This window comes from Streptomyces sp. KM273126, from assembly GCF_004337435.2.
GTDB classification, from domain to species: Bacteria; Actinomycetota; Actinomycetes; order Streptomycetales; family Streptomycetaceae; genus Streptomyces; species Streptomyces acidicola.
This window is the reverse complement of sequence record NZ_SJXB02000001.1, coordinates 5,856,988-5,914,658: the sequence shown is the minus strand read 5'-3', so window position 1 is coordinate 5,914,658 and position 57,671 is coordinate 5,856,988. Positions and strand designations below refer to the sequence as shown.

Genomic DNA, 57,671 nt, shown 5'->3' with positions numbered 1-57,671 from the left:
ATCACCCCGTTCCGCAAGCTGCTGCACAGCTCGGACGCCTACGGGGTCGCGGAGTTCTTCCACCTCGGTGCGCTGGCCTTCCGGCGAGGGCTGGCCGATCTGCTCCAGTCCCGGGTGGACTCCGACGAACTGAGCCTGCCCGACGCGCTCCGCATCGCCACGTGGACGGGCCGCGACAACGCGTACCGCGTCTACGGGCTCCCCCGGGACGGCCTCGCCTAGGACCGGCCCGTCTCCGCGTCGAGCGGGATCAGTCCGTGCCGAGGCCGTCGATCAGGCGGTTGAGGAAGCGGCTGAACGTGGCGTCCGGGGTGAGGGGGCGGCCGGGTGCGGAGAGCACTTCGGCGAGTTCCGGGTGGTGGCCGTCGGCGGCGACAGCGGCCAGGTAGCGGGCTTCGCCCGCCGATCGGTCGGGTGACCGTGCGACGGATGCCTGCGCGATCTCGTGGGCGACGTGTCCGGCCACGAACGCGGTGAGCTGGGCGAACGCCTCCAGTCTCGCTGTGCCGTCGAGACCGGTGGGGCGCAGCGCGGCCAGTGCGCGCTCCAGGAAGGCAAGGGTGTTGGGGCCGGGGACGCGGCGGGTGGTCAGTGCGGCGGGCAGCCACGGGTGTCGCAGCATGAGGTCACGCTGGACCTGGGCGATGGCCCTCAGGTCGGCGCGCCAGTCGCCGGTGTGGGCGGACGTCGTCGGGAGTTCGCCGCTGACGTGGTCGACCATCAGCTCCAGCAGCGTCTCCTTGTCGGGGGCGTAGCTGTAGAGCGACATCACGCCCGCTCCGACCCGTTCGGCGACCCGTCGCATGGTGACCGCTTCGAGCCCCTCCGCGTCCGCCAGGGCGACGGCCGCCGCCGTGATCGCCTCACGGCTGAAGGCGGGCCTGCGGCCCCTGCGCGGCTGGGCCGGGCCGAGCCAGAGCTGTTGGGGGTCGACGCCCGTGGCGCCGGTCCCGCCGTCACGGGTCACGGTCTTCGTGTCCTCTCCTCGCCACTGCGCCCCTTGTCGACGTCATCCAAGCATGCTCTATTCTCGTACAACGTACGAGAATAGAGGAGGGGCCATGACATCACGCACCCATGACGCCGCTGACGCCGCGTCCAGGCCGGCCTGGACACCGCCCGCCGGTAAACCGCCACTGTCCTCACGGCTGTTGCGGGCGACCTGGCGCGGTCTCCCGGCCAGGCGGTACGAAGTCGGCTGGGAGCCGGGCTTGACGGTCCCCGGCGCCGACGGCAGCCCGCTCGTCACGGACCACTACTTCCCGCGCGCCGAGGGCGACTTCCCCACTCTTCTGGTGCGTTCGCCCTACGGCAGGGGCCTGCCGTGGTCCCCGATGTACGGCGTGCTCTTCGCCGAGCAGGGCTTCCACGTGGTACTGCAGAGCTGCCGCGGCACCGGCGGCTCGGGCGGTACGTTCGACCTGTGGCGCAACGAGGCCGCCGACGGCCGGGCCACGGTCTCCTGGCTGCGCTCCCAGCCCTGGTTCACCGGCACCCTGGGCACGATAGGCCCCAGCTATCTGGGATATGTGCAGTGGGCGCTGGCCCTGGACCCGCCACCGGAGCTCAAGGCGATGGTCGTGCAGGTGGGTCTGCACGATCCCTACGCCCTGTTCCACACGAACGGTGTGCTCCAGCTGGAGAACGCCCTCGCCGTCGCCGCGGGTATGACGTACCAGCACCGGGGTTTCGTACCGTTCGTGAGAGCGACGCTGCGTCTGAGGCGCCGACTGCGCGAGATCACCACGGCACGGCCGCTGCGCGGGGCGCACGCATCAGCCCTTGGCGGTGAAGTGCCCTGGCTGGACGATGTGATGGCGCATGCGGACGCCGAACACCCCTACTGGCACGGCGCGTCGCTGGGGGCAGCGGCAGAGGGGCTGAGCGTGCCCACCGGTCTGATCACGGGGTGGAGCGACGCGCTGGTCGACCAGACCTTCGAGCAGTACGGCCGACTGCGCAAGGCCGGATGCGAGACCGCCCTGCTCGTCGGCCCCTGGACCCACACCTCCGCCCTGCAACAGGGCTGGCCCGACGTCTTCGCCGAGAGCCTCGCCTGGCTGCGTGCGCACCTGTGCGGCGACCACTCAGGTCTGCGCCCCACCCGTGTGCGCGTGCACGTCGGCGGCGACGACACCTGGAGGGACCTCGACGACTGGCCGCAGTCCCCGGGTGCCACCACGGCATGGTTCCCTGCTCCGGACAGACACCTCATCCCGCAGGCCCCCACGGACCACGGTCCCGTGGCCTCCGTCCGCTACGACCCGGCCGACCCCACCCCGTCCCTGGGAGGCCCCCTGCTCTCCCCCGCCGCCGGACACCGCGACAACGGCACCCTGGAGGCCCGGGCGGACGTCCTGACGTTCACCGGCCCTCCGCTGACGGAGCCCGTCGACATCATCGGCCCGGTCTCCGCGCGGCTGAGCATCTCCACCGACACCGGACACGCCGACGTCTTCACCCGCCTCTGCGACGTGGACGCACAGGGCCGTTCCCTCAACGTCTGCGACGGGATGGCCCCAGTACGGACGGACGGCCAGACCTCCTCCGAAGTCACCGTGCCGATGAGCGCCACCGCCCACCGGTTCGCCGCCGGTCACCGCATCCGCTGGCAGATCAGCGGAGGCGCCCATCCGCGCTACGCGCGCAACCCCGGCACCGGGGAGTCGCGGGTGGACGCCGTCGACTTCACACCGGTACACATCACGGTGCACGGGGACTCGGCCCTGACGCTGCCGCACCCGTGAGGACCCGGTCAGGGCCTATGTAGTCGTCACGGGGGGCGGTGGGGAGACCGCGTGCCGGTACTCACCCGCCGCCTCACACGGGCCCTCGCCTACTCCGGCGGCGTCGGTGTGTCGTGGGTGCGGTACATCGCCTGGACGTCCAGCTCCAGTTGGACCGTCGGGCCGACCACCGCGATGCCGCGCGCCAGCATCGTGCGCCAGTTGAGGGTGTAGTCCTCGCGGTGCAGCTCCGCCTTGGCCAGGGCCGCGCAGCGCAGCTCCTCGCCGTAGCCGCCGTTGACCATGCCCAGGTACGACGTGTCCAGCGCGACGGAGCGGCTCACGCCGTGCATGGTCAGGGTGCCGTGCAGCGTCCACTTGCTGCCGCCGCGGTAGGCGAAGCGGGTGCTGTTGAACTCGATGTACGGGTAGCGTTCGACGTCGAGGAAGTCGGCGGAGCGCAGGTGCGTGTCCCGGGTGTTGTTGCCCGTGGTGATGCTCGACGCGTCGATGCGCACGTGGACGCGGGACTCGGACACGTCTTGCATGACCTGTATGCCGCCGTCGAAGCGTTCGAAACGGCCGTGCACATGTGCCATGCCGACGTGCTTGGCGATGAAGCGGATCGCCGTGTGCGGCGGGTCGAAGAGCCAGGTGCCGGGGACCGGGAGTTCGAGCTGCCGGGCAGTCTGGAGCCACACGCGCACCGGCGTCAGACTGCTGTCCGCGACGACCTCGACGGTCTCGCGGTGCGGCTCCAGGCCCTCCGCCACGATCAGCAGGCTGTAGCTGCCCGGCGGCAGGACCGCCGTGAAGAAGCCGTACGGGTCGGTGGCGCCGCGTGCCGCGACCCGGTGGCTGCGCAGTTCCGTCACCGTCACATCGGCGGCGCCCATGGGCTGGTTCACGGGGTCGAGGACCTCGCGGACAATGGCACCCGCGCCGGCCGGGACCGGAAGCGTGCGGCCTGCGGCGCCTGCGGAGGCACCCATGAGTCGCCGCCGGAGCAGTCCGAGGGCCATGGAGTTCACCTTTCAGTTTTCATCTTTCAGGTCTCGCCAGGATGTCGGCGGGACCTCGGGGGAAGGTTCAGACTAGGTGGTCGGAGCGTCGGTGAGACGTCCCGGTCTCAGGGGGAGTGGGCTCCGGCGGCCGGCCGCGGAAGCGGCGGTCACGACGGCTCCGGCGCCCGCCCCTCGTACGCCGCTCTCAGCAGGTCCAGTACGCCGTCCACGGTGACCTTGCGGGGATTGGGGTACGTCTGACCCGCCGCCTGACCCGCCGCCACCGCCAAGTCGGGCTCGGTCAGGCCGAGTTCGGCGAGGGAGCGGGGTGCGCCGAACCGGATGGAGAGGTTCCGCAGGGCGAGCGCGGGGTCCTCGGTGCCCAGGGCACGGGCCAGGGCGGCCATGGCCTCGGGGGCGGCGGACGCGTTGTGGGCCAGGACGTACGGCAGGACCACGGTGTGCGTCTCGGCGTGCGGCAGACCGAACGTACCGCCGAGGACATGGCACAGCTTGTGGTGCAGGCCCATGGTGGTGGCGCCCAGCGTGGCACCGCACAGCCAGGCCCCGTACAGGGCTCGCCCGCGCGCCTGAAGGTCCCCGGGGTCGGCCGCCAGCCCGGGAAGGGCATGGGTCATCGCCCGTGCGCCCTCCTCGGCCATCAGCGCCACCAGCGGCGAGGCGTCCGGCGCGTACAGCGCCTCGGCGGCGTGCGCCACCGCGTTGATGCCGCTCGTGACGGACAGACCCACCGGCAGCGACAGGGTGAGCTCGGGGTCGTACACCACACTGCGCGGCAGCACGGCCGGATCACGGCCCGTCCGCTTGACGCCCTGTTCGGTCAGGCCCCAGACCGGAGTCATCTCGGAGCCGGAGTACGTCGACGGCACGGCGATCAGGGGCAGTCCGGTGCGCAGTGCGATGGCCTTGCCGAGGCCGGTCGCGGAGCCGCCGCCGACCGCCACGCAGCCGTCGGCGCCCGCGGCACGCGCCACCTCGACGGCCCGGTCGGCCACCTCCACGGGCACATGCATACGGGCCTGAGCGTGCAGCCCGGCGCAGGTGTCACCGAGGGAGTCCGCCACCGCCCGTGCCGTGGCCGCGCCCCGGGGACCGCACACGACCAGCACCCGCCGCAGCCCGAGTCGGCGCGCCTCGTCCGGCACCGCGGTCACCGAGGCTCCGGGCCGGAAGACGACCCGCATCGGCCGGGCCTCGTGGACGAACTCCATTACGACCGCTCCGGGTTCAGGACGAGATCGAAGCGTGCCTGCCGGAACGGGTTCGGAACGCCGAACTCCCGTGCCAGGGACGGGTCGTCGGTCTCGTCGAAGTCCTGGACGAGGCTCTTCTTGACCGCGAACACCGCGTCCGAGTCGAGGTGGTCGCTGCCCGCCACGAAGATGTGCGTGGTGACCGGCGCATGCCCCTCGGCCGAGACGATGAAGTGGATGTGAGCGGGACGGTAGGGGTGCCGTCCGGTCGCGCGGAGCAGGTCGCCCACGGGTCCGTCGATGGGGATCGGGTACGGGCTCGGCACGCACGTACGGAACCAGAAGCGGCCCTCGGCGTCCGCCGTGAACAGCCCCCGCCCGTTGCCCGGCGGCTGGACGCCGGGCTGCTGCACGTCGTAGTAGCCCTCGGCGCTCGCCTGCCAGACGTCGAGGACGGCGCCCGGCACTGGGGTGCCGTCCGCGGACCGTACCCGGCCGCTGACCACGCACGGCTCGCCGCTGCCGACCAGGTCGATGTCGGCGCCGAGCTCCCGGACCGGTGACTCGGTCAGGTGGAACGGGCCGAGAACCGTCGACTCCGTCGCCTCTGTCCCCCCGCGGTCGGCGTTCAGCGTCTCGACGAGCATCGAGACACCCAGCACGTCCGACAGGAGAATGAACTCCTGCCGGGTGTCCGTGCAGGTCTGCCCGGTCGCCGTCAGGAAGGCGATGGCGCTCTCCCACTCCGCCATGGTGGGCTCGGTCTCGCGGACGAAGTCGTGGAGATGGCGGACGAGGGCGCCGAGCACCTCGCGCAGCCGGGGGTCGGCCGTGCCCTCCAGGCTGTCGACGACCGCCCCGGTGATGTCGCTGGTGAATGCGGTGCTCATACGGCTCCCCTGGTCCCGCGGCTCATCCCGCCCGTTCCCGTCAGGCATGTCCGAGGATCCGCCGCACCGCCCCCGTAAGCAACCGCTCCGCGTCCTCGGGGGATGCGGCCGCCGTCGCGTGCCGGAAGGCGACGTAGCCGTCCGGGCGTACGAGCAGGGCTCCCCCGTCGGACACCTCGCTGAGTCGCGCCCAGTCCCCGTACGGGTCCTCGTACTCCTGCCCGGGCCCGATGACGACGGTGGCGATCTCCGGATCCTGGGCGGCGGCCGCCCGCGCCCAGTCCCCGCCGCCGATGCCGGTGATCAGGGTGAAGCGGCCCTGTCCGACGGTGTCGAGCGTCGACAGGGTGCGCGTGCCCGAGGTGATCCAGACGTGCGGGAGTTTGGCGCCGGGGCGGGAGGTGGGCTGGTGGTACAGCTCGGGGTCGCGGTCGAAGCCGGGGTCGGGGGTACCGTCGGGGACGATCGCGGCGGACGCGTACCGCTGGTTGAGGTCGACGCCGTGTGCGTTGAACTCGTACACCTTGAACGCTATGGCCTCGCGCAGCCTCGCCCGCTGCTTCTCCGCGGCCTGCGTGTCCTCCTTGCGGGCTGCGATGTTGGCCCACAGCTGCTCGGGGGTCTGCGGGGAGAGCCCGTCGAGCGCCTCGAAGACGGGGGCCGTCTCACCGATGGACTTGTTGGCGCGGGTGACGATCTGCTTGCCGATCGGGGCTCGCTCGGCGGTGTAGGAGTCCAGCAGCTTCGGGGACGCCGTGCCGTCGAGGACGAGCCTGAGCTTCCAGGCCAGGTTGTAGGCGTCCTGGATGGAGGTGTTGGAGCCCAGGCCGTTGGACGGCGGGTGGCGGTGTGTGGCGTCCCCGGCGCAGAAGACGCGGCCGTTCGAGTACGTCTCCGCGTACATCTCATTGACGGTCCATGCCGAGGACGACTTGATGGTCACCGGGATCTCGTCGTCGCCGACGAGCCCCCGGACGACGGACTCGGCGTACTCGGAGGTCAGGTCGGGGGCGCCCGCGGTGACGTCGTACCCCCATACGATCAGCCACTCGTTCCAGGGCCGGACGCAGCGCACCAGGCCCGCGCCGATGCCGCCGACGGTGGCGCCCGGGGCGAGCACCCAGTAGAGGGTGGACGGCCGGTGGGCGGTGTACTTCGACAGGTCCGCGTCGAAGACGATGTTGATGCTGCCGGCCACGCCCATCTGGCCGCCCATCGGCAGCCCGGCGTCCTCGGCGACCTGCGAGCGGCCGCCGTCGGCGCCGATGAGGTACTTGGCGCGGATGGTGTACTCGTCGCCGCGCAGCCGGTCCTCGACGGTGACCGTCACACCGTCGGCGTCCTGGACGAAGGACTTGTACACCGTGCTGAAGCGCAGCCGCGTGCCGCGGGCGACGGCCGCGTCCATGAGCACCGGCTCCATGAGGTGCTGGGGCATGTCACACATGCGGGTGGGGCTGGCGAGCTCGTGCGCGGCCTGGACGAGCGGGTCGTTGCCCCAGGAGCGGACCCGGCCGAGTTCCTCGCCCGCGAGGCTGGTGCAGAAGGTCGTGTTGCCCATCAGGTGCTGCGGCGTGGCCTTCGCGACGACCTCCTGCTCGACGCCGAGGTCACGCAGCACTTCCATGGTGCGCTGGTTGGTGATGTGGGCCCGGGGCGTGTCGGCGAGGCTCGCGTAACGGGTGACGACGATGTTCGGTACGCCGTACGTGCTCAGGGCGAGCGCGGCGGAGGCACCCGCGGGGCCACTGCCGACGATCAGTACGTCGGTCACGACATCGGGCTCGACGGTGTGCACGGGAAACGCTCCAGGGACAGAGAACAGGCGCCGATCGTTCAAGATCATGGAGGGGGGCGCCGGAGCGTGGGTGTCTCATTTAGAGACAGTGCGGCGCTGGAGACGGCACGGTGCACACGTACCCAGTGGGTACGGGACGGTGGGCGCGCTTGTTCAAGGCGGTGCGTACGGGCGCGGACCGGGAAACCGCAGACGGTGGGTACGGGACGCGAACAGGAAACCGCCCGCGGTGGGTGCGGCGTGCGGACCGGGAAACCGCAGACGGAGCGTGTGGGGCGCGAACGGGAAACCGAAGGCGGTTGTTGCTCCTTCAACCGCGCCCGGTACGGTGAGTGTCGTTGTGACCAGCACAGAACGCTCCTCCGTCCGCCCCTCCCTCGCTTCACTGCGCAGGGCCCGCGAGCTGTTCCTGACGGGACATCAACTGCCGGACGACGTGCCGGACGACGTCGCCGCCGCGTGGAAGCGCGCCCGGTTCTTCGGCGTGCGGCACGATGTGACCGACTCGGCGCCCGAGGCGTCACGGCATCCCGCACGACCGGCCGAATCCACCCTGCTCACCGCGGCCCTGCCCGTGCTCGAACGGCTCGCCCCGGCGCTCGGCACCGGGCAGGCGGCGCTCGTACTCACCGACGAGCGGCTGCGGGTGCTGTGGGCGGCCGGCTGCGCTCCGGACGCCGCGTGCTGCCGTGACCTCTCCGAGCAGGAGGTCGGTCACAACAGCGCGGCCCTCGCGCTGCACACCCGCCGCCGCGCCGAGGTGCACGGCCCCGAGCACTTCCTCGACCTGTGGCAGGACATCTCCGCGGTCAGTGTGCCGGTGCTGGCGCCGGAGACCGGTCGGACGCTGGGCACGGTGACGGTGACCTCCGGACTCAGCGCCGAGTACATGCCGCACCCGGGGGCCCCGCTCGCCGAGGCAGCGGCGAGCGCCGTCGAGGCGGAACTCCTCGCACGGTCGCGGGCGGCGGAACGTGTGCTGCTGGACGCGTTTCTGCGGGCCACACGGGAGCAAGGACGTGCGGTCGTCGCCCTCGACGGACGCAACCGGCTCGTCAACGAGGCCGCGGGGCAACTCCTTTCACCGGAAGGACTGGAAGCCCTGGAGCGGAACACGGTCGCACTGCTGCGGGCAGCGGGCAGCGGCGCACAGCCGGAGTTCGAGGGCGACTCGGACACGGCTACGGAATCCGGAGACGAGGCAGAGACACAGGCGGCAACCGGAACCGGTCCTGCCGCCGGACCCGGAGCGGCAGCCGACTCGGCACCCTCGACCCCGTACCGCATCCGGCTCCCGGACGGCACAGACTGTTCCGCGACCGTCACCCCGGTACCGCACCTGGGCTCGGTCATCGGTGCGGTCGCCGTGCTTGAGCGGGTGGGGCGTGCGCCTGTGGCCTCGGCCGGGCGGACCGTCGTTTCGCTGGCCGGGCGGTCGGTGCCCTGGCGCCACGCGGTCGGCCGCGCGATGGAGTTGGCCCTGACCCCGGAGCCCCTGCTCCTCGTCGGCGAACGCGGCACCGGAAAGACCTCGCTCGCACGGGAGTTGGTCGCGAGGCCGTTGATCGTGGACGCGGCGGAAGGCGGGCTCCGCGGCGGGATCGGCGAACTGACGGACGGCCGTCCACTCCTCATCCGTCACATCGAGCGTCTCGCGCAGCCCGACTCGGCGGCCCTCAACTCGCTGCTCGACGCCCGTCCGGGCGCACCCCTACTCGCCACCTACACCCCCGGAGCGCCTCCGGGCCCGTGTCTCCAGCGGCTCCTGGACACCCTGGCCGCACGCTCGGTGACGCTGCCCGCGCTGCACGAACGACCGGAAGACATAAGGGAGTTGCTTCCGGCCCTGTCCCCCAGGCCTGCACCGGGACGACCCCCGCTCACCTGGACCCTGGACGCGCTGCGCGCCCTGGAGCAGTACCCGTGGCCCGGCAATGTCACCGAACTCGCCCATCTTGTACGGGCGTTGGCTGAGAACCGTCGCGCAACGGGCCCCGTCAGGCGTGCCGAGTTGCCGGACCCCGTACGTGAGGGACCCGCCACCCGGCAGCTCAGCCCGATGGAGCATGCCGAGCGCACCGCCATCCTGGAGGCCCTCCGCCGCAACGGCGGCAACAAGGCCCGCGCGGCGGCGGCCCTGGGCATCGCCCGCGCCACGCTGTACCGGAAGCTGCGGGGCTATCGGGACTGAACCCGGCGGAAGCGGCTGACGGCGGCACCCCCGCAGCACCGAGTTTGGCTCCTCCGGCGTTGATACGACTCATCCAACCTCTCCCCCCATGGCCCGAAACGACACATCCGGTCCACCGCGTCCGGGCGGGGCACAGCGCCCTGGCCCGGACAGGCAGAGCGGAGTCGACCGAGCGACCGTCCCGCCTCGGCATTTCCCAGTACAGCGACGCTCTCCGCGATCGGGGTGAGCCCCCGCACGGGAGGATGGAGCGGGCGCGCCCGGACCGGTCCGCCGTGGGAAAGTTTCGAAAGTCGCCCCCACCGTCGACAGGAGACATCCCATGAGTCGACGCTATTGCCATGGATCGCAGACATTTCCTCGCAGTGTCCACCACCGCCGGAGCGAGCGTGGCAAGCCTCGCGTCGTCCGGGGCCGCGTCGCATGCCGCCGACAGGGCGGACGCCGACTTGACGGTGCCGGAGGGTTCGTCCGGGGCCGCCGCGGAACCCGGCGAGTTCGCTCTCTGGTACCCCCGACCGGCCTCCACATGGCTGGAGGCACTGCCGATCGGCAACGGACGGCTGGGCGCCATGGTCTTCGGCGGCACCGACAGCGAACAACTCCAGTTGAACGAGGACACGGTTTGGGCGGGCGGGCCGTACGAGCCTGCCAACCCGAGCGCACTGGCCGCTCTCCCCGAGATCCGCAGACTGGTGTTCGCCGGTGAGTGGGCCGCCGCGCAGTCCCTGATCGACTCGGACTTCCTCGGCATCCCCAAGGGCGAGTTGATGTACCAGACGGTCGGCAACCTGCGTCTGGCCTTCGCCGCCGAAGGCGAGGTCCACGACTACCGGCGCACGCTCGACCTCGACTCCGCCGTCACGTCCGTCCGCTGCACACAGGGCGGGGTGACGTACCGCCGGGAGGCCTTCGCCAGCCATCCCGACCAGGTGATTGTCATGCACCTGTCTTCGGATGCGCCGGGGGCCGTCTCCTTCACCGCGGCCTTCGACAGCCCACAGACCGTGACCGCGTCATCGCCCGACCGGATCACCGTCGCGATCGACGGAACGTCACAGACCCGTGAGGGCATCACGGGGCAGGTACGGTTCCGGGCCATGGCCCGTGCCCGGGCCGACGGCGGAACGGTCAGCAGCGAGAACGGGACCCTCACGGTCACCGGTGCCGACTCCGTCACCCTGCTGGTCTCCATCGGCACCAGCTACACGGACTACCGGAACCCGACCGGCGACCACGCCCACCGCGCCGCCGCTCCGCTCAACGCCGCCTCGGACGTCCCGTACGCGCGGCTCCGGAAACGCCATGTCGCCGACTACCAGCGCCTGTTCCGGCTGGTGGAACTCGACCTCGGCACGACCGACGCGGCGGCGCTGCCCACCGACGAACGCGTCGCGAACTTCGCCTCCGCCGCCGATCCCCACCTGGTCGCCCTGCACTTCCAGTACGGGCGCTATCTGCTGATCTCCTCGTCACGGCCCGGGACCCAGCCCGCCAACCTCCAGGGCATCTGGAACGAGTCGCTCAGCCCGCCCTGGGACTCGAAGTACACGATCAACATCAACACGGAGATGAACTACTGGCCGGCCGCCCTCACCAACCTCCTGGAGTGCTGGGAACCGGTCTTCGAGATGCTCGCGGATCTGTCGGTCACCGGGGCGCGAACCGCCGAGGTGCAGTACGGGGCGGGCGGCTGGGTCACCCACCACAACACCGACGCCTGGCGCGGCACGGCGCCGGTGGACGGGGCGTTCTGGGGCATGTGGCAGACCGGCGGAGCCTGGCTGTCGACCGGTATCTGGGAGCACTATCTCTTCACGGGTGACAAGGAGGCTCTGCGCCGGCGCTATCCGGTGCTCCGGGGCGCCGTGAGGTTCTTCCTCGACACCCTCGTCACCGATCCGGCGAGCGGACACCTCGTCACCTGTCCCGCGGTCTCGCCGGAGAACGCCCACCACACGGACGTGTCCGTCTGCGCCGGGCCGACCATGGACAACCAGATCCTGCGTGATCTTCTCGACGGCTTCGTCAAGGCGTCCGAACTGCTGGGCGAGGACGGAGACACGGACGGAGACGCGGCCGGAGAGGGACACGGAGACCGGCAAGGCGGCATGCGCGCCGAGGCGCGGGCCGCGCGCGGGAAGCTGCCGCCCATGAAGATCGGCGCCCAGGGCCAGTTGCAGGAGTGGCAGGAGGACTGGGACGCGATCGCTCCCGAGCAGAACCATCGGCATGTCTCCCATCTGTACGGTCTGCACCCCAGCAACCAGATCACCAGGCGCGGCACCCCCGAACTGTTCGCCGCGGCGCTCAAGACGCTGGAGCAGCGTGGTGACGCGGGCACCGGCTGGTCCCTCGCCTGGAAGATCAACTTCTGGGCGCGGCTGGAGGACGGCGCACGCTCCTACAAGCTGCTGACCGACCTGCTCACCCCCGAGCGCACCGCGCCGAACCTCTTCGATCTGCATCCGCCCTTCCAGATCGACGGCAACTTCGGGGCGACGGCGGGGGTTTCGGAGTGGCTGCTCCAGTCCCACGCGGGTGAGCTGCATCTGTTGCCCGCGCTGCCTCCAACGCTGCCGGACGGCCGCGTACGCGGTCTGCTGGCGCGCGGTGGCTTCGAAGTGGACCTGGAGTGGGGCGGGGGCGCCTTGCTGACCGGCAGTCTGCGGTCCCGCTCCGGCAACCGGGCGGTCGTGCGGTCCGCGACCGACCTGAAGGTGACCGCCCACGGCCACCCCGTCGGGATACGGCGCCCGGAGCCGGGGCTGATCGTGTTCGGTACGGAGGCCGGGACGACGTACCGCCTGAGCACCGCCCGCTCGGCACATCCTGAGTGACCCGGCGTGATGTGACTGCTTGCGGTCGACTCCGGCGACACCGTCGCCCCAGGGCCCGGCAACGGCCCGGGGCGACGGCGGTGAGCACGAAGGGGTGCTCGGAGGGGTGCTCGGGAGAACTGCTCGTACATTCCGCGGTCACACGGTGAAGCGGTGGCTTCCCGAGTCGACCTCGAACACCGCGCAGCCGTCCTCCGCGCGCACGAACGTCCCCCGTGTGTGCTTGACGCGCTCGGGGTCGTCCGTGGGAATCCACACCTCGGCGCTGGTGTTGGGCGGCACGACACAGGACAGCACGAAGCGTCCGGACCGCTGCTGCCACCGGGTGGACACCGGACCGTAGAGGGAGGCGAACGTGGCGTTGGCGGAGGTGACGTCGCCGCCCGGGCGGGGGTGGATGACGATCCGTCGGTAGCCCGCCCGGGCCGGGGCGAGACCGGCGATGTTGGTGTACATCCACTCGCCCACCGAGCCGTAGGCGTAGTGGTTGAAGGAGTTCATCGCCGGGCTCTGGAAGCCGCCGTCCGGCTGTATGGAGTCCCAGCGCTCCCACATGGTGGTCGCTCCCCGGTCGATCTGGTAGCCCCAGCTGGGGAAGGTGCGCTGGTGCAGCAGCCGGTAGGCGACATCGGTGTGACCGGTGTCGGTGAGGACGGGCAGCAGCCTCGGGGTGCCGAGGAAGCCGGTCGACAGGTGCCAGTCCTTCGCCTCGATGAGGGCGACGAGGCGGTCGGCTGCCGCCTTGCGCAGCTCGTCCGGCAGCAGATCCATGGACAGCGCGAGTACGTAGGCCGTCTGTGTGTCGCCCTTCACCCTGCCGTCGGACGCGACGTAAGCCGTCCGGAACGCCGTGCGTATGCGTGCCCGGAGGTCGGCGTAGGGCGCGGGATCCTCGCCCAACTCTGTTGCGATGCGTACGGCGAGCTCGGCGCTGTGCGCGAAGTAGGCGGTCGCGATCACGTCCTTGGGTGTCTCGTCCGACACGTTGAGCCAGTCGCCGTAGCCGGCGGCCGGCCGCAGCAGCCCGTCGCTGTTCTTCTCCAGGTAGCTCAGCCAGGCCCGGACGGACGGCCAGGCGTCGTTGAGCACCTGTCGGTCGCCGTACGACTGGTACAGGGCCCAGGGGACCGTGACACCCGCGTCCCCCCAGCCCGCCGCGCCGCTGCCGAGGGGGCCGACGGTGGGCGCCACGTCGGTGAACGCGCCGTCCGGGGTCTGCGCGTCACGGAGATCGACCAGCCACTTACTGAGGAAGCGGGCCGACTCCATCGTGTACACGGCGGTGGGCGCGAAGACGTTGATGTCGCCCGTCCAGCCGAGCCGTTCGTCGCGGGCCGGGGTGTCCGTCGGGACGGAGAGGAAGTTGCCGCGCTGCCCCCAGACGATGTTGCTGTGCAACTGGTTGAGCATCGGTACGTCGGTCTCGAACTCGAACGTGAACGGCGCGGAGGTGTGCATGACCCGCCCGGTCACGGACCCCGCCGACGGCTTCCCGGGGAACCCCGTCACTTCGACGTAGCGGAACCCGTGGAAGGTGAAACGCGGCTCGTAGATCTCCTCACCGCCCCCCTTGAGGATGTACGTGTCCGTAGCGGCGGCCGACCGGAGGTTCGCGGTGTAGACCGTTCCGTCGGGATTGAGGACCTCCGCGTGCCGCAACCGCACCGTGGTTCCGGCGTCGCCCGATACGCGCAGCCGTACCGACCCGACCATGTTCCGGCCCAGGTCGACGACGAAGACGCCCGGCTCGGGCTCGGTGACCTCCTGGGCACGGAGCTCCTGCGCTATACGCACAGGACCGTCGACCTGCGCGACGATCTTCTCCGGGACATCGTTGTCAGCGCCGCGCACCGCGAGCCAGGACCGGTCGTCGAAGCCGGGCGAGGTCCACCCGGCCGTCTCCTTCCGCGCGTCATAGGTCTCGCCCGACAACAGGTCGGCGGAGACGATCGGTCCCGCCGTGGCCCGCCACCGGGGCCCCGACGTGATGCGTTCACTCGTCCCGTCGGCGTACTCGACCTCCAACTGGACCAGGAGCGCCGGGCGTTCGCCGTACTGGTGCGGACCGAAACTGGCGATGTTGCCCGCGTACCAGCCGGGGGCCAGGAAGACGCCGAACGCGTTGACGCCCGGGCGGACGGAGCCGGTGACGTCGTAGGTCTGGTACTGCACACGCTTGCGGTAGTCGGTCCAGCCCGGGGCGAGTCGATCGCGTCCCACGCGCCGGCCGTTGAGGTGCGCCTCGTACACGCCGAGCGCCGTGGCGTAGAGACGGGCGCGGCTCACCTTCTTGCTCGGCAGGCGGAACTCGTGGCGCAGTTGGTGCGCGGCGAACGAGACCGGTACGACTCGGCCCCACGGCCCCGCTCCCCATGCGGCGGCCACCTTCGCCGCCTGCCAGGCGCTGTCGTCGAAGTCCGGTGCGCGCCAGTTGCCGGCCGGTTCCTGGTTCGCGGCCTTCCAGGTGGCGTCGGTGTGGATCCTCTGCTCGCCGGAGGACGTGGTCAGGGCCAGCACGCAGATCAGTCCGGCGGGCCCGGCCGTGGCGTTGGCCGCGGAGACCGCCAGGGTGTTCCGGCCGGAACGTACCTGGTCGAGGACGTCGATGACGGCCGGGCGACGCCAGCCCTCGTTGTCCGTGTCCAGGTCGGTGTGTGCCAGCTCGGTGCCGTTGAGGGAGACGGCGTAGACGTTGTCCGCGCTGATGACCAGCGTGGCCGCGGTGATGCCGTCGGGAAGGCCGACGGTACGGCGGAACCATCGGGTGGCCGCCGGAGCGCTGCTCGCCGGGTCGCCCTCCGGGTACCAGATCCACGAGCTGCCCTCCAGGGACGGGACGTCCGTGAGGGCCGCCGGAGCGGAGATCCACTCCGCCGACCACTGCGACTCGTCCACCAGGCCGGTCTCCCACCACGACGGCGCACTCCACTCCGAGACACCGCCGTCGGCATCCCACACCCGCACCGCCCAGAAGTAGCGCGTACGGGGCTGGAGTCGGGGACCGTCGTACGGGACGAGGACGGACTCACCCGAGACGACCTTGCCGCTGTCCCACACGTCCGGGTGGGACAGACCGGCGGCGCTGGAGGCGACACGCACCTGGTAGGCGCTCTGCCGCTGCCCCGGTCTGGCCGATGCCAGCGGCCAGCTCAGCCGCGGACGGGCCGCGTCGAGGCCCAGCGGTCGCTGCACGTACTCGACGGTCGGTGAGGCGACCCGTAAAGCACTCTTTCCGGCAGGCCCTGCGGCAGGCTCTGCGGACTGTCCTGCGGCAGGCGTGGGTGCGGCCACGGCCGGGCCGGTTCCGGCGGCCACAGCGCCCACCGTGGCTGCGGTGCCCGCGAGAATGTTCCTTCTACTGATCACAGCGGCCCCTGAGGTAGGTAGAAGTTGAATCGATTCATCGCGGTGAACGTAGGGGCCTATGGGGCGCGCGTCAATGACACGCGCAGGTTCTTCTCGGCCATGGTCGACAGCCGCCTTCCCCGGCTGGCCTGGTCGGCGCGGACAGCTCGCGGTGCGGGGAAGCGGCGGTCGTACGGGCCGGCATGACGCCGACAGAAGCAGGTCAATACCGCGGCCCGGCGGCGGGCCGCCACCCCTCGTGGTCCCGAAGGCGAATCCGGTGGCGGCCAGAGGTGCGGCGCAGCCGGCGTCGCCCCATGCCGCTCAACGACCAGCACGAGGCCCCTGACAAGCTTCCGGGCGGGGCTTCCTGCCTGGCGGGGAGGCAGGAAGCCCCGCCCGGCCGGCCGAACCGCCCTCGCGTCACCAGTTCGCGGGTTCGGCCAGGCTGTACGAGTTCGCGATGCGTGCCTGGTCATGGAAGACGGAGAGCTCCCAAGGGCCGTCAGGCAGGCTGTCACGCCAGCCGGTGCAGTAGATGCCGGACGACCAGCGGACCGTGTTCGATGTCTTGGGCAGCACGGGGACTCCGGTCCTGCTGTACTTCTTCACGCCGTTGACCCAGATCTCGAAGGCGCCGTCGGTCCCGCTGAACTTCAGGCGCGTGACGATCCGGATCCAAGTGCCGCGCAGATTGGTCACCTTGGCGACGTTCGCGCTTATGCCGCCGGATCCGCCGATGCGCAGCTCGTCGTTCTGGATGAACATCAGCTCCCACGGCCCCTCGGGATCTTCGGGGGACCACTGTTGGAAGGTGACGTTCTGGTCGTGGAACTGCCAGTTGGGGGCAATGTAGATGGCCTGGCCGTAGTAACGGTCCTGGCCTACGGCCTGGGTCGAGTCCTGCACAGTCTCGGAGTGGTAACCGCCGCCCTCGTTGATGTAGGTCTGCTTGGCCTCAATGGCGTTGCCACCCTTGTAGGCGGGGGTGGTGACGTTGCGTATGACGCCTTGCTTCTGGGGCTTCTGCGGGTAGTTGGACCACCCTTGGACGGTGCCCTCGTTCTGGAAGTAGACCCCGGCGGGCAAGGCCCGGGCCACCGCGTCGCCCGGCGAGCCTGCCTCTGCGGAGCCACCGGTCAGGGAGAGACCGGCGATCAGAGCGCCGGTGAGGCAGAACATGCGGATTCTTCTTCGGGCCCATTTCCTCGACATCCGATCAATCCTCCATGGGAAGCCTGGACGCAGGTCTGAACCTTTCGAAAGCTACCGCTCAAGCGATGACGCGTCCACATCAACTAAAGAGAGATCCGATGTTAAGAGGCTCCGGCACGATGAAGCGCGGCCCGGTCGAGGAACGGATCTGCCGGAACTGCCCTGGCTGCTGCATTCCTGCGGCACAGCCACACCCGGCCACCACCGAAACAGAGTCGACCGAAACCTGGCCGCCATGGGCCGCGAGTCGACTCAGGCCCGATGAACCACCTGCGCCGCCCAGCACGTGATGCCCACGACTGGTTGGTGACGCCGTTGAACACAATCGTGGCCCCGGCTTCGGCCGGCGGACAGGCAAGCCCAATGCCGCGGCTCGATCCGGCGACCGGGGCCACCCGGCCGGTGTGATCGAAAGCGGAAGTCACCTGCACCTGCGTGGTGGCCTTCCTGATCAGTAGAACTCGACGGTGTTCACACGGTTGAGGAGGTCGTGCCCGTCGAGGAGCCGCGTGGCGTTCGCTGCGAAGAGTTCGGCGATACGGCGGTCCTCGCCCGGATCCAGCGCGGCCGTGTGCGGGCTCACCAGGACCCGGTCGTGATCCCACAGAGGGCTGTGGGCCGGCAGCGGTTCGGTCTCGAAGACGTCCAGTACGGCCAGACCGACACGCCCTGCGTCGAGGGCGTCGACCAAGGCGGACTCGTCGACAACCGTTCCACGGCCCACGTTGACGAGAGTGGCGCCGGGCCGTAGGGCGTCGAAGAAGCGCTTGCCGAGCAGGTGCTCGGTGGTGGCCGTGCCGGGGAGCGTGTTCACGACGGCGTCGAGGAGGGGGGCCGCCACGACGATGCGGTCGGGGTGGATCACGGCGGAGACTCCGGGCACGGTGATGTCCCGTCTGCTCGTGCCGATCACCTTCGCGCCCAGCGCGTGCAGCGCCGCGGCGACGACCCGGCCGATTCCTCCGAGGCCCAGCACGAGGACGGTCTGCTGGTTCACCTGCCCCATCGGCCAACGGCCGCTCCACTCTCGGTCGCGCTGCTGCCGGGTGAGACGGGGCAGGTCCTTGGCCCCCGCGAGCACGCCGAAGACGGCGAACTCTGCGAGCGGACGTCCGTGCACGCCGGCCGAGGTGGTGAACACGACCCGGTCGAGTTCCTCGTCACTCAGTCCGGCGGCCTTGACCTGGCCTCCTCCGCCCGCGGCCATCGTGTGCACCCAGCGCAGCCGCGGGTTGGCCCGCACCGCCCGGGTCAGGGCCTTCGGGTCCACGTCGGGAATGCCGTACAGGGCGTCGGCCGAGTCGAGCGCCTCCTCATAGGCGCGCTGCTGCGCGGGGTTACGCCGCCAGGCCGGGTCCCCCGCGAAGTCGGCGGGCCAGCGCATGGGCGGAAGCAGAGAGGGGTCCACGACGAGGTCGATGCGCGGTTCCAACTCCTGGAGGCGGGCGCGGTTCTCGTCGGAGAGCGGGGCGGCCACCGCGACACGGAGGCGGCCGGACTCGCGGATCCGGTCGTTCATCGGGCCGCCGCGTTGCGCAGTGCCTCGGCCTCGGCGTCCAGCGCGGCCTCGCGGGCGACGATCTCCTCGACCGAGGTGAGCGCCTCCTGGGCGCGGTGGGGCGGGATGACGATGACGCCGTCGCCGTCGGCGGCGACGATGTCACCGGGGTTCACCACGACACCGCCGATGGCCACCGGTTCGCCGATGGCGCCCGGCCCGTTCTTGAAGGGGCCCGCTGGGGTGAGCCCGCGGGCGAAGACCGGAACGCCGAGTTCTGCGATGATCGCGGCGTCGCGTACGTACCCGTCGACGACCGCGCCGACGGCCCCGTACGCGGCGAAGCGCTGGGCGAGGTTGTCGCCGATGACGGCGCGTCCGTCGTAGCCGAAGGCGTTGATGACGACGATGTCACCGGGGCGGATGTGCTCCAGCGCGGCGATCACCGCCTTGTTGTCGCCCGCCACGGTCATGACCGGAAGCGCGGTGCCGACGGCCTTGGCCCCGTGCCAGATGGGCGCGATGCCGCCGTCGACGATGTTGAGGCGATCCAGCGCATCACCGAGGTTGGCCACGGAGTGGCGGCGGAACCGGTCGAGCACCTGCCCGTCGGCGCGTTCCCACGCGCCGGTCACGCGCACGTTGTCCTGGGTCATCGCAGGCTCCTTCGATTGCTGTGGTTGGGGGGAGCGGGGGCACGGCGGACAGCGCCCGCGCCGCGCGCACCCCCGACGTCCGCGGGTGGCCGGGTTTCCCCGCGTCCTCGGCCTTCTCTTGCTGGGCCGCAGGCTCGGGCCCGGCCGGGTGTTCGGCCTCCGCCCGGTCCGCCGGCCCCGGCGACCGCCGGTGGCCGCCCGGCACCGCGACGGTGCGTCCGTGTCCGTTGGATGCTCCGATCGGGTGACACGGGCCCCGTGGTGCCGAGGCCGCGGCAATGGGGGGCATGGGTTGATCGCCTTCCGATCAGAAAATGCGAAACGTTTCGCGTTTCGCGAGAGTCAGTGTGCATCCATCCGCGGCGCAAAACAAGAGGCGTTGGGCAAGACCGCGGCAGGATGGGGGGTGACGGGGGTGACGGGGGCGACCCACCGGATAGGCGCTCGCGAAGAGAGGGTGACCGCATCGACCTGGGCATCGGGGGTTTCACCCAGGACTGAAAGCGACCGCCCGAGACGCCCGCAGGCCATGGAATCCCACGCCATCCGCGCTGCACAAGGACGGAGCCGAAGGCCGAATCGCGATGGAAGCGCAAGGTTAACGTGAGGGCAACACACATCCTTGACCACCCCAGAATGCGAATCTATTCTCATTCGCGATTCAAGCCTCGCCTCGGCTCCGCAATGGTTCCGCGGCTTCCACCGCGCCGCCCACCCCCGGCCGGACACAGCGAGCCGAGCAGGCGGTGAGCCCGGCCGGGCCACCACAAGCCCTCGACGGACGGGGTCCTGAAGAGCACCCATGCCGCCCCCTCCCTCGTGTTCCGCCACCACCCCTTCCGGAACACGCGACGAACGGAGCGCGGCTCGGAACAGGAACAGCCGTTGGCAGCAGCCACGTTGAGCACACGTTTCTCAGGACACCGTTCCGGAGTCCGCGACACCGAAAGTGAACGCGTATGACAACGTCAGACCGGCTCGACACCACACCAGATCGCCATGACGCGGAGTCGGAGCGCCCCGACGCCCCAGCGGCCGGCGTGGTCACCGCCGACGAGAAGGTCGTCCGCAAGGCCACGGTCGCGGGCGCGATCGGGTCCTTCGTCGAGTGGTACGACTACGGCATCTACGGCCTGCTCGTCACCTATCTCGCGATCAACATCATGGGCGACGCCGACTCCGGCGGCCTCTTCCTCACCAACGTCGGCTTCCTGGTCAGCTTCGTCGCCCGCCCGTTCGGCAGCGTCATCTGCGGGTACCTCGGGGACAAGATCGGGCGCAAGTCGCTTCTGGCCACGCTGCTCGTCCTCATCTCCGTCGCCACCGCGGCCATCGGCCTGATCCCCTCCTCCTCGGTCATCGGCGTCGCCGCACCCGGCCTCCTTCTCCTTCTGCGGATCCTGCAAGGCTTCTCCGCGGGCGGCGAGGTGGCCGGCGCCATGTCCTTCGTCGGCGAGTACGCCCCGGACGCGCGCCGCAACTACATGATGAGCTTCATCGCCGTCGGCTCGTTCATCGCCCTGATGTTCGGCAGCGCCTTCTCCGCCATCCTCATCACGGTGCTCGGCGACGACACGATGACCTCGTGGGCCTGGCGCCTGCCGTTCCTCCTGGCCGTCCCGCTCGGATACGTCGGCTTCTACATCCGCCGACGGCTGGAGGAGACCCCCCACTTCGAGGCCCTGCGCGAGCAGAACACCGTGGCGCGCAATCCCCTGCGGGAGGCCTTGACCTCTCCTCGCCACCTGAAGGCGATCGCCCTCACGATCTTCCTTCCCGCGCTCAACGGCCCCGGCTACTACCTGCTCTTCGTCTACATGCCGACCTATCTGAAGACCTCGCTCGGAGAGCACAACTTCTCGATGCTGAGGGCGCTCACCGTCACGGCGTTCAGTCTGGTCGCGATCGCCGTCTGCATCCCGCTCATGGCCCGCCTCTCGGACCGTATCGGCCGCAAACCGGTACTCGCGGGCTCCGCCGTCGCGATGGCGGCGGTCTCCTACCCGATGTTCCGGCTCATCACCACGGGCGAGTTCGGGCTGGCCTGTATCGGCACCATCGTGCTGGCCATCGCCTTCTCGGGTCACGCAGCGGTCGTCCACACCGTGCTCGCCGAGATGTTCCCGACGACCGTGCGGTACTCCGCCTACAGCATCGGCTTCAGCATCTCGACGGTCATCTTCGGCGGCAGCGCCCCGCTCTTGATGACCGAGCTGATCAAGTCGACCGGCTCCAACCTGATTCCGGCGTACGCCTCGATCCTCACCGCCCTGATCACGCTGGTCACCGTCGCCTTCCTGCGCGAGACCAAGGGCCGTCCTCTCGCCGCCAGGTGAACCACTCCTTCACGCCGGGAGCCGTCATGGGCGCACGTCCTGACGCAGTCACCGATCCCGGCCGAAGGACCGACGAACGCTTCGGCGGCACGGTCCCGCTCGTTCTCGTCACCTCATCGAACATCACCCACGGCTACCACGTCGGTGACCCGCGCATCATGGACCGCACCGTCGCCGACTACGCGGAGCGCGGCATCGACCTCGGGGCCCACCCCGTCACCCTGGTCACGGCAGCCTTCCTGCACGGAATCGAAAGTGTCGCTGTCCGTTGAGTCATCCTCCCCACCTCAGGAGCACATCATGGGAATCAACTCCGTAGCCGTCGTCGCCGATCTCGGTGAGAGCTTCGGCAACTACACGATCGGCGACGACGCGGCCCTGCTCGGCCTCGTCACCTCCTCGAACATCGCCTGCGGCTTCCACGCCGGTGACCCACGCATCATGGACCGCACCGTCGCCGACTGCGTGGAGCGCGGCATCGAACTCGGGGCCCACCCCGGCTACCCCGACCTGGTCGGCTTCGGCCGTCGCCTGATCGAGGCGACCGAGGAGGAGATCCGCACCGACGTCCTCTACCAGCTCGGCGCCCTCGACGCCTTCGCGCGGGTGCACGGCGGCACCATCAGCCATGTCGCGCCGCACGGCCGGATGGGCTCGATCGCGCAGACCGACGCCAAGCACGCCCGGGCCATCACCGACGCGATCGCCGCCTACAACACCGACTACATCGTGATCTGTCAGCGCGGTCTGCTCGCCGAGGAGTCCCGCAAGCGCGGCCTTGAGGTCGGCTACGTCTTCCTGGCCGACCGCGGCTACGGCGACGACGGGATGCCGGTCCCCCGCTCGCACGAGGGCGGCCTGATCCACGACCCCGAGCTGATCGGCCGGCGCTGCGTCCAGGTCGTGCAGGAGGGAACCGTGCGCTCGGTGAACAGCAACGTGGTACCGCTCGGCCACGACGCCGACATCCTTCTCCTGCACGGCGACCACCCGTCCGTCCTCGCGAACGGAACCGCACTGCGGGCCGAGCTCGACAAGGCGGACATCCGCGTCGCCGGACTGCGCGACGTCCTGGCGGAGAAGGCTCGGAAGACGGAGGCCGCGCTCGCCCGCTGAGGGACCGGACGCGGGATCAGCAGATGACCACAGCACAGTACGGCGTCATCACCGTCGAGCCCTTCGGGGACTCGGCGGTGATGGTGACCATCCCCCACACCGACCAGGCGATCCGCAGAGCCGGCATCGTCGCCTTCCGCGACCGGTTCCTGGCTCACCGCCCGCACGGCGTGCTCGACGTCGTCTCCGGTCTCGAATCCCTGCTCATCGAGTTCGACCCGTTGCAGACCGCGCTCCCGCACGTGGAGTACGCGGCCCGCCTGGTGGCGCAGTGGGCACCATCGCCCCGGGACGACGGAGCCGGCGCGCGGGCGGTGCGGACGTTCGCCATCCCCGTCGTCTTCGACGACGAGCACGGTCCCGACCTGGCGTCCGTGGCCGGGGAACTGGGGATGGCTTCCTCCGAGGTCGTCGAGGCCATCGCCGGGTCCACCTTCACGATCTGCCTTCTCGGTGCGGCGATGGCGCCGATGATGGACGGTCTCAAGGTTCCCCGGCCGGTGCGCCGGCGCGCCGAGCCCCGGACGGACGTCGTCCCCGGGTCGATCATGATCGCAGGGACCAACGCGATCATCCAGCCGTTCCCCGGCCCGACCGGATGGCGGGTGGTCGGACGCACCCCGCACACCATCGTCGACATCTCCCGCCCCGACCCCGTCTCGTTCGCCGCCGGCGACATCGTGCGCTTCGTCCCCGTCGCACCGGACGAGGCCGGAGCAGTGGACGGCCGTTTCCTGCTGCCGGTGGAGGAACCCGCATGACGACCGTGGCACTCGACATCACGAGCACCGGATGGGTCACCACGTTCCAGGACCTCGGACGGCGCGACACGGAACAGCGCGGTGTGCCCACCGGCGGGGCGGCCGACCAGCACTCGGCGGCCGTCGCGAACCTCCTCGTGGGCAACCCCCGGGGCGCGACGCTGATCGAGAACCTCGGCGGCGAACTGGCCCTGGTGCCCGACGCCGATGTCCTGCTGGCCGTGACCGGTGCCCCCGCCGAGGTCACCGTCGGCGGCGGGACCGTCGACGGCTGGACCCCTCTGGTGGTGCCGGCGGGCGAGGAGATCCGGGTCCGCGCGGACATGAGCCGCGGGACGCGCACCTACCTGGCCGTGAACGGCATGCTCACCGCGCCGACTCTGCTGGGGAGCGCGGCCCCGGACGCCAGAATGGGTTTCGGGCAGATCCTCGCGCCGGGTGCGCGCGTCCTGGTGGAGACGGAGTTCCGGGGGTTCGGCCGCCGTGTCTTCGAACCGCCGCTGTTCCGGCTGGCCGTGCCCGTGCCGCGCTTCGAAGAGGGCCCCTGGGTCGTCGACGTGGTCGCGAGCCACGGCATCCACACGATTCCCGGCATCCGCGAGCTGATCGAGGACTCGGTGTACGTCGTCACCCCGCGGTCCAACCATGTGGGACTGCGGCTCGCGGGGCCGGTCATGCACCCGGACAGCGACGCCGAGATCGTGTCGCACGGGGTGCCCATCGGAGCCCTGCAGATCCCGCACGCGGACGAGCTGATCGTGCTCGGTCGCTACCGGAGCCTGACTGCTGGCTATCCGATCGTCGGCGTCGCCTCACGGGCCGCCCTCCCCTTGCTCGGACAGGCCGGTCCTGGACGGGAACTGCGGTTCCGCTGGACCGAGCGCGAGACCTCGCTCCGGCGGTTCGCGCGGCGCGAGGCGCAGGTGCGCGCCCTGGGACACGCGGCGGCCGAGGTGTTCGGAGCCCTCGGCTTCACTGCACCCTTGTCGCACACAATCTGAGAATATATTCTCAGTTGCAATTGAATTCTCGAATCTGTCCAGAAAGGATGGTCCTCCCATGAGCACGTCGCCCGGCAGAACCGCGCTGATCACGGGAGCGGGCAGCGGGATGGGACTCGAGATCGCGCGCCTGCTCGCCCTGGACGGTTTCTCCGTCGTCCTGGTCGGCCGCAGGCAGGAGGCGCTCGACAAGGCCGCGGCGACGATCCGCGCCGAGGGCGGCACCGCCCTCGCCCTCGCGGCCGACATCACCCGCGTCGACGACATGACCCGTGTCCTCGACCGGGTCCGCACCGGACTCGGCCCCGTCGACGTGCTGGTCAACAACGCGGGCAGCTCGTCGTCGGTGCTCAACCCCCAGTGGCTCCCGCACGACGAGTGGCGCCAGGTCCTGGAAGTGAACCTCACGGCGGTCTTCCAGCTCACCCAGGCCGTGCTGCCCGACATGCTCGACCGCGGCACGGGCACGATCGTCACCGTCTCCTCGCTCGCCGCCGTCAACCCCAACCTGCTCGGCGGCGCCGCCTACGGCGCGGCCAAGGCCGGGGTCCGGAACTTCATGACGTTCCTGCACAACACGTTCCGCAACCAGGGGCTGCGCGCGATCACCGTGCTGCCCGGCGAGGCGGACACCCCCATCCTCGACCACCGCGCCCGCCCGCCGGCCCCGGAGGAGCGCGCCGGCATGGTGCAGCCCGAGGACGTGGCCGAAGCGGTCCGTCTCGCCGTGACGCTCCCCCAGCGCGTGGTCCTCCAGGAGATCGTCGTCGCTCCCACCCGACAGCGCGACACCTCCACCGACCTTGAGGTCAGCCGCTGGGCGGGCGCGCCCGCCGGCACCGCACCGCAGGCCTGACCACCCCCACTGACAGGAGAAGCAGCGCATGCCGCCCACCATCACCTCGCAGCCGCCCCGGTTCGCCACCGCCGAGGCGGTCGCCCGGATCGCGGCCGCCTCGCGCCGGACGCAGCAGCCGCAGTCCCGGGGCGACCTCGTCTCCCTGGCCATGGGTGAGCCAGACTTCGACACCCCGGAGCCGGTCACCGAGGCGGCCTTCGCCTCGCTGCGCGCCGGACGCACCCACTACTCGCCTCTGCTCGGCGAACCGCCTCTGCGCGAGGCACTCGCCGAGAAGCTCACCGTCACCGCGGCGACAGCGGTCTCCGCGGCCGACATCCTGATCACCCAGGGCGGAACCGCCGGCCTGTCCGCCTCGATCCTCGGCATCGTGAACCCCGGCGACAAGGTGGTCGTCCCCGACCCCACCTACTCCCTGTACGCCGACCTGGTGGCCATGGCGGGAGGCGTCGTCGTGCCCGTTCCCCTCGCACCGGACCTGCACTGGGACCTCGACCGCCTTGCCGACGCCCTCACGGACGCCAGGCTCTTCGTCTTCTGCAACCCCGTGAACCCGACCGGCATCGTCCACAGCCGTGAGGAACTGGGGGCGCTCGCCGACCTGTTGGACGGCACCTCGACGATCGTGATCTCCGACGAGGCGTACTCCGACCTCGACTTCACCGGCCGCCCGTTCACCTCGGCGATCTCGGTCGAGGGCCTGCGCGACCGTACGGTCTACTGCCAGACCTTCTCCAAGAGCTATGCGATGACCGGCTGGCGCGTCGGCTACCTCTGGGGACCTTCGGCGCTCATCGAGGCCGCGGCCCGCGTCCACAACACGTTCAACGGCTCGGTCAACACCTTCATCCAGGATGCCGCACTGGTGGCGGTGCAGAGCTGCGCCGACGACGTCACCCGGATGCGCGCCGCCTACGAGGAGCGGGGCGAGCTCATGCGCAAGGAACTGGCCGCGATCCCCGGCCTCACCCTCAGCGCGCCCGAGGGCGCCTTCTACCAGTTCCCGCGCTACGACATCGACTTGCCCTCCGTCGACGTCGTGGCGGCGCTGCGCGCGCAGGGCGTGGCGGTCCGGCCGGGAAGCGAATTCGGGTCGCGGGGCGAGGGACACCTGCGGCTGTCGTACGCTGCGAGCCCGCAGTCCATCATCGAGGGCGTCCGCCGGCTCGCCGACGGCCTGCTGACACTGCGATGAGCGCCGCCCCGTACACAGCGAGGAGTCGACCCATGCGCAGTGACACCGAGCGCAACCGCAGGCAGCTGATCAAGGCCGCCGCGCGACTGTTCGAGAACTCGCCCACACCGGTCAGCCTGGCCGAGATCGCCAGGCACGCCGAGGTGTCCACCGCGACGGCCTACCGCCACTTCTCCTCCGTCCAGGAGGTCCTGCACGCCTTCCGCGCCCAAGTCGGTTCCGAACTACGGGACTTCAGCGAACAGCAGACCACGCGCGGTATGGCACGACTCGACGCGGTGTCGCGGTACTGGGTGTCACTCGTCCTCGAACACGGCGGTGCGATGGCACAGATGCGCTCGCACCGCGGCTACCTGGAACGACTCCGCGAGGACACCGGCTATCTCATGCCACAGGCCGAGGCACTGGCCGAACCGCTGCGGCAGGCAGCCGAGGATCTCGGCCTCGGGGATCTCGGGGACGAAGCCCTCTACCTGTGGAACGCTCTGTTCGACCCTCGGGACATCCTCGACCTCATCAAGAGCGGCCATACCGAGGACGACGCCGCCACACACCTCATCGCGGCACTGCGGGGCGCCCTGATCGGCTGGTCCACGGCTGACCGGCATCAAGCAGGATGAGCCGGACAGCGCCTCCGCGCCCGTTCCCGCCGCCGGTGCCGACGCGCCGCGCTCTCCACGGCCGCCCGGCGGCTCGGTGACAACCGGGCTCGGGCGGACCTCGTCATACCTCACCTCATTCCTTCCGGCCCGTTCCCGCTTCGCCACCGCCCGGACGTACCGGCGGCCGGTACGGCCGGGCGGCCAGGTACCCGAACAGAAAGACAGCGCACATGGACGTCAGCGCCCACATCGAGGCCGTCTACGCGGACATCTGCCGACGGGACCCCGGGGAGGTGGAGTTCCACCAGGCGGCGCAGGAGGTCCTGCACGCGATGGTCCCCGTACTCCGGGCTCACCCGGAGTACGTCGAGGCCCGGATCCTGGAGCGGCTGTGTGAGCCCGAGCGGCAGATCCTGTTCCGTGTCCCGTGGGTGGACGACCGGGGAACGGTGCGGGTCAACCGCGGGTTCCGGGTGGAGTTCAACGGCGCCCTCGGCCCGTACAAGGGCGGTCTGCGGTTCCACCCCAGCGTCAACCTCGGCATCGTCAAGTTTCTCGGCTTCGAGCAGATCTTCAAGAACGCGCTGACCGGCATGGCGATCGGCGGTGGCAAGGGTGGAGCGGACTTCGACCCGAAGGGCCGCTCGGACGCCGAGGTCATGCGCTTCTGCCAGGCCTTCATGACGGAGCTGTACAGGCATCTCGGCGAGCACACCGACGTGCCCGCCGGGGACATCGGGGTGGGTGGCCGGGAGATCGGCTACCTTTTCGGCCAGTACAAGCGGATCACCAACCGTTACGAGTCCGGCGTCCTCACCGGCAAGCCGGTCGGCTGGGGCGGCTCGCACGCCCGTACCGAGGCCACCGGCTACGGTGCGGTGTACTTCGCCCAGGAGATGCTCGCCACGCGTGGCCTCGACCTCGGCGAACGGCGGGTCGTGGTCTCCGGATCGGGCAACGTCGCCGTCTACGCCGTCGAGAAGGTCCACGCCCTCGGCGGACGCGTGGTGGCCTGCTCCGACTCCTCCGGCTACCTGGTCGACGAGGACGGCATCGACCTCGGCCTGCTCAAGGACGTCAAGGAGGTGCGCCGCGAGCGGATCTCCGCCTACGCCGACGCGAAGCCGACCGCCCGGTTCTCCGCGCGGGGGTCGGTGTTCGACGTGCCGTGCGAGATCGCCCTGCCGTGCGCGACCCAGAACGAGTTGCGGCAGCAGGACGCTGTGGCGCTGGTGAAGAACGGTGTACTCGCCGTCGCCGAGGGCGCGAACATGCCCTGCACACCCGAGGCGGTAGAGGTGTTCCGGGGTGCGCGGGTGCTCTTCGGCCCCGGTAAGGCGGCCAACGCCGGCGGTGTCGCGACCTCCGCGCTGGAGATGCGTCAGAACGCCTCCCGCGACAGTTGGACCTTCGAGCGGACGGAGGACCAACTCGCCGCGATCATGCGCCAGGTCCACGCCCAATGCCGTACCACCGCCGAGGCCTACGGCGCTGACGCCGACGACTACGTGCTCGGCGCCAACGCGGCGGGGTTCCTGCGCGTCGCCGAGGCGATGACGGCCCAGGGCGTCGTCTGAGGGGCATGGTGGGGGGCGGGCGCGCTCGCTCAATATCGGGGCGGCTTCGCCACCCAGCGTCCCGGTTGCCAGCCGGTGCCGTCGATCGAGGAGTACGCCCGTCTGATCTGTGTGCCCATCCTCTCGGCGGTCGAAGAGACGGGCATCGCAACGCCCGCACTGATCTGTGAACCGCGGAGGTGTCGACGATCGTGGTGGACACCGCCAAGGCGGCGATCAGTCCGGCGGCGCTGAGGTCCCGCAGCCTCCCAGCAGATGTCCCTGCTGGAACGGGAGGCCGGACCATCCTGGAGGAATCTGTCAGACGACATCCAGCCGGCGCAGAGACTCGGCAGCGACAGGCAGAGCGCCCAGACGCTTCTCCGCCACGAAGGTCACCCGCCACTTCACAACGCTGGCGCTGAGACCGTGGCCGCGGGAACCCGGAAGTCATCGACACGCCCCACCCAAGGCCACACCACCGGCCCAGGACACCCCCTGACCGGTCACACCATACGAATCAGCGACCCGCGAAGTACGCGTCTAGCTGTTGCTCACGCGCGAGAAAACCAAGGGGGGATAAAAATCTCCCTGCCACCGGTGCGGCTGGTGGTGCAAGACTTCCAGCGCGACCCGCCGCCGAGGCGCGAGGTCGCCGGTCCTGCGCGGTGACGACGATCCCGCCTGCCGGCCCACTGCCCTGTACGACTGATCCGTATGTGATGCGAGGCGTACGTATGTCTGTTGACCTGCCTGAATCCGCTGTTCCTCCTCCCACCGAAGCCGGCGAGTCGTCCTCGGCGCCCAGCCGCCGCACCTTCATCGCCACCACGGCCGCGGTAGGCGGCACCGTTGTGGCCGGAGGGTCGTTCCTCGTCGGCGCTGAAGAGGCGAGTGCGGCGGGGGCGTCGCCCGCGAGCCGTGTGTCGTTGACGGTCAACGGCACCCGCAGGACCGTGACGGTCGACAACCGCACCTCGCTGCTGGACCTGCTGCGCGAGCACTTCGGCCTGACCGGTTCCAAGAAGGGCTGCGATGCCGGGGCCTGCGGGGCGTGCACGGTGCTGGTCGACGGGCGACGGGTCAACTCCTGTCTGACGCTCGCCGTCCGTCTCGAAGGCGCCGAGGTCACGACCGTGGAAGGTCTGGCCGACGGCGACCGACTCCACCCACTGCAGCAGGCGTTCATCGACCAGGACGCCTTCCAGTGCGGCTACTGCACCCCCGGCCAGATCCTCTCCGGTGTCGGTTGCATTCGGGAGGGCCACACCGGTTCGCCGGAGGAGATCCGGGAGTGGATGAGCGGCAACATCTGCCGCTGCGGCTGCTACGTGAAGATCGTGCGCGCGGTCGAGCAGACCGCGGGCCGGAAGTAAGGGGGCGATGACCCGTGCATCCCTTCGCCTATACCCGTGTCTCCGACACCCGTGAGGCCCTCGACGCCGGCCGGCGTGGCGGGCGTTACATCGCCGGGGGCACCACGCTCGTCGACCTGATGCGCGAGACCGTCGAGCGCCCCGAGACCCTGGTCGACATCTCCGGCCTGCCGCTCGGCGAGGTGCTGGTCACCAAGGAGGGCGGTTTGCGTATCGGTGCGCTGGTGCGGATGGCCGAGGCCGCCGCCCACCCAGCGGTGCGCGCCGGATACTTGGTCGTCTCCCAGGCGCTGGAGCTGAGCGCCTCGGCCCAGCTGCGCAACATGGCCACCATCGGCGGCAACATCATGCAGCGCACCCGGTGCACGTACTTCCGTGACGTGACCGCCGACTGCAACAAGCGTGAATCCGGCTCGGGTTGTGCGGCCCGGGAGGGCTTCAACCGGATGCACGCGATCCTCGGCACCTCGGACCACTGCGTCGCCACCCACCCCTCCGACGTCGCGGTCGCCTTCGCCGCGCTGGAGGCCACAGTGCACCTCGTCGGGCCGGAGGGCGCGCGCATCGTACCGTTCGCCGATTTCCTGCTGCGGCCGGGCGACACTCCGGACCACGAACAGGCCGTCCGGCAGGGCGAGTTGATCACGGCGGTCGAGATCCCCGCTCTTCCGCGTCCGCTCACATCGGGCTATCTGAAGGTACGTGACCGGCAGTCGTACGAGTTCGCGCTGACCTCGGCAGCCGTCGCACTGCACGTACGCGGCGGGGTGATCCGCAAGGCGTGGGTCGCGGCCGGCGGAGTGGGCACGGTGCCGTGGAAACTGCCCGCGGTCGAGCGGCACCTCGTCGGCGAGCGTCCTTCGCAATCGCTGTGGAAGGCCGCCGCCGAGCGGGCCTCCGAAGGAGCCCGCCCTCTGCAACACAACCGATTCAAGGTCGAGTTGCTCAAGCGGACCGTCGAACGCCAGCTGCGCGTCGTAGGAGGTACGAAGTGAGCCCCCAACCGCGGGCAGCCGTGGGCGCGCCGCTGTCCCGGGTGGACGGCCGACTGAAGGTCACCGGCCAAGCGCTGTACGCCGCCGAGCTCCCCCACGCTCGAACAACCTCGCGCGGGGGGACCCCCACCGTCGAGGGAGCCGTGCACGCCGTCATCGTCGACGCGAGCATCGGACGCGGCCGTATCACGTCCGTCGACACCCGCGCGGCAGAGAAGCAGCAGGGCGTGCTGCGGGTGATCCATCACGGCAACGCGCCGACCCTGCCCTACCGGGACAACCCCGGCTCCAACAACCCGCCCGGCCGCAGGCTCCGCGTCTTCCAGGACGACCGGGTGCTCTTCCACGGCCAGCCGGTCGCCGTCGTGGTGGCCACCACCCTGGAGGCCGCCCAGCACGGGGCGAGCCTGGTCAGGATCCGCTACGACGCCGAGCAGCCCTCGACCGATCTGCACGAGGCCGAGCCGGGAGAGCCGACGAACTACGCGCGCGGCGACGCGGAAGCCGGGCTGCGCTCCTCGGCCGTACGACTGGATGTGACGTACCAGCTGGCGCGCAATCACCACAACCCGATGGAGCCGCACGCCACCATCGCCCGCTGGGACGGCGACAGGCTGACCGTGTGGGACAAGACGCAGTGGGTGATGGGCACCCATGACGAACTCGCCGCTGTGTTCGACCTGCCCGCGGAGTCGGTGCGCGTCATCAACCCGTTCGTCGGCGGTGGTTTCGGCAGCGGGCTGCGCTGCTGGCCGCACACCATCATCGCCGCCCTGGCCGCGCGGGAGACGGGCCGTCCGGTCAAGCTGGTGCTCAGCCGCCGGCAGATGTACTTCGGAACAGGATTCCGGCCGTCGTACGCGTACCGGCTGCGGCTTGGCAGCGACCGGCGCGGCCGACTGAACGCCGCGGTCCACGACATCGACGCCGAGACCTCCTCGTACGAGACGTTCACCGAGGCCGTCATGGGCGCGGGACAGATGCTCTACAGCATGCCCCATGTGAGCCAGACGTATCGGACGGTCCCCCTCAACGTGAACACTCCGATCTGGATGCGCGGCCCCGGCTTCGCCTCTGCGTCGTTCGTGATCGAGTCGGCCATGGACGAGCTCGCGCACGAACTCGGCATCGATCCCGTGGAGCTGCGTCGGCGCAACGAACCGCACGAGGACGAGGCGAAGAACCTGCCGTTCTCCACCCGCCGACTGCGCGAGTGCTACACCGTGGGCGCCCGCGAGTTCGGCTGGCACCGTCGCTCGTCCCGGCCGCGTGCGCGGCGCGAGGATGACTGGCTGATCGGCCTGGGCATGGCCGCCGGTGTCTACGACCCCGGGCGTTATCCGGCGCAGGCCCGGGCCCGCCTGGACGCCGACGGCACCGCCGTGGTCGAAGCGGCCACCAGCGACATGGGGCCGGGCACCTACACCTCCCAGACCCAGGTCGCCGCCGATGCCCTCGGGCTGACCATGCGTACGGTCACCTTCCGGCTCGGCGACTCCCTCTACCCGCCGACCTCGCCGCACGGCGGCTCGGCGACCATGTCCAGCGTCGGCTCCGCCGTCGTCGACGCCTGCGACCAGGTACGGCAGCAGGCGATCCGGCTCGCCGTCGAGGACCAGCGGTCGCCGCTGTACGGGGTGGACGCCGATGACGTGGTGGTCCGGGGCGGTCGGCTGCATGTGCGGGGCAACCCGGCGCGCGGGGAGACGTACCGGAGCCTGCTGGCCCGCAATGACCGCTCCCACCTGGAAGCACTCGGCTCCTACACCGGGCCGCCGAGTCCCGAGCGAGAGTCGTACTACGCCTACAACGCCACCTTCGCCGAGGTCGCCGTCGACGCGACGCTCGGGCTGGTGCGGGTGCGGCGGATGCTCGGCGTGTACGACGCGGGCCGCATCATCAGCCCGAAGCTCGCCGAGAGCCAGGCGATCGGCGGCATCGTGGGCGGCATCGGCACGGCCCTGCTCGAACACACGGTCACCGATCACCGCGACGGGCGGATCGTCAACGCCAGCCTGGCCGACTACCTCGTGCCGGTCAACGCGGACGTCCCCGAGGTCAGAGCCATCTACCTGGACGGCGAGGACAACGCGGGCAACGCGCTCGGCGTCAAGGGGCTCGGCGAGGTCGTCCAGGTCGGAGTGGCGGCCGCGATCGGCAACGCCGTGTTCAACGCGACCGGCCGCCGGGTCCGCGAACTGCCGATCACCGCCGAGGCACTGCTCTGACACCGGCCCGTCCATCGACCGGGTCCGGCAGCCCGCCCTGCCGCTACCGGACCCCAGGGCCCCCGCCGCGTACGCACTCCTCGTCGGCGCGGCGGCGGGCCCGCCCCACGAACGGCGATTCCCTGGAGAGAGCCCCATGTTGAACATCGCGGACGCGCTGGAGCGCTGGTGCCGCGAGGAACGCCCCTTCGCCCTGGCCACCGTCGTCGACGTGCACGGCAGCGCGCCCCTGCCGGTCGCCACGTCCGTCGCGGTGGACCAGGACGGCAATGCGGTCGGCAGCATCTCCGGGGGCTGCGTGGAGGGCGCGGTGTACGAGCTGTGCCGACAGGTGCTGCACGACCAGGGCCCGCCGCAGCGCGCCTGGTTCGGCTACTCCGACGACGACGCCTTCGCCGTCGGCCTGACCTGCGGCGGCGAACTCGACGTCCTCGTGCAGCGCATCGACTCCGCGGACCGGCCGCATCTCGGGCCGGTCCTCGCCCAGGTGGCCGAGGGCAGGTCCGCCGCCGTGGCGCAGGTCGTCGACGGCCCCGACGAACTCATCGGCGCCACCCTGAGTGTTCTCGGTGACAGCTGGATCGCCGACCGTGTGCTGGGCGTCGGGCCGACCGGCCAGTCGACGGATTGACGGTGGTCAGTGTCTGCCCGGACGCGGCCGGGACGCTATGGCCGTCGATAACGAGATGGTGCACGTCACGGGACAAAAAAACCTGGGCCTGCTCGCACAGAGCGAAGTTCTGCTGGGATGTGGTCACTGCTCCAAGTCGGCGTTGATCGGCATGACCAACTCCTTGGCGCGCGAGCTGGGGCATGATCACCGAGTTCATTCCGCGTGGCCACCGCGGCCGATACCTGGGCCTGCTCGGTTCGTTCTCGTCACCCCGTGGAACTTCCCGCTCGCCATGGGGGCGCCACCGGCCGAATGTCTCATCCTGGAAGATCAGCGCATCGTCGCGCACATCCGCCAGGACCGTCGGCTGGAAGAAGTTGCGCCCAGTGAATGCCGGTGGTCACCGCTGACCAGGCCGGCCCCCTTAGCCAACGCATCCGCGATGTACTGCCGTTCGCGCAGCCCCAGTGCGCGCTCGCGCGCCGTCAGGCCCTCCCAGTCCGCCACCGGCCGGCTACCGGTGTACCTCCGCCACCGGCCGCCTACTGGTGTACCTCCGCCACCGACCCGGAAGAGCCCCCACTCGTACGCAACTTCGCCCCCTCAGCCGCAGCACGACATGAGGCAACACAGCGTATGTCCACAGAACACCGGTCTCTGCCCCGCGTGGGCCTGCGGCGGCGAGCGTTGCAGAAGAACTGCCTGCTCGTCCCCGCGGCCGGCGAAGCCGGGCGCGCCGCACGGCCCGTCAGGCACAGGCGGCGCCACGGCCCCGGGCCGGCCCGCCCGGCAGGGCGAGTTCGACGTGACCGGCCGATGCCGTCAGCTGAGTGGCTGCGACGCCGACAGGTGCTGGTCGGCGGCCCAGGAGGCGAGGATGCGCAGGCGGTCGTGAGTGGCGGAGCCGGGGGCCGCGGTCCAGACGGTGAGGTGCTGGTCGGGGTCGGTGTTCGCGGTGAGGGTGTCCCAGTCCAGGACGAGTTCGCCGACGACCGGGTGGTTGAGGGTCTTGGTGCCGACGGTTCGGGCGGCGACGCGGTGGTCGCCCCACCACTGGGCGAACTGCTTGTCACGCAGGGACAGTTCACCGACCAGCTCGATCAGGCGGGGGTCCTCGGGGTATTTCGCCGCCTCCATCCGCAGCTGGGCGACGGCGATCTGCGCGGAGGTCTCCCAGTCGGCGTACAGGGTGCGCATGGCCGGATCGGTGAACTGGATCCGGGGATAGTTGCGGTGCTTCTCCGGGATGCGGGAGAAGTCGGTGACCAGGGCGGCGGCCAGGGCGTTCCAGGCGAGGATGTCCCCGCGGCGGCCCTGCACGATGGCCGGGGTCGCGGTGAGGTCGTCCAGGACCCGCTGCAGCTGTGGCTGGACCTTCTGCCGACCGCGCCGCCGGGTGCGGGTGGTGGTCTTGCCGGCGAGTTGGAAGAGATAGCCGCGTTCGTCGTCGTCCAGGTGGAGCACCCGGGCCAGGACGTCCAGCACGGGCGCGGATGCCTGCATCCGGCCCTGTTCCAGGCGGGTGTAGTAATCGGTGCTGATGCTGGCGAGCTGGGCGACCTCCTCACGGCGCAGCCCGGCCACCCGGCGGGGCCTGTCGGTCTCGGGCAGTCCGACCGCGCGCGGGCTCAGCTCCGAGCGACGCTTCTTGAGGAATTCTCCCAGCTCGTTGAGGGGGACATTGCTGGTCATGCCGCCAGCATGACACCGATCGCACGGGAGGAAGGGGGGAGAGTTTCTTCCCAGGATGTTCCCTTCCCCGGATGGTTTTCTCCTCTTTTCGCGCCGGCCCTCCCGGGTGAGCCTCGATCGTGAGCCGCCGTGGCCGATGTCGGCTACGGCATCCCCACCCTCGCAGTGAAGGAAACACGATCATGCGCGGAGCAGTCATCCACGCCCCCGGCGACGTGCGCTTCGAAACCCTGGACGACCCGAAGATCAGCCGACCCACCGACGCGGTGATCCGTACGGTCGCCACCTGTGTGTGCGGCTCGGACCTGTGGCCGTACCGCGGCCTGGAGCCCATCGGCGACCCGCACCCGATGGGACACGAATACGTCGGCATCGTCGAGGAGGTCGGTGCCGAGGTCACCCACGTCAAGCCGGGCCAGTTCGTGGTCGGCTCCTTCGCCACCTCGGACAACACCTGCGCGAACTGCCGTAACGGCTGGCAGTCCTCCTGTCTGCACCGGGAGTTCATGAGCACCTGCCAGGCCGACTACGTCCGTATCCCCAACGCCCACGGCACCCTGGTCGCCACCGACGAGCACCCGTCGGGTGACCTCGTACCCAGCCTGCTCGCCGTCTCCGACGTGATGGGCACCGGCTGGTACGCCGCCCTCGCCGCCGAGGTCAAGCCCGGTTCGACGGCCGTCGTGGTCGGTGACGGCGCGGTCGGCCTGTGCGGTGTCATCGCCGCCAGGGAACTCGGCGCCGAGCGGATCATCGCGATGAGCCGGCACGAGTCCCGGCAGAAGCTGGCCGTGGAGTTCGGTGCCACGGACATCGTCAGCGAGCGCGGCGAGGACGGCGTCGCCCGTATCAAGGAGCTGACCGGCGGCATCGGCGCGGACTCGGTGCTGGAGTGCGTCGGCACCGCCGAGTCCATGCGGCAGGCCCTGCACTCCGCCCGCCCCGGTGGCAACGTCGGCTTCGTCGGCGTCCCGCACGAGGTGGCCGTCGACGGCCAGGAGCTGTTCTTCTCCCAGGTCGGCCTGCGCGGGGGCCCGGCTCCCGTCCGCCGCTACCTGCCTGACCTGATCGACCGGGTGCTGTCCGGCCGGATCAACCCGGGCAGGGTCTTCGACCTCACCCTGCCCCTCGACCAGGTCGCCGAGGGTTACAAGGCCATGGACGAGCGCCGCGCCATCAAGGCACTGCTGAAGCCCTGACCGTCGCCCCGTACCCGTTCCGCCCCCGGGCCGCACACCGCGCGTGCACGGCTCGGGCCCGCGCAACGCCTGGGTCCCGACGGCACCGCTGCCTTCCCGCGGTATCCCGTCGGCCGACCGTGACCTGGTCCGACCGCAGCCCCTGGACGCCCCTGTGATCCCGGCCGCCCGTTCGTCCCGTTCCTCCCTCGCCCGCGCCGTCCCGGCTGCCCTGCTGCTGGCCGTGACCGCCTGCACCGACGACGCACCCTCGTCGCCCTCCACTCCTTCAAGAGCATCGGCGCCCTCGGCACGGGAAGCGTCGTCGCCCCCTGTCCCCTCCCCGACGCGCCGCAGGACCACCGCCATGAACATCCGCCTCACCATCGACGGCAGCCACCGCATCGGCGCCACCCTGAACGACAGCGCCACCGCCCGCGACTTCGCCGCCCTGCTCCCGCTCACCCTCAACCTGAGCGACTTCCACCACACGGAGCGGATTGCCGACCTGCCCCGCCGTCTGACCACCGCCGACGCGCCGGACGCAGCCGCGGCCGAGGCCGGTGACCTGGCCTACTACGCCCCCTGGGGCAACCTGGCCCTCTACTACCGCGACGGCGGCGCCGCCCCGGACGCCGGTCTGGTCATCCTCGGCCGTGTGGCTGACGGCGATACCGAGCGCCTCGCCACCGCCACCGAGGTCACCATCGAAACCGTCCCCTGACCCGGGCGACTACGCGTCCCCTCAGGCAGGCGCACCGGGCAAGAGGGGGACGAAGTTCTCCCCTTTTCGCCTGATCCGGCCGTGGAACCGTGAAGGACGCGATCGCAGCCCAGCGCCCACCGGCCGTCCCGTCCCGCCCTGCCCCCGCGCCCCCTCCCGACGGCCTTCCGGCCCTCACCCTGACCTGCCCTTTTCCGCATCACACAGAGAGAACACGCACATGCCTTCCGCGTCCGGGACCACCCCCGGCAAGCTCCCCTTCGTCGTCTGGGTGCTCGCCGCCGGCACGTTCCTGATGGGGACCACCGAGTTCGTCGTCGCCGGCCTGCTGCCGGAACTCTCCGGTGACCTCGGTGTCAGCGTCTCCCACGCCGGCCTGCTGATCACCGCCTTCGCCATCGGCATGATCGTCGGCTCACCGGCCATGGCCCTGGCCACCCTGCGCCTGCCCCAACGCCAAACCTTGGTCCTGGCTCTCACGATCTTCTGCGTCGGACACGTGATCGCGGCCCTGAGCACCTCCTTCACGGTGGTCCTCGGCGCCCGTGTGGTCACCGCGCTGGCCACCGGAGCGTTCTGGTCCGTCGGCGGAGTGGTCGCCACCACCGCCGCCGGACCGCGGAACGCGGCCCGTGCCATCGGTGTCATGATCGGCGGCCTGACCCTCGCCAACGTCATCGGCGTGCCCATCGGCTCCCTCGCCGGCCAGTTCACCGGCTGGCGCGGCCCCTTCTGGGCGCTGGCCGTCCTCTCCGGGGTCGCCGCCGTGTTCATCGGCCGTTTCATCCCCGCGACCGGGCGGCGCGCCGAGGTGTCGGTCCGGGCCGAGGTCCGTGCCCTGCGCCAGGACCAGCTGTGGCTGGCGCTCGCCGCCGCCATGCTGATCATGGGCGGTGTCCTGGCGACGTACAGCTACGTCACCCCGCTGCTGACAGAACGCGCCGGCATCCCCGAAAGCGTCGTACCGCTCACCCTGATCGCCTTCGGAGCCGGCGCCCTCGGCGGCACCACCACTGGAGGCCGGCTGGGCGACCGCCGCCCGATGGCCACCACCATCACCGCGGCCACGGCCACCGCCCTGGTCCTGCTCCTGCTGATCCCGCTGTCCGCCAACCCCGTCACAGCCGTCGTCCTGGTCTTTCTCATGGCCCTGGCCGGATTCGCGGTCAACCCGGTGGTCACCGCGCTGGCCGTCCGCTTCGCGGGCGACGCCCCCACCCTGACCTCCGCGCTGACCACCTCCGCCTTCAACGTCGGCATCGCCGTCGGGTCGGCGCTCGCGGGTACGGCCCTGGATTCCTCCCTCGGCCTGACGGGACCGCCCCTGGTCGGCGCCGCCATCGCCGTACTCACGCTGCTGCCCCTGATCACCCTCGCCGTGCGCGGTACATCCACCACAACGCGGATCGTGACCCAGCGCGCTGCCCCCTCGGACGCCCCCGCCCCCGCGCCTGCCGAGGAAGCCGCCAAGGCACCGGCACACCGCTGACCACAGTCCTGACGTCTCCACCGGAAGGAAGAACACGAATGAACCCCGTCTACGACTTCACCGGCCAGGTCGCCTTCGTCACCGGAGCCGCCTCCGGCATGGGCCTGGCGACCGCCCGCGCCTTCGCCGAGGCCGGAGCCGCCGTCGCCCTCACCGACATCGACGAGTCCGCACTGAACGCGGCGGTCGCGGAACTCACCGATACCGGCCGCCAAGCACTCGCCCTCACCTGCGACGTCGGCGACGAGGACCAGGTCGCCGCCGCGGTCGACCGCACGGTGGCGACCTTCGGCCGCCTCGACATGGCCTACAACAACGCCGGAATCCAAATCCCGCCCAGCGACGCGGCCGACGAACCCGCTGAGCGCTTCGACCGCGTCAACGCCATCAACCTCCGCGGCGTATGGGCCGGCATGAAGCACGAACTGCGGTACATGCGCACCCAGGGCAGCGGAGCCATCGTCAACTGCTCCTCCCTCGGTGGCCTGGTCGGCCTGCCCGGCCGCGCCTCCTACCACGCCTCCAAGCACGGCGTGATCGGCCTGACCACCAGCGCCGCTCTCGAATACGCCCCTCGCGGTATCCGCGTCAACGCCGTCTGCCCCGGCACCATCGACACCCCCATGGTCAGCGACATGATCACCAAGGGTGAACTCGACCGCGCCGAGGCGGAAGCGAACCAGCCCATCAATCGGCTCGGTACCGCGGAGGAGATCGCCCAGGCCGTCCTGTGGCTGTGCAGCCCCGGAGCGAGCTTCGTCATCGGCGTCGCCCTGCCCGTGGACGGCGGCTACGTCGCCCGGTAGTCGTCCGCCCTCAGAGCAGAAGTCGCAAACCGCCGCCTGTAACACCCACAGCATCCACCCGCTAGAAGCACACCACGACCGAAGTCGGCATGGCAGAGCCGGCGTTCAACGGGTTCGTCGGGCAACGGACGGAGGGCACCACCGACCGCCATCGCGCCCCACTGCTCCGCCGCCCCTCCGAAGTCGGACCGACCTACGAGGACGTGACGTTCCCGTCAATGGACGGCCTGGCTCTCGAAGGGGGGTTCATCCCGGCGGACTCCGACCGGCTGATCATCCACAACCCCTTCCCCCCGGCAACCGCTACGGCTACCCCGGACACCTGCCCGGCTGGGACCGCTTCGGCGGCTTCGACGTGACCTTCCTCTCCGCGTACAAGGCCCTGCACTAGGCCGGTTACAACGTGCTCACCGACGATCTGCGCAACCACGGCATGAGCGGGTACTGCAACTGCGGCATCTGCACGATCGGCCTCACCGAGTACCGAGACATCATCGGCTCCCTCCGCTACGCCGCCGACCACCCGGACACCAAGAACATGAAGAAGGCCCTACTGTCGGTGTGCCTGGGGGCCAATTCCACTGCGGTGGCTTGGGCCAGGCATTCCGCCGAGTTCGCCCAGATCCGGGCCCTGATCCTGCACCAGCCGCTGACCGGCCGCTCCGTCGGTGAGCAGTTCTCGAAAGTCATCGGCTGGGACGGCGGATACGACCGCCTCGACCAGGCCGTTCTCGAACGCACCGGCTTCCGTTTGGAGGAGCAGTCCCCGTGACGTATGCCTCCCTCATCACCGTGCCGACCCTGGTGGGCCAGGTACACGACGAGGTCATGACCACGCCCGAAGCCGTGCAGGCGTCTTGTTCTGAGTGATCTCGCGTGGGTGGATGCCTCCGTTGTGCTGCATCTCGACGGAGCCGGAGAGCAGGGTCGGCTTAGAGGTGCGGCACCTGCCCTGCGCGCAGGAGGCCGACAGCATGTGTCGTACGGCCCGCCCGAGGATCAGCAGTACCTCGAAGGCCGGATGACGTAGACGCCCCCTCCCACGGCCGATACCGCCCGCACCGCCCGGCCGAGCAATCGGATTACCCTATCCGATTTCCGTGCTACGGTAGCCACAGCGAAACGGAAGGCTCTATCCGGATCGAAAACTGGATAGGTCTATCCAAATTCACCCGGCTTCCCCCAACCAGGTTTTTGCGAAAGGATCGCCATGCCCGCCATCGCCATCGTCGGAGCCGGCCCCCAGATGGGCCTGGCCATAGCCCGTACCTTCGGCAAGCAGGGCTTCGACGTCGCCCTGATCTCCCGTAACCCCGAGAAGCTCGAAGCAAGCGTCGGCAAGCTCGCCGCCGAGGGCATCACCGCCGCCGCGTTCCCCGCGAACGTGCTCGACCGTGCCGGCCTCACGCACGCGCTCAAGGAGGCAGCAACGAGGTTCGGCGGTATCGACGTCCTGGAGTACTCCCCGGTGGGGACCTTCGGCATCACCGCACTGACCTCCCCGTCCGGGACCCAACCGTCCGATGTCGAATTCGAGATGAACTTCCAGCTGTACGGGGCCATCGCCGCCACGAACGCGGTACTGCCGGCCATGCGTGAGGCCGGCTCGGGCACCCTCCTCTACACCACCGGCGCCGGTTCGATCTGGCCCGACCCGCGGGTCGCCAACGTCAACGCCGCCGCCGCGGCGCTGCGCAACTGGGTGATTAACCTGCACAAGGAGCTGGCCGACGCCAACCCCGGTGTCCAGGCCGCCCACGTCGGCATCGACGCATCCATCGGCGTCTCCGTCCTCCCCGGTGTCGACCCGGTCCAGCCCGAGCAGCTCACCCCCATGTACTGGGACCTGCACACCACCAAGCGAGACGAGGCCGAACTCGTCTTCCGCGTCGGGGACCAGGGCGTCCCCCGCGGCTGACCCCGCACCAACGCCCTCGTCGAACCATGATGGCGGCGCGGCATGCTGCGCCGCGGCGCGATCACCGGACGCGCCCGCATGTCTCCGCGCCGACTTCGACGCCGTAGCCGTAGCCGTAGCCGTAGCCGTAGCCGTCGGCGACCCATACGGAGCGAAGTGGCCGGTAACCCCAGGAGATTGCCGACACGACCCTGACCGAGCAACCGTTGTTCGGGCTGCGCCGCTTCCTCGGCCAGGTGGATTTTGGCGGCATTCCCGCCCTCCGCCGGCAGGGGCGACGGCACCTCAGCAGACCGGCGTCTCGGCTTCACGCACGTTCCCGATCCCCGTACTTCCGTGGCCCGCTGACGCCCGGTCAGCCGGGCTGCCCTTGAGGAGCAGACCGCAATGACCACGACCACCGATCCGTCGTACGTCAACCCGGCACTGGTCAACCCCCGCGCCGTACGTCTCGTCGCGGCGTTCAAGGACGCCCTGGCCCGTATGCGCGACGAGGAGGGACTGACCTTCGACGACCTCAACGCGGCCGCCGCCCTGATCCAGAAGATCCACACAGCCACCGGCGTCCCGCTGGCGCTGGCCGCCATGCCCCTGTACAGCGAGGTCTTCCAGGGCGGCCGCGATGGCTACACCCCATCCGAGGACGTCAACAGCCCCACCTACAGGGCCGGTTCCCGTCGTATCGACAACCCCGGCACCCTGCCGATGCGGCCGGACGAGCCCGGTACTCCGCTGATCGTCTCCGGCAGGGTCCTGGACGGACACGGCCAGCCGCTCTCGGGCGCCAGGCTGGAGATCTATCACGCGGCCAACAACGGCAACTACTCCGGGATGTTCGACGACGGAGTGCCCGAGGACAACCTGCGCGGGCATCTGTTCACCGACGACCACGGCCGCTACACGTTCACCACCATCACCCCGGTCGCCTACGCGGACTCCCACACGATGGAGATCGACGGCGTCCCCGAGGCCGTGGCAGCTCTCGGGCGCAGCCTCTACCGCCCGGCCCACATCCACTACGAGATCCACCACCCCGACCTGATCACCTCCTGGCGCGGCGAGGTCTACTTCAAGGGAGACCCCGTCATCCCCGTCGACTTCGTCGGCGGAACGCTGGCCCCTCCCGCCCTGCAAGCCGACACCGTCCTGCACGAGGACCCCGACGCCGTCACCCCACACGGCCTCCAGGTCCCCTTCAGGACCATGGAGTTCGACTTCCTCCTCAAGACCCGCACCAGCCCCGACACCATCACCCCGAAGGCCAGGCCGGCATGACCCCCGAGGACACGACGGCCTGGGCGCTGGCCCGGCTCAACACCGCCCTGTACCACCACTACGACCGTCTTGAGTACGAAGCGGTGCTTGAGTTCTTCGCTCCCGACGCCGTGTACGAGCTACGAGGACAGCGGCTGTGCGGCCATGCCAAGATCCTGGACGTCCTCAACGAGCGTCCGGGCCCGGAGCAGACCACCCGCCACATCGTGACCGCCACGCACTTCCACACCGTCGGCGAGACCACCGCCCGGGGCACCATCACCCTGCTCGGGTACGGCGGCCCCACCCCCACCGAACCAGGACCCGCCCCCTACACGGCGGCAACCGGCGGACACATCTTCGAACTCGCCGACCACTACCGGCTCGACCACGGGCGCTGGAAGATCACCCACCGCACCGCGCACCCGATCCTCGCGCCGATCCCCAACTGACGTCCACGCGGCGAAGCGCCGCCCAAGGGCAGGCGCTTCCCGCCGTCGTGGGTGCCACGGTTCAACCATGCAAACCATGCCTTGAAGGACATCATCATGGACAAACTCAGCGGCAAGACCGCTCTCGTCACCGGCTCCAGCCGGGGCATCGGCCGGGCCACGGCCATCGGCCTGGCCCGCGAGGGCGCCCTGGTCGCCGTGCACTACGCGCACAACGAGCAGGGCGCCCAGGAGACCGTCGAACTCATCGAGAAGGACGGCGGCCGGGCCTTCACGGTCGGCGCCGAACTCGGCGTGCCCGGCGACATCGACCAGTTGTTCCGCGGTCTGGAGACCGGCCTGAAGCAGCACACCGGGAAGACCACCTTGGACATCCTGGTGAACAACGCCGGCGAGACCCTGCCCGGCGGGGCCGCCCCCGAGGCGGTCTCGGCCGAGCAGTTCGACAAGCTGTTCGCGGTCAACGCCAAGGCGCCCTTCTTCATCGCCCAGCGTGCCCTCGGGCTGATCCCCGACGGAGGACGCGTCATCAACATCTCCTCCGGCCTGACCCGGGTCGCCAACCCCTCGCAAATGGTCTACGCGATGACCAAGGGCGCCGTCGAACAACTCTCACGGCACTTCGCCCGCCACCTCGCCCCCCGGGGGATCACCGTCAACACAGTGGCTCCCGGCATCACCGACAACGGGAACGCGATCTTCAAGATCCCCGAGGTCCGGGAGCAGATGTCCCAGCTGTCGGCGTTCAAACGCATCGGCGAGCCGGAAGACGTAGCCGACGCCGTGGTCTTCCTCGCCACCGACGAAGCACGCTGGATCACCGGCGCGTTCCTCGACGCCACCGGCGGCAGCCTCCTCGGCTAGCCAGGCCGTGTCTTCAAATGATCTTGAGTGGTGGATCATGGTCGGGCGATACGTCGCCATGAACTGTCGGATGCCGAGTGGGAGTTCGTCCGGCCGCTGCTGCCCGAGTCCTTGCGGGGGCGGAAGCGGTTGGACGACCGCACCGTGCTCAACGGGATCGTGGGGAAGTTCCGGACCGGCACCGCTTGGAGGGATGTTCCCGAGCGGTACGGTCCGTGGGCCACGCTGCACACCCGCTTCCGCCGCTGGGCGCTGGACGGCACTTTCGAGCGGATGCTCCGTGCCGCCCGGGCACAGGCGGATGCATCCGGGGACATCGACTGGCTGGTGTCGGTCGACTCCACCGCCGTCCGGGCCCACCAGCACGCCGCCGGAGCTCGAAGAGGGGGCTCCGCAGTCCAGGCCTCGGACGCTCCCGGGGCGGCCTGACCAGCAAGGTTCACCTGGCCTGCGACGCCTTGGGCTGCCCGCCCGCTTTCACGGTCACGGGTGGGAACACCAACGACTGCACCCAGTTCACCGCCGTGATGGAGGAGATTCGGGTGCCCCGCATCGGCCCGGGACGGCCCCGTGTGCGGCCGACCCATGTCCTGGGCGACAAGGGCTACAGCTCCAGGGCCATCCGGACTGGCTGCGACGCCGGGGTATCAGCCACACCATCCCCGAGCGGGCCGACCAGGTCCGCAACCGGCTCCGGCGCGGCAGCCGGGGCGGGCGCCCGCCGGTCTTCGACAAACAGCTCTACAAACGGCGCAACGTGGTGGAACGGTGCGAAGACCGCGACCGGCAGACTGAACTCGATCTGCCTGAACACCTTCATCGGAGCGGAAACCGGTTCCTTGATCGCACCGCGGCGCAGCACACCACGGCGCGATCAAGGGCCGACATGGGAGCCGAGGCGGCTTCAGCCCCTGACGACGATTTCGCCCTGGTCACGCTTGGCGGTGTGCAGCTCCCAGTAGACGGGGGCGACGTCCTCGGCCGTGGCCGACTTGAGCGTGGGGTCGATGGAGGCACCGCCGAGCGCCACGTCGATGGCCACGTGGGCGGCCTGGATGCCGGTGCCGTCCAGTTCCTTGTGCAGGTTGACCACCCAGTTGCGCAGCGCCGCGGCGGCCGCGTTGACGTTGCCGACCACCGGCAGCGGGTCGAGGGAGCCGGCGCCGGTGGTGTAGAGCAGGGTGCCCGCACCTCCCTCGCGCATCGCGGGCAGTACGGCCTTGGTGGCGGCCATGGCCCCGTAGAGCTGGAACTCGATCTGGTCCTGGATGTGGGAGGGATCGCTCTCGGCCGGAGTGGCCAGCGCGGTCGATTCGATGGCGAGCGGGGAGTACTCCAGGACGTCGATCCCGCCGAACCGGTCTGCGGCGTCCTTGAGGGCCTGAGTGAGGGCGTCGTGGTCGAGCACGCTCGCAGGGAACGCGGCGGCGGTGATGCCCTCGGCGGCGAGCTGGGCGACGAGCCCGTCGAGCTTCTCGCGGCTGCGGGAGATCAGGGCGACGTCGAAGCCCTGCTTGCCGAAGGTACGGGCGATGGCCAGGCCCATCTGGGGGCCGGCTCCGACAATGGCGATGCTGGTCACAGTGATCCTTTCGAAATCTCAGCGGCAATGGATGAATTCGGATAGGGCTATCCAATTCAAGATCCGGATAGGCCTTTCCGGTTCACCGCGACCACACTATCACTGAAACTGGATAGGGCAATCCGATTGGTAGGGTGACCGGCATGACCCCCGGCTCACAGCATCCCGACGGCCCCGCCCCCCAGCCGCTGCGCAGCGACGCGGAGCGCAACCGTGAGCGGATCATCGCCGCCGCACGCAAGGTCTTCGCGCGCGACGGGCTGGGCGCCTCCATGGCGTCCGTGGCCCGCGAGGCCGGGGTCGGGATCGCCACGATGTTCCGTCGCTTCCCCACCAAGGAGGAACTGGTCGCCGCCGTCTTCGCCGACCGCATGGACGCCTACGCCGACGCGGTCGCCGTCGCACTCGACGACCCCGACCCCTGGCACGGCTTCATCGGCTACATCGAGGCCGCCTGCGCGATGCAGGCCGCCGACTACGGCTTCGCCGACGTACTCACCACGTCCTTCCCCACCGCCAAGGCCATGGAGGAGCGCCGCAACGAGGCGTACACGGGCATGGTGCGACTCATCGACCGCGCCAAGGCGGCAGGCCGACTACGCGAGGACTTCGACCCCTCGGACCTGGTCCTGATCCACATGGCCAACGCCGGCGTCGTCAACGCCACCGGTGACGCCGCCCCCGATGCCTGGCGACGCGTCGTCGCCCTGTTCATCCAGTCCTTCGAGGCCCCCGCCCGCGGCCCCCTTCCCGCCTCGCCCGAGCACGACGCCCTTCACAAGGCCATGCTCCGCACCAGCCCGGCCGGCCTCACCACGCCGGAACCGGACGCGACCAGCTGACCTCAGGTCGGTGCCACCGCGCCCGGGCGAGCAGAGGAGTACGACTCCACATCCAGAACGCGGCCTTGCCAACACTGGCCGCCCGGCGAGCGCGGCTCGCCGCAGTTCCACGGTCCAGCAGAGACTGGAAGCCCAGCGACCCACGGCGACAGCGGCGGATACTCCGCGGGGACAGGCGTCAGCCCCTGAAGATGCGTTCGGCCTTGTCGCGATCGGTGGTGTGCAGCTCCCAGTAGAGGGGGGAGAGCTGATCGGCTGCGGCCTTCGGCTGTCCGTAGAACGCAGAGGTGCCGATCGTCACATCGAGGGCGACGTGAGCCGCCTGGACACCCGTCCCGGCCAGCTCCTTGTGCAGGTTGACCGCCCAGTTGCGCAGCGCCGCCGCAGCGGTGCTGACGTTGGCGGCCTTCGGCACGGGGCCGGTCGAACGGGCATCCGTGGTGTAGAGCAGGGTGCCCGCGCCGGCCTCCCGCATCGCGGGCAGCACCGCCCTGGTGGCGGTGATGGCCCCATAGAACTGGAAGTCCAGCTCATGCTGCACGTGAGACGGGTCGGTCTCGGCCGGAGTGGTCACGACGGTTGAGCCGGGACTCTCGGCCGGGGAGTACTCCAGGACATCGATCCCGCCGAAATGCGTGGCGGCGTTCTTGAGCCCCTGGGTGAGTGTGCCGTGGTCCAGCACGTCCGCCGGGAACGCGGCGGCGGTGACGCCCTCCGCGGTGAGCTGACCGACGAGATCGTAGAGCTTCTTACGATTACGTGAGATCAGGGCGACGTCGAAGCCCTGGGAGCCGAAGGTGCGGGCGATGGCCAGACCCAGCTGGGGGCCGGCTCCGACGATGGCGATGCTGGGCACAGCGATCCTTTCGCAAAACCTCGCGGGAAGACGGCGTCAGGCGACGCGGCGAACGACCTCGCCGAGGGCGCCGACGCCGAACGCCTCGGCTGCATTCCATGCAGCCGTACGCAGCCTGGACACCCACACCACCCGAGATCCGGATAGACCTTTCCGGTTCACCGTGACTACCGTACCATCAACCGGAAAGGGCAATCCGATTACCGGCCGGAGAGCATGGACACGCTGGCAAGGAAGGACGCCGAGGACGGCCCGCCCACCCCCGAGGGCCAACGTGGCGTCGGACCCGTACACGTTCCGCAAGGGGTTCGTCGAGTGCGGCTCGGCGCAGCGGCAGGCCGGTCGGCAGCCGGCGGATCTGTTCGGGCCGTACCGGGATGAGCTCGGCGAATCCGCCGTGGGTGTGCGGGTTGGTGGATGCGCTGCCCATCTACGTGCCACCCGGCAGCCGGTTCAGCCCGGTGCTCATCGTCGTGCCGGCCGACCGCGGCGGCCGTGCGGGGTGTACGACGACCGGCTCACCGGGCCGGAAATCCCCCTCGACCGCCCAGCAGATCCCGTCGATGAGCCCGGATCTCGTTCTCGCTGATGTGCGGGGTGGACAGGTCATCGACCCTCAGATCGCACGCCCCGTGTGCGATCCACGCTTTCATGTCCTGTCCCCTACCACTCGGTCAGTGATCCGTCGGTGTTGCGCCACAGGGGATTGCGCCAGCGCTGGCCCACCTCGGCGGCCTTGCGTACGGCGGTCTCGTCGATCTCAATGCCGAGCCCCGGCGCGGTCGGCCGGCTGATGTGGCTGTCGGCGAAGTCGAAGACGCTTTTGTCGACCAGATAGTCGAGGAGATCCGAGCCTCCCCCGGTGTTGTAGTGGATGCCCAGACTGGTCTCCTGGATCAGCGCGTTGGGGCTGGCGAAGTCGATCTGGAGGCTGGCGGCGAAGGCGATCGGGCCGAGTGGGCAGTGCGGGGCGAGGGCCACACCGTACGCTTCCGCCATCGCGGCGATCCGGCGGACCTCGGAGATGCCGCCGGCGTGGGACAGGTCCGGCTGCGCGACCGCGATCCCCGAGCCGAGCAGATCTCGGAAGTCCCACCGCGAATAGAGCCGCTCCCCGGTGGCGATCGGCACGGTCGTGGAGGAGCAGATCCGCCCGAAGTCCGCGGTCAGTTCGGGCACGATCGGCTCTTCGACGAACAGCGGGTGCAGCGGTTCGAGCAGGCGCAGCGCCTCGCGGGCGACGGCGGGGGAAACGCGCCCGTGGAAGTCGATGGCGATGTCGGCCGCGTCACCGATGGCCTCGCGTACGGCGGCGACGCGCCCCACCAGCAGATCGAGTTCGGCCTTGGACTCCAGTGCGCGGGCCCTGCCGGTCCCGTTCATCTTGACCGCGTCGAAGCCCTGCTGCATGCGTTCCAGTGCGTGCTCGGCGACGCCGTCCGGCTCGTCACCGGCGATCCACGAGTAGGTGCGCACCCGGTCGCGTACCGCGCCGCCGAGCAGTTCGTACACGGGGACGCCGAGGGCCTTGCCCTTGATGTCCCACAGGGCCTGGTCGATGCCGGCCACCGCGCTGGAGAGGATGGGACCGCCCCTGTAGAAGCCGCCCTTCGTCATGACCTGCCAGTGGTCCTCGATACGGAACGGGTCCTGGCCGATGAGGTAGTCGGAGAGTTCCTCGACGGCTGCGGCGACCGTCGCCGTACGTCCCTCGACGACCGGCTCGCCCCACCCGGTGACGCCCTCGTCGGTGCGTATGGCCAGGAACAGCCAGCGGGGTGCCACGGAGAAGGTCTCCAGAGCCACGATCTTCATCGTTCCACCTTTCCTGTGATCGCCTCGATGAGCTCGGGCAAGCGTGCGAACTGGTCAGGGTCGGCCAGGGCCGACCCGAGTGACACCGCTGCGGCCCCGGCGTCGAGGAATTCCACGGCATTGGCGAGATTCACGCCGCCGGTCGCGACGAAACGCGCCTCCGGGAACGGCCCGTGCATCGAAGTGATCCAGCCCGGACCGAGGTCGGCCGCGGGGAACGCCTTGAGCCAGGTGAGCCCGAGAGCCTCGGCCTGCTGGATCTCCGACGCGGTCGCGACACCCGGCAGGTGCGGCAGGCCCGCCACGAGCGACGCCTCGGCGACTTCGCGGGAGAATCCGGGAGCCACGGTGAAACGCGCGCCCGCCTCCACCGCCCGCTCGACCCGCTCGACGGTGGTCACCGTGCCGGCGCCCACCACGGCTCCGCGCTCCTCGCCGGCCTCGACCGCCGCACGCAGCGCGGCCTCCGCGGTCCTGCTCTGTATGGGCACTTCGACGAGCCGGATACCCACGTCCCATGCCCGTCGGCTCACCTCCACCGTGCGTGCGACGTCGAAGCCTCGCAGGATCGCCATGAGCGGCAGCGTGTCGAATGCGTCCTGGAACAGTTGTCCGGATGCGGTGTTCATTGGGTCCACCCGAGTGTGCGAGAGATGGCCTGTGCGGTGTGCCTGATGGCCGGCAGATGCGTGTGCAGGACGGTGAGGTCGGTCTGTGCCTTCAGCGCCGTCACCGAGATGGCCGTGCGTACGGTTCCGGTGCCGTCCCGGACGGGGACGGCCACGCAGTTGACGAACGGCTCGTACTCCCCGTCGTCCTCGGCCCAGCCGCGCGCCCGCACCTCGCGCAGCCGGGCGGCGAACGCTTCGGCCGTGGTCGCTGTGGTGTCGGTGAACCGCTCGTAGACGTAGCCGTCCAGCAGTCGATCGCGTTCATCGTCGGGCATGAAGGCCAGGATGGCCTTGCCGACACCGGAACTGTGCAGCACGACCGGCTTTCCGATCTCCGAGTACAGCCGTACGGTGCCCTGCGGTTCGATCTTGTCGACGTAGATCACCCGGTCGTTCTCGACGGTGGCGATGTGCACCGTGAGCCGGAGCTTGTGACCGAGTTCGGCGAGGAACGGGTGTGCGCTCGCGCGCAGATCGAACTGTTCCAGGGCGGCTACCGCCAGTCCGGCGAGGCGGTAGCCGACGGCGAAGGAGCCGTCCTGGCGTTTACGGGCGAGACCGCCCTGGCAGAGGTCCTGGAGCAGGCGCAGTGCGGTGGTCCGGTGCACGCCGAACCGTTCGGCGATCGCGGCCGGGTGCTGCGGACCTTTGCTGAGCATCTCCAGGATCTGGATGGCTCGCTCGACGGCCTGGCTCACCGGGCCGTTCCGTCCAGGTCGAGTGCCGGGCGGCGCAGGGACGTGGCGTCGGCGTGGTCCTCGACCGAGCCGAGCGCGAACGCGGCGACGCGGTGCCCCAGGCGCAGTCTCTCGGCCGGGGCGTCGTCGCGCAGCCAGGCCGACAGGTAGCCCGCCGCGAAGGCGTCTCCCGCTCCGACCGGCTCGACCACCTCGACCGCTTCGGCGGGGACGAACGTGCCCGGGCCCGCGCCCGGCTCGAACAGGACCGCGCCGACCTCGGCGTTCTTCACCACCACGCTCACCGACGGCCCGATCAGGTCGCGTACGTCCTCGGCGGTGGTGGTGCCCCAGACCTCCGCCGCCTCGTCGAGCCCGACGAACACGATGTCGGCCTGCCGGGCCAGGGCGAGCAGCGGCGCGGCCGCGTCGTGCGTGCTCCACAGCGCCGGGCGGTAGTTGACGTCGAACGAGCGGAGGACCCCGGCCTCGCGGGCACGGCCGAACAGGGCCGTGGCCGTCTCCGCACAGCTCGCCGACAGCGCGGCGGTGATTCCCGACAGGTGCACCAGACGTGCCGAGGCGATCGGGAGCGTGTCCAGGTACGCGGGGGTGATCCGGGACGCCGCGGATCCGGTCCGGTAGTAGTGCACCCGGGTGCCGTCCTCGCGCGAGGGGTCCTTGAAGTACACGGCCGTGGAGGCAGACGGGTCCCGCTCGACGTGGCGCACGTCCACCCCGGGCCGGGCGACCGCGGTGAGCACCCTGTCACCGAGCGGATCGCTGCCCACCCGGCTCGCCCAGGCCACCCGGTGTCCCAGATCGGCGAGGTACTGCGCCACGTTCGACTCGGCACCCGCGACCGAGAGGGTCGCGTCGCGGGCGGTGGCGAGCGGCTGCGCCTGCCGGGGCGTCACCAGGACCATGGCCTCCCCGAGGCACAGGACTTCGTGATCCGACACTTCTTCTACACCTCTGCGTATTCGACGTCGATCGGAGTGCTGCCGTCACTGGCCCCGGAGTTGATCGCCTTGCGGCGCAGCGCGCGGGGCGCGGTTTCCGGTAGCAGCAGCACCGAAATGGCGGTGATCACACCCGAGAGTGCCATGTAGCCGGCGAGCAGCCACGGGCTGCCCCCACCAGCGTGGACCAGAAGGGTGGCGATGAACGGCGCGGTGCCGGAGAACAGCACGGCCGTGGTCTCGCGGGCGAGCACCAGACCGCTGAACCGCACCTCGGTCGGCAGCAGTTCGGAGAAGAAGGAGCCCGCGGGACCGAAGATCATCGAGTTGAGTATCACGGCGAACGCGAGGCTGACCGCCATGGAGATCACCGGCAGCGACTTCGCCCCGACGAGCAGCCAGAACGGCACGGCGAACAGAGCGATCGCGATCCCGCCACCCATCATCAGGGGCCGCCGCCCGACCCGGTCGGAGAGCCAGCCGCCGAGCGGAATGCTGAAGACGGAGACGGCCGCGGCGATGGTGATCGCGATGACCGCCGCATTCGCCGGCATCCCCAACTGCTGTGTGGTGTAGGCCGGGAGATAACCCTGAATGGAGTACGACGCGACGGCCGTGGCACTGCCCGCGCCGATCATCAGCAGAATGGTCCTGCCATGGCCGCGGACGGCCGCGGTCAGCGGCGCCTTCTCCTTCTTGCCCTCCGCGACGGCTTCCTTGAACGTCTCGCTCTCGTCGGCCATGTGGCGCAGGACGAAGCCGGCGATCACCACGACGACCGAGGCGAGGTAGGGAAGGCGCCAGCCCCAGCTGAGGAACTTCTCCTCGTCCATCGACGACACGATCGCCATCGCGCCGGACGCGCACACCACACCCAGGAACTCGCCGCCGCCGGGCAGCGCCGCGTAGAAACCGCGCTGGGTGGGCTTGGCGCTCTCGGTGGTCCACACATACGCGCCACCGAGTTCCGCGCCGACGCCGAGCCCCTGGAGGATGCGGCAGAACACCAGCAGGACAGGTGCCCAGATGCCGATCTGCTCATACGTAGGCAGCAGCCCGATGGCGAGCGTGCCCACCCCCATCAGCACCAGCGTGATCTGGAGGACCGGCTTTCGGCCCCACCGGTCGCCCAGGTGGGCCAGGATCAGCCCACCGATCGGTCTGGCCGCGAAACCCACCGCGAACGTGGCGAACGACGCCAGCGTCGCCACGTACTCCGACTCACCGGAGAAGAAGATCTTGTTGAAGACCAGCGCCGCGGACGTACTGAAGAGGAAGAAGTCGTACCACTCCAGTACGGATCCCACTACAGCTGCCAGGGCATTGCGCTTGCGGGAGGCCGCCTGGGGATCGGCGTCAGGCGCAGTGGTTGGTCGGAGGTCTGCCATGCGTGCTCCTTTGCACGGGACGGGGCATGGCCGCTCGGACGGCGCTACGGCGCCGCAAGGGCCTGTGCCGCCCAAGAAGTTTCGGCCACATTAACCTCGCCCAAAGCGCTTTACGCACAGCCTGTGCGCATGCTGCACAACGAGAACGTGTCTGGGAAACCCGCCGTACCGGCTCGGGAGATCACACCGATCGCCGAGCGCATCCGCCCATCCATCGCACTCGTCGACCAGCGGTTCGCCGAGGACATGTACGCCCTACGGGACTCCGTCCTGCCGTCGCTGACCGTCGTGGAGTCCAGGCGATCCGACTCAGGTCCTATGCCCCGCTGCGCCCGGTCGACGGACTGACCGACGCCCAGCGGGACCTGGCCGCCCTGGCGTAGATCTTCGCCGGCCCCTACGACTTCGACGTCACCCGCACCGACAACGACCACGTCACCTTCGGCAAGGGCAGCCCCCGCCTGAGCCATGGGGCGTGGCAGGGCTGTGTGCGGCCAAGCTCTCTCCCGGTTTCCACGGAATGCCTCCGGCTCGGGCGATCACGTGTCTCGGGCAAGCCTCAACCCGATGTGCGTCGTGGCGGAGTCCTCGCTCTGGGCCGACCGGGCGGCGGGGCGGTAACGCAGGCAGTACTCGGGAGAGCAGAGGTGGGATCCGCCCTTGAGTACGCGGTTGACGGACTGCCCCGCCGACCCGTGGCACCGGCTCTCTGCGATGGTGTCCCGCTGCGGGGCGCAGCAGTGTCCGTCCGAGGTGCCGCGGCGTTGACGGCCGGCGGGCTCAGTCGGCGGACGGTGCCTGTCGACCTGGTGACGGTTGCTCCACGGCGTCGATGTCCATTCCCACGTGTTGCCGGTCATCTCGTGGAGGCCGTAGCCGTTGGGCGGGAAAGAGCCGACAGGGGCTGTGTACACCCATCCTCGTGCGCCTCTGTTCAGGTACGGGAACCGGCCCTGCCAAGTGTTCGCGCGACTGCCGTCGTTCGGTTCCTCGCCCCAGACGTAGGTCGCTCCGCCCATGCCGCCGCGCGCGGCGAACTCCCACTCGACCTCCGTCGGCAGCCGGGAGTCCGACCACTCGGCGAATGCGAGGGCGTCGGCGTACGCGATCTGCACGACAGGGTGATCTTCGCGTCCTTCGAGGTCGCCGGCCGCGCCGCGCGGGTGCCGCCATGAGGCGCCGGGGACCCAGCGCCACCACTGACGCCAGTCGCGCAGGTCGACCTCTGCGTGGGCGTGAAGACCAGCGAGCCCGGTTCGACGTCCCCGGCGCCGGGGAACGCGGCCGGGTCGATCGGGCGCTCCGCGACGGTGACGTACCCGGTCGCCTCGACGAAGGCCGCGAACTCCCTGTTCGTGACGGCATGTCGCGCGATCTCGAACGGACCGGTCCAAGCGTCGTGCTCAGGTCCCTCTTCCGGATAGAACTGATCGGCCCCCATCCGGAGCTGGCCTCCTTGGAGTCGGACGAACTCGCTCATCCCACCGCCCCGAAGAGCAGGTGGGCGGCGCCCCCGACGCCGAGTACAGGGGCCGGGCCGCAGGCGAGTGGCAGGCTGCCCCGCCCGCTGGTGTCCGACCGGTGCGGGCCCAGGGCGACGGCGGTGATACCGACCTCCCGGGCCGTGAACCGCGCCGCGACGACGCTCGCGAGGCGGAACGCGAGACACGTTCGGCGCCGTGCGAGCAGCGTGGGTTCGGGCTGCGGATTCGGAGTGACGGGCGTATCGAGCGAGCTCATACGGCCATTCCGATCATGACGAGGGCGATGCCGGTGGTCATTCCCACGACGAGGACTCCGCCGGCGTGGGTGTCGTTCATCCGCCGCCCCCGTTCCGATCGCGCCGCTGCCCGGGGCGGGCTACCGCGGCGTCTTCCAGTTCCAGGTGGTGGCTGCCCGCCGGAAGGAGGCGTCGTTCACCGTGCAGTGGGACGAATGCCACGGGTACCGGGCTCGTGACCTCCACCAGGCCGTCTTCGACCGTGAGCGTGAGAACACCGTGCGGGGTGGGCGTGCGACCCGTGATCCGTCCCAGACCGCGCGGGCGGGGCGCGACTCTGGCGACGGTGAATGCCGGAACGTCCGGGGTGACGCCGAGGACGTACCGCGTGAGGTCTTTCGTCGGTGTGGCGCTCCACCCGTGACAGGGTGTGCCCCATCCCCACGCCTCACCGAAGGTGTCGAACCCGTCGTGGAGGAACCCCGTCCAGTCCCGTACCGACGCGAGCAACACGTCGGTGCGTTCGGCGAGTGCGTAGGCGTCGTGCACGACGTAGCTGAAGAACGGTTCGGCGCGCACGATCCGGGTGTGCGTGTCCCAGTCGATCTCCCATGGGCCCGCCGAGACCCGGTTCCACTTGGCCGTGTCGAGCCCGCCGCCCACGGCGCCGAGCCAGGATCGGACCACGAGCCGCTCGGGGTCGCTGATCCGGTCGATGATCCCGTTCCAGCGCGCCTTCGGTGCGACGCCGGAGACTATCGCGGCCGCGTTCGTGGCCTGGGACGTGGGAGACAGCGGCCGGCCGTCGGCGACGCAGTCGACGTAGAGTCCACGCCCCGCGTCCCAGAAGTCGGCGAATCCGTTGGCGGCGTTCGCGTAGAGGTCGTTCGCCCAGCGTGCCGAGTCGGTGTCGCCGACGTGGGTGCAGACCTCGGCGTACTCGCGCAGCGCGCGGCACCACAGCGCGGTGATCGCGGCGCAGCGTCCTTCCGTTATGACGCTGGACCAGTCGATGAGATTCCAGTGGGGCACGTCGTCGAGGGTGCCTCGGTGATCCACGTAGTCCGTGAACCATTCGAGCACGCCCCGCGCGGTCGCCAGGCCGCGTCGCACCTCGGGCACGAGACCCGCGTACCGGAACAGCGTGTGCAGTCCGTGGATCCAGTGCAGGGACCAGGACGGGATGGTGCTGCCGCCCGCCTGCTCGAGGTCCCCGGCGACGCTCATCGGCAGGAGTCCGTCGGGCCGGGGCGAGCGTGCCAGGTCGACGTAGGCGCGGGCGGCACGCCAGTCGTGGTTGGCGACGAGGTGTACGGCCTGGTGTACGACGCCGTCGCCCACCCACGCTCGCTGTTCCCGGCTCGGGCAGTCGGTGAAGGCGTCGCTGGAGTTGGCGTGAACGGTGCGTACGCCCGCCTGCCAGAGCGCGTCGAGTTCGGGGTCGTCCGACGAGAAGGACGCGTCGCCGGCGATGGGCTGGAGACGTTCGGCCAGGTGTGTCCCGGCGATCGAGACCGGGCCCGGCCGAACGGGCCGTACCCGGATCGTCGCCGAGCGCATGCCACCGGTGTCGGGTGACCGGTACGTGTCCGCCGATCCCCGGGCGATGTAGCGGAAGCCGGAGCGTGGCGTGAGTGCGTCGGTGGTGTCCGCGAAGCGTTCGTGGAACGCGACGTCCACGAACGTGCCTTCGGGTACGTCGAGTGTGAAGGCGAACGCGCCGACGACCACGCGGCCGAAGTCGACGGCCACCACGAGGTCCTCGCCGGCGTCCACGTGGGTGGCCACCGTTCCGTCGGCGTCGGGGGAGACCGACTTCCGCCACCGTTCGCCGCCAGTGGCCGTCTGCGCCGATGCGGCCGAGACAGCGGGGTGCGTGGTGTCGTCCGGTTCGCCGGTCACGGCTCGTGGGACCGTGAACGCCGAGACGGTGACCGGGCGGACCGTCTCGCCGCCGAGCGGCGGGATGCTCCTGGGCAACGGCCGGAAGTACGGCGCCACCGGTGGCACCCACCGGCCCGCCGCGCCACGATGGGCCGCCGTGAGGGGCGCTGCGGGCGGCCAGGCCGCGTCGGGGAAATCCGTCCTCGTCCAGTCCGCCGGGAGGCGGCGCGCATCGCAGCACGTCGCCGGTACACCTTCGACGCCCTGCTGGGAGAAGGGCGTCCACGCGTCGCACCGGACGGCCCGCCAGGCCGGTCCGGAGTCGACCGGGACACCGCCGATGGTTCCGGCGACGAGAAGCGCGGGCGCCGCGCCGAGACGCCCGCTCGCGACGGGACGCTGCCAGATGGCGTTCGACTCGCCGAAGTACGTGACGAGCACGGCGAGTGTGTTGCGTCCCTCCGTCAGCTGCTCGGCGATGTCCCACTCGTCGTAGTGGATGCGGTGCGGCTGGGACCGCTGCGGCCCTCGGGCCATCTCCGTGCCGTTGACGAAGAGGACGTACCGCGAGTCGCCGGTGATCCGGACGACCGCGTCCGGCGGTGTCCCGGTGAGATCGAACGTCCGGCGGAACAGCACCCGGCCGAACCGTCCGTCCGACTCTCGCCCGGCCGGCCCGATCCAGCCGCCGGGCCACTCCCCTCTCTCCGGCGGTTGCGCCCGTGTCCCGTCCGGGACGCGGCCCTTCGCGGGGATCGACCAGACGGTGCCGTCGTGGTGCCGCGCGCTCACGGGACCGGGACCATCGTCGACTGCCACGCCCCGTCGGGTCCCTTGCTGCTGCCCACCGGGGTGTTCACCTCGGAGTAGTGCTCCAGCCCG

50 protein-coding genes and 3 pseudogenes (2 of these 53 only partly in view) are annotated in these 57,671 nt (G+C 70.3%); 30 read left to right on the top strand and 23 right to left on the bottom strand.

The window, feature by feature from the left end:
- Positions 1–222: the 3' end of an amidohydrolase family protein gene (locus E0500_RS25250; protein WP_131569641.1), read on the top strand. Its footprint begins 1,032 nt before the window's first position; the window shows 222 of its 1,254 coding nt (coding positions 1,033–1,254); its start codon lies off the left edge, out of view; its stop codon occupies positions 220–222.
- A 28-nt stretch (positions 223–250) separates the two neighbouring features.
- Here E0500_RS25250 and E0500_RS25245 read toward each other — a convergent pair whose 3' ends face one another.
- Positions 251–967 carry a TetR/AcrR family transcriptional regulator C-terminal domain-containing protein gene (locus E0500_RS25245; protein WP_131569639.1) on the bottom strand — a complete coding sequence of 239 codons (717 nt, stop codon included), beginning with the start codon at positions 965–967 and terminating at the stop codon, positions 251–253.
- Between the two features lie 94 nt (positions 968–1,061).
- On the opposite strand from E0500_RS25245, the gene E0500_RS25240 reads away from it, so the two are divergent.
- Complete coding sequence (locus E0500_RS25240) at positions 1,062–2,747, top strand: CocE/NonD family hydrolase (RefSeq protein ID WP_181587123.1); 1,686 nt, start codon at positions 1,062–1,064, stop codon at positions 2,745–2,747.
- Positions 2,748–2,836: 89 nt separating this feature from the next.
- Here the strand turns inward: E0500_RS25240 and E0500_RS25235 are convergent, their stop codons facing one another.
- From E0500_RS25235 to E0500_RS25220, 4 genes are all read right to left on the bottom strand, one after another.
- A complete protein-coding gene (locus E0500_RS25235; protein ID WP_131563737.1) occupies positions 2,837–3,748 on the bottom strand; it encodes a YceI family protein in 912 nt (303 codons plus the stop codon).
- Between the two features lie 149 nt (positions 3,749–3,897).
- Positions 3,898–4,962: a maleylacetate reductase gene (locus tag E0500_RS25230; protein WP_131563738.1), complete on the bottom strand. Its 1,065-nt coding sequence runs from the start codon at positions 4,960–4,962 to the stop codon at positions 3,898–3,900.
- Positions 4,962–5,834, bottom strand: a complete 873-nt coding sequence (locus tag E0500_RS25225) for an intradiol ring-cleavage dioxygenase (RefSeq protein WP_131563739.1) — start codon at positions 5,832–5,834, stop codon at positions 4,962–4,964. The genes E0500_RS25230 and E0500_RS25225 overlap by 1 nt, the downstream gene beginning before the upstream one ends.
- 40 nt (positions 5,835–5,874) lie before the next feature.
- Positions 5,875–7,632 (bottom strand): FAD-dependent monooxygenase, encoded by a 1,758-nt coding sequence (locus E0500_RS25220; RefSeq protein ID WP_131563740.1) that lies wholly within the window; start codon positions 7,630–7,632, stop codon positions 5,875–5,877.
- Between the two features lie 340 nt (positions 7,633–7,972).
- Between E0500_RS25220 and E0500_RS25215 the strand changes: the two genes are divergently transcribed.
- Complete coding sequence (locus tag E0500_RS25215; protein ID WP_309505137.1) at positions 7,973–9,823, top strand: helix-turn-helix domain-containing protein; 1,851 nt, start codon at positions 7,973–7,975, stop codon at positions 9,821–9,823.
- A gap of 341 nt (positions 9,824–10,164) precedes the next feature.
- Entirely contained in the window at positions 10,165–12,663 is a 2,499-nt protein-coding gene (locus E0500_RS25210; protein ID WP_131563742.1) for a glycosyl hydrolase family 95 catalytic domain-containing protein, read from the top strand.
- Between the two features lie 138 nt (positions 12,664–12,801).
- Here E0500_RS25210 and E0500_RS25205 read toward each other — a convergent pair whose 3' ends face one another.
- The 4 genes from E0500_RS25205 to E0500_RS25190 form a co-directional block, all read right to left on the bottom strand.
- Positions 12,802–16,029: an alpha-L-rhamnosidase gene (locus tag E0500_RS25205; RefSeq protein WP_131563743.1), complete on the bottom strand. Its 3,228-nt coding sequence runs from the start codon at positions 16,027–16,029 to the stop codon at positions 12,802–12,804.
- 402 nt (positions 16,030–16,431) lie between these two features.
- Positions 16,432–17,190, bottom strand: a complete 759-nt coding sequence (locus E0500_RS25200; RefSeq protein WP_258572925.1) for a polysaccharide lyase — start codon at positions 17,188–17,190, stop codon at positions 16,432–16,434.
- Between the two features lie 484 nt (positions 17,191–17,674).
- The gene (locus E0500_RS25195) at positions 17,675–18,742 is read right to left on the bottom strand and encodes a D-2-hydroxyacid dehydrogenase (RefSeq protein WP_131563745.1); all 1,068 of its coding nucleotides are present in this window, start codon (positions 18,740–18,742) and stop codon (positions 17,675–17,677) included.
- Positions 18,739–19,377, bottom strand: coding sequence for an RraA family protein (locus E0500_RS25190; RefSeq protein WP_131563746.1), 639 nt, complete (start codon positions 19,375–19,377; stop codon positions 18,739–18,741). Before E0500_RS25190 ends, E0500_RS25195 begins: the two co-directional genes overlap by 4 nt.
- 959 nt (positions 19,378–20,336) lie before the next feature.
- Between E0500_RS25190 and E0500_RS25185 the strand changes: the two genes are divergently transcribed.
- The 13 genes and pseudogenes from E0500_RS25185 to E0500_RS25125 form a co-directional block, all read left to right on the top strand.
- Entirely contained in the window at positions 20,337–21,713 is a 1,377-nt protein-coding gene (locus E0500_RS25185) for an MFS transporter (RefSeq protein WP_131563747.1), read from the top strand.
- A gap of 26 nt (positions 21,714–21,739) precedes the next feature.
- Positions 21,740–21,985: a LamB/YcsF family protein gene (locus tag E0500_RS45055; protein ID WP_131563748.1), complete on the top strand. Its 246-nt coding sequence runs from the start codon at positions 21,740–21,742 to the stop codon at positions 21,983–21,985.
- Positions 21,986–22,013: 28 nt separating this feature from the next.
- Positions 22,014–22,829, top strand: coding sequence for a LamB/YcsF family protein (locus E0500_RS25175; RefSeq protein WP_131563749.1), 816 nt, complete (start codon positions 22,014–22,016; stop codon positions 22,827–22,829).
- Between the two features lie 23 nt (positions 22,830–22,852).
- Positions 22,853–23,590 carry an allophanate hydrolase subunit 1 gene (locus tag E0500_RS25170; protein WP_131563750.1) on the top strand — a complete coding sequence of 246 codons (738 nt, stop codon included), beginning with the start codon at positions 22,853–22,855 and terminating at the stop codon, positions 23,588–23,590.
- Positions 23,587–24,591, top strand: coding sequence for a biotin-dependent carboxyltransferase family protein (locus tag E0500_RS25165; protein ID WP_131563751.1), 1,005 nt, complete (start codon positions 23,587–23,589; stop codon positions 24,589–24,591). The genes E0500_RS25170 and E0500_RS25165 overlap by 4 nt, the downstream gene beginning before the upstream one ends.
- 58 nt (positions 24,592–24,649) lie before the next feature.
- On the top strand, positions 24,650–25,447 hold the full coding sequence (locus E0500_RS25160; protein WP_131563752.1) for an SDR family oxidoreductase: 798 nt from the start codon (positions 24,650–24,652) through the stop codon (positions 25,445–25,447).
- 28 nt (positions 25,448–25,475) lie between these two features.
- Positions 25,476–26,645: a pyridoxal phosphate-dependent aminotransferase gene (locus E0500_RS25155; protein WP_131563753.1), complete on the top strand. Its 1,170-nt coding sequence runs from the start codon at positions 25,476–25,478 to the stop codon at positions 26,643–26,645.
- Between the two features lie 32 nt (positions 26,646–26,677).
- Positions 26,678–27,265, top strand: coding sequence for a TetR/AcrR family transcriptional regulator (locus E0500_RS25150; protein ID WP_131563754.1), 588 nt, complete (start codon positions 26,678–26,680; stop codon positions 27,263–27,265).
- A 212-nt stretch (positions 27,266–27,477) separates the two neighbouring features.
- Positions 27,478–28,824: an NADP-specific glutamate dehydrogenase gene (gdhA, locus tag E0500_RS25145; protein WP_131563755.1), complete on the top strand. Its 1,347-nt coding sequence runs from the start codon at positions 27,478–27,480 to the stop codon at positions 28,822–28,824.
- A 716-nt stretch (positions 28,825–29,540) separates the two neighbouring features.
- On the top strand, positions 29,541–30,179 hold the full coding sequence (locus tag E0500_RS25140) for a (2Fe-2S)-binding protein (protein WP_131563756.1): 639 nt from the start codon (positions 29,541–29,543) through the stop codon (positions 30,177–30,179).
- Positions 30,180–30,193: 14 nt separating this feature from the next.
- The gene (locus E0500_RS25135; protein WP_131563757.1) at positions 30,194–31,174 is read left to right on the top strand and encodes a xanthine dehydrogenase family protein subunit M; all 981 of its coding nucleotides are present in this window, start codon (positions 30,194–30,196) and stop codon (positions 31,172–31,174) included.
- Positions 31,171–33,402, top strand: a complete 2,232-nt coding sequence (locus E0500_RS25130) for a xanthine dehydrogenase family protein molybdopterin-binding subunit (RefSeq protein WP_131563758.1) — start codon at positions 31,171–31,173, stop codon at positions 33,400–33,402. The genes E0500_RS25135 and E0500_RS25130 overlap by 4 nt, the downstream gene beginning before the upstream one ends.
- Before the next feature lie 136 nt (positions 33,403–33,538).
- Positions 33,539–34,009 (top strand): annotated as a pseudogene (locus E0500_RS25125) (XdhC family protein); the annotation flags it as partial.
- An 828-nt stretch (positions 34,010–34,837) separates the two neighbouring features.
- Here E0500_RS25125 and E0500_RS25120 read toward each other — a convergent pair.
- Positions 34,838–35,707 carry a helix-turn-helix domain-containing protein gene (locus E0500_RS25120; RefSeq protein WP_131563760.1) on the bottom strand — a complete coding sequence of 290 codons (870 nt, stop codon included), beginning with the start codon at positions 35,705–35,707 and terminating at the stop codon, positions 34,838–34,840.
- 182 nt (positions 35,708–35,889) lie between these two features.
- On the opposite strand from E0500_RS25120, the gene E0500_RS25115 reads away from it, so the two are divergent.
- From E0500_RS25115 to E0500_RS25085, 7 genes are all read left to right on the top strand, one after another.
- Positions 35,890–36,906 carry a zinc-dependent alcohol dehydrogenase family protein gene (locus E0500_RS25115; protein WP_131563761.1) on the top strand — a complete coding sequence of 339 codons (1,017 nt, stop codon included), beginning with the start codon at positions 35,890–35,892 and terminating at the stop codon, positions 36,904–36,906.
- Between the two features lie 43 nt (positions 36,907–36,949).
- The gene (locus E0500_RS44155) at positions 36,950–37,609 is read left to right on the top strand and encodes a cyclophilin-like fold protein (RefSeq protein WP_309505136.1); all 660 of its coding nucleotides are present in this window, start codon (positions 36,950–36,952) and stop codon (positions 37,607–37,609) included.
- A 220-nt stretch (positions 37,610–37,829) separates the two neighbouring features.
- A complete protein-coding gene (locus E0500_RS25105) occupies positions 37,830–39,098 on the top strand; it encodes an MFS transporter (protein WP_131562478.1) in 1,269 nt (422 codons plus the stop codon).
- A gap of 38 nt (positions 39,099–39,136) precedes the next feature.
- On the top strand, positions 39,137–39,904 hold the full coding sequence (locus E0500_RS25100) for a glucose 1-dehydrogenase (protein ID WP_131562480.1): 768 nt from the start codon (positions 39,137–39,139) through the stop codon (positions 39,902–39,904).
- A gap of 89 nt (positions 39,905–39,993) precedes the next feature.
- The gene (locus tag E0500_RS25095; protein WP_131562482.1) at positions 39,994–40,263 is read left to right on the top strand and encodes a hypothetical protein; all 270 of its coding nucleotides are present in this window, start codon (positions 39,994–39,996) and stop codon (positions 40,261–40,263) included.
- A gap of 44 nt (positions 40,264–40,307) precedes the next feature.
- The gene (locus E0500_RS25090) at positions 40,308–40,676 is read left to right on the top strand and encodes a hypothetical protein (protein ID WP_131562484.1); all 369 of its coding nucleotides are present in this window, start codon (positions 40,308–40,310) and stop codon (positions 40,674–40,676) included.
- Positions 40,677–41,114: 438 nt separating this feature from the next.
- A complete protein-coding gene (locus E0500_RS25085; RefSeq protein ID WP_131562486.1) occupies positions 41,115–41,822 on the top strand; it encodes an SDR family oxidoreductase in 708 nt (235 codons plus the stop codon).
- Positions 41,823–41,883: 61 nt separating this feature from the next.
- On the opposite strand, the gene E0500_RS44150 is transcribed toward E0500_RS25085, so the two are convergent.
- A complete protein-coding gene (locus E0500_RS44150; RefSeq protein ID WP_258572924.1) occupies positions 41,884–42,009 on the bottom strand; it encodes a hypothetical protein in 126 nt (41 codons plus the stop codon).
- 200 nt (positions 42,010–42,209) lie between these two features.
- On the opposite strand from E0500_RS44150, the gene E0500_RS25080 reads away from it, so the two are divergent.
- The 4 genes and pseudogenes from E0500_RS25080 to E0500_RS44145 all read left to right on the top strand — a co-directional run.
- Positions 42,210–43,097: a hypothetical protein gene (locus tag E0500_RS25080; RefSeq protein WP_131562488.1), complete on the top strand. Its 888-nt coding sequence runs from the start codon at positions 42,210–42,212 to the stop codon at positions 43,095–43,097.
- Positions 43,094–43,528, top strand: a complete 435-nt coding sequence (locus E0500_RS25075) for a nuclear transport factor 2 family protein (RefSeq protein WP_131562490.1) — start codon at positions 43,094–43,096, stop codon at positions 43,526–43,528. Before E0500_RS25080 ends, E0500_RS25075 begins: the two co-directional genes overlap by 4 nt.
- Positions 43,529–43,624: 96 nt before the next feature.
- Positions 43,625–44,392 carry an SDR family NAD(P)-dependent oxidoreductase gene (locus E0500_RS25070; protein WP_131562493.1) on the top strand — a complete coding sequence of 256 codons (768 nt, stop codon included), beginning with the start codon at positions 43,625–43,627 and terminating at the stop codon, positions 44,390–44,392.
- A 48-nt stretch (positions 44,393–44,440) separates the two neighbouring features.
- Positions 44,441–45,182: pseudogene (locus E0500_RS44145) on the top strand (IS5 family transposase); the annotation flags it as partial.
- A 114-nt stretch (positions 45,183–45,296) separates the two neighbouring features.
- Here the strand turns inward: E0500_RS44145 and E0500_RS25055 are convergent.
- Positions 45,297–45,974 (bottom strand): SDR family oxidoreductase, encoded by a 678-nt coding sequence (locus tag E0500_RS25055; RefSeq protein WP_131562495.1) that lies wholly within the window; start codon positions 45,972–45,974, stop codon positions 45,297–45,299.
- 143 nt (positions 45,975–46,117) lie between these two features.
- Between E0500_RS25055 and E0500_RS25050 the strand changes: the two genes are divergently transcribed.
- On the top strand, positions 46,118–46,816 hold the full coding sequence (locus E0500_RS25050; RefSeq protein ID WP_131562498.1) for a TetR/AcrR family transcriptional regulator: 699 nt from the start codon (positions 46,118–46,120) through the stop codon (positions 46,814–46,816).
- Between the two features lie 178 nt (positions 46,817–46,994).
- Here E0500_RS25050 and E0500_RS25045 read toward each other — a convergent pair whose 3' ends face one another.
- From E0500_RS25045 to E0500_RS25020, 6 genes are all read right to left on the bottom strand, one after another.
- The gene (locus tag E0500_RS25045; protein ID WP_131562500.1) at positions 46,995–47,672 is read right to left on the bottom strand and encodes an SDR family oxidoreductase; all 678 of its coding nucleotides are present in this window, start codon (positions 47,670–47,672) and stop codon (positions 46,995–46,997) included.
- 663 nt (positions 47,673–48,335) lie between these two features.
- On the bottom strand, positions 48,336–49,487 hold the full coding sequence (gene dgoD / locus E0500_RS25040; protein ID WP_131562502.1) for a galactonate dehydratase: 1,152 nt from the start codon (positions 49,485–49,487) through the stop codon (positions 48,336–48,338).
- Positions 49,484–50,116: a bifunctional 4-hydroxy-2-oxoglutarate aldolase/2-dehydro-3-deoxy-phosphogluconate aldolase gene (locus E0500_RS25035; protein WP_131562504.1), complete on the bottom strand. Its 633-nt coding sequence runs from the start codon at positions 50,114–50,116 to the stop codon at positions 49,484–49,486. The genes dgoD and E0500_RS25035 overlap by 4 nt, the downstream gene beginning before the upstream one ends.
- The gene (locus tag E0500_RS45050; protein ID WP_131562506.1) at positions 50,113–50,856 is read right to left on the bottom strand and encodes an IclR family transcriptional regulator; all 744 of its coding nucleotides are present in this window, start codon (positions 50,854–50,856) and stop codon (positions 50,113–50,115) included. Before E0500_RS45050 ends, E0500_RS25035 begins: the two co-directional genes overlap by 4 nt.
- On the bottom strand, positions 50,853–51,797 hold the full coding sequence (locus E0500_RS25025) for a sugar kinase (RefSeq protein ID WP_309505135.1): 945 nt from the start codon (positions 51,795–51,797) through the stop codon (positions 50,853–50,855). The genes E0500_RS45050 and E0500_RS25025 overlap by 4 nt, the downstream gene beginning before the upstream one ends.
- 5 nt (positions 51,798–51,802) lie before the next feature.
- Complete coding sequence (locus E0500_RS25020) at positions 51,803–53,185, bottom strand: MFS transporter (RefSeq protein ID WP_131562510.1); 1,383 nt, start codon at positions 53,183–53,185, stop codon at positions 51,803–51,805.
- Positions 53,186–53,314: 129 nt separating this feature from the next.
- Between E0500_RS25020 and E0500_RS25015 the strand changes: the two genes are divergently transcribed.
- Positions 53,315–53,533 carry a hypothetical protein gene (locus E0500_RS25015; RefSeq protein WP_165934957.1) on the top strand — a complete coding sequence of 73 codons (219 nt, stop codon included), beginning with the start codon at positions 53,315–53,317 and terminating at the stop codon, positions 53,531–53,533.
- Positions 53,534–53,724: 191 nt separating this feature from the next.
- Here the strand turns inward: E0500_RS25015 and E0500_RS44130 are convergent, their stop codons facing one another.
- The 5 genes and pseudogenes from E0500_RS44130 to E0500_RS24995 form a co-directional block, all read right to left on the bottom strand.
- Positions 53,725–54,579, bottom strand: a complete 855-nt coding sequence (locus E0500_RS44130; protein WP_258572923.1) for a formylglycine-generating enzyme family protein — start codon at positions 54,577–54,579, stop codon at positions 53,725–53,727.
- Positions 54,510–54,665, bottom strand: a pseudogene (locus tag E0500_RS45500) (SUMF1/EgtB/PvdO family nonheme iron enzyme); the annotation flags it as partial. The pseudogene E0500_RS45500 and the gene E0500_RS44130, both read right to left, overlap by 70 nt.
- The gene (locus E0500_RS25005; RefSeq protein WP_131562514.1) at positions 54,662–54,925 is read right to left on the bottom strand and encodes a hypothetical protein; all 264 of its coding nucleotides are present in this window, start codon (positions 54,923–54,925) and stop codon (positions 54,662–54,664) included. The gene E0500_RS25005 and the pseudogene E0500_RS45500, both read right to left, overlap by 4 nt.
- Before the next feature lie 76 nt (positions 54,926–55,001).
- Entirely contained in the window at positions 55,002–57,608 is a 2,607-nt protein-coding gene (locus E0500_RS45045) for an alpha-L-rhamnosidase (protein WP_165934958.1), read from the bottom strand.
- A protein-coding gene (locus tag E0500_RS24995; protein ID WP_131562518.1) for a sulfatase crosses the window boundary here: on the bottom strand, positions 57,578–57,671 show its end. The gene runs 1,307 nt beyond the window's last position; only the last 94 of its 1,401 coding nucleotides appear in the window; its start codon lies beyond the right edge, outside the window; it ends in the stop codon at positions 57,578–57,580. Before E0500_RS24995 ends, E0500_RS45045 begins: the two co-directional genes overlap by 31 nt.

Excerpts from the sequence above, each read along its gene's own strand:
- E0500_RS25165 (WP_131563751.1), top strand. The coding sequence starts at position 23,587 with ATGACGACCGTGGCACTCGACATCACGAGCACCGGATGGGTCACCACG.
- E0500_RS25185 (WP_131563747.1), top strand. The coding sequence starts at position 20,337 with ATGACAACGTCAGACCGGCTCGACACCACACCAGATCGCCATGACGCG.
- E0500_RS25155 (WP_131563753.1), top strand. The coding sequence starts at position 25,476 with ATGCCGCCCACCATCACCTCGCAGCCGCCCCGGTTCGCCACCGCCGAG.
- E0500_RS25100 (WP_131562480.1), top strand. The coding sequence starts at position 39,137 with ATGAACCCCGTCTACGACTTCACCGGCCAGGTCGCCTTCGTCACCGGA.
- E0500_RS25005 (WP_131562514.1), bottom strand. The coding sequence starts at position 54,925 with ATGAGCTCGCTCGATACGCCCGTCACTCCGAATCCGCAGCCCGAACCC.
- E0500_RS25235 (WP_131563737.1), bottom strand. The coding sequence starts at position 3,748 with ATGGCCCTCGGACTGCTCCGGCGGCGACTCATGGGTGCCTCCGCAGGC.
- E0500_RS25120 (WP_131563760.1), bottom strand. The coding sequence starts at position 35,707 with ATGACCAGCAATGTCCCCCTCAACGAGCTGGGAGAATTCCTCAAGAAG.
- gdhA (WP_131563755.1), top strand. The coding sequence starts at position 27,478 with ATGGACGTCAGCGCCCACATCGAGGCCGTCTACGCGGACATCTGCCGA.
- E0500_RS25085 (WP_131562486.1), top strand. The coding sequence starts at position 41,115 with ATGCCCGCCATCGCCATCGTCGGAGCCGGCCCCCAGATGGGCCTGGCC.
- E0500_RS25195 (WP_131563745.1), bottom strand. The coding sequence starts at position 18,742 with ATGAACGACCGGATCCGCGAGTCCGGCCGCCTCCGTGTCGCGGTGGCC.
- E0500_RS25190 (WP_131563746.1), bottom strand. The coding sequence starts at position 19,377 with ATGACCCAGGACAACGTGCGCGTGACCGGCGCGTGGGAACGCGCCGAC.
- E0500_RS25240 (WP_181587123.1), top strand. The coding sequence starts at position 1,062 with ATGACATCACGCACCCATGACGCCGCTGACGCCGCGTCCAGGCCGGCC.
- E0500_RS25105 (WP_131562478.1), top strand. The coding sequence starts at position 37,830 with ATGCCTTCCGCGTCCGGGACCACCCCCGGCAAGCTCCCCTTCGTCGTC.
- E0500_RS25080 (WP_131562488.1), top strand. The coding sequence starts at position 42,210 with ATGACCACGACCACCGATCCGTCGTACGTCAACCCGGCACTGGTCAAC.
- E0500_RS25050 (WP_131562498.1), top strand. The coding sequence starts at position 46,118 with ATGACCCCCGGCTCACAGCATCCCGACGGCCCCGCCCCCCAGCCGCTG.
- dgoD (WP_131562502.1), bottom strand. The coding sequence starts at position 49,487 with ATGAAGATCGTGGCTCTGGAGACCTTCTCCGTGGCACCCCGCTGGCTG.
- E0500_RS25035 (WP_131562504.1), bottom strand. The coding sequence starts at position 50,116 with ATGAACACCGCATCCGGACAACTGTTCCAGGACGCATTCGACACGCTG.
- E0500_RS25200 (WP_258572925.1), bottom strand. The coding sequence starts at position 17,190 with ATGTTCTGCCTCACCGGCGCTCTGATCGCCGGTCTCTCCCTGACCGGT.
- E0500_RS25140 (WP_131563756.1), top strand. The coding sequence starts at position 29,541 with ATGTCTGTTGACCTGCCTGAATCCGCTGTTCCTCCTCCCACCGAAGCC.
- E0500_RS25020 (WP_131562510.1), bottom strand. The coding sequence starts at position 53,185 with ATGGCAGACCTCCGACCAACCACTGCGCCTGACGCCGATCCCCAGGCG.
- E0500_RS25210 (WP_131563742.1), top strand. The coding sequence starts at position 10,165 with ATGGATCGCAGACATTTCCTCGCAGTGTCCACCACCGCCGGAGCGAGC.
- E0500_RS25015 (WP_165934957.1), top strand. The coding sequence starts at position 53,315 with ATGCTGCACAACGAGAACGTGTCTGGGAAACCCGCCGTACCGGCTCGG.
- E0500_RS25160 (WP_131563752.1), top strand. The coding sequence starts at position 24,650 with ATGAGCACGTCGCCCGGCAGAACCGCGCTGATCACGGGAGCGGGCAGC.
- E0500_RS25115 (WP_131563761.1), top strand. The coding sequence starts at position 35,890 with ATGCGCGGAGCAGTCATCCACGCCCCCGGCGACGTGCGCTTCGAAACC.
- E0500_RS25225 (WP_131563739.1), bottom strand. The coding sequence starts at position 5,834 with ATGAGCACCGCATTCACCAGCGACATCACCGGGGCGGTCGTCGACAGC.
- E0500_RS45055 (WP_131563748.1), top strand. The coding sequence starts at position 21,740 with ATGGGCGCACGTCCTGACGCAGTCACCGATCCCGGCCGAAGGACCGAC.
- E0500_RS25150 (WP_131563754.1), top strand. The coding sequence starts at position 26,678 with ATGCGCAGTGACACCGAGCGCAACCGCAGGCAGCTGATCAAGGCCGCC.
- E0500_RS25230 (WP_131563738.1), bottom strand. The coding sequence starts at position 4,962 with ATGGAGTTCGTCCACGAGGCCCGGCCGATGCGGGTCGTCTTCCGGCCC.
- E0500_RS25175 (WP_131563749.1), top strand. The coding sequence starts at position 22,014 with ATGGGAATCAACTCCGTAGCCGTCGTCGCCGATCTCGGTGAGAGCTTC.
- E0500_RS25095 (WP_131562482.1), top strand. The coding sequence starts at position 39,994 with ATGGCAGAGCCGGCGTTCAACGGGTTCGTCGGGCAACGGACGGAGGGC.
- E0500_RS25070 (WP_131562493.1), top strand. The coding sequence starts at position 43,625 with ATGGACAAACTCAGCGGCAAGACCGCTCTCGTCACCGGCTCCAGCCGG.
- E0500_RS25170 (WP_131563750.1), top strand. The coding sequence starts at position 22,853 with ATGACCACAGCACAGTACGGCGTCATCACCGTCGAGCCCTTCGGGGAC.
- E0500_RS25075 (WP_131562490.1), top strand. The coding sequence starts at position 43,094 with ATGACCCCCGAGGACACGACGGCCTGGGCGCTGGCCCGGCTCAACACC.